Raw genomic sequence first — 57,671 nt, forward strand, 5'->3', positions numbered from 1 at the left:
AAGAAACATCTTCGGGTTGTGAGGTTAAGCGACTAAGCGTACACGGTGGATGCCCTGGCAGTCAGAGGCGATGAAGGACGTGCTAATCTGCGAAAAGCAACGGCGAGGTGATATGAACCTTTGACCCGTTGATGTCCGAATGGGGAAACCCAGTGCAATCCGTTGCACTATCGTTAGCTGAATACATAGGCTAACGAGGCGAACCGGGGGAACTGAAACATCTAAGTACCCCGAGGAAAAGAAATCAACCGAGATTCCCCCAGTAGCGGCGAGCGAACGGGGAGCAGCCCAGAGCCTGAATCAGCATGTGTGTTAGTGGAACGGTCTGGAAAGGCCGGCGATACAGGGTGACAGCCCCGTACACGAAAATGCATGTGTTGTGAGCTCGATGAGTAGGGCGGGACACGTGGTATCCTGTCTGAATATGGGGGGACCATCCTCCAAGGCTAAATACTCCTGACTGACCGATAGTGAACCAGTACCGTGAGGGAAAGGCGAAAAGAACCCCGGCGAGGGGAGTGAAAAAGAACCTGAAACCGTGTACGTACAAGCAGTGGGAGCACTCTTTACGGGTGTGACTGCGTACCTTTTGTATAATGGGTCAGCGACTTATATTCTGTAGCAAGGTTAACCGTATAGGGGAGCCGCAGGGAAACCGAGTCTTAACTGGGCGTTAAGTTGCAGGGTATAGACCCGAAACCCGGTGATCTAGCCATGGGCAGGTTGAAGGTTGGGTAACACTAACTGGAGGACCGAACCGACTAATGTTGAAAAATTAGCGGATGACCTGTGGCTGGGGGTGAAAGGCCAATCAAACCGGGAGATAGCTGGTTCTCCCCGAAAGCTATTTAGGTAGCGCCTCGTGAACTCATCTCCGGGGGTAGAGCACTGTTTCGGCTAGGGGGCCATCCCGGCTTACCAACCCGATGCAAACTGCGAATACCGGAGAATGTTATCACGGGAGACACACGGCGGGTGCTAACGTCCGTCGTGAAGAGGGAAACAACCCAGACCGCCAGCTAAGGTCCCAAAGTCATGGTTAAGTGGGAAACGATGTGGGAAGGCCCAGACAGCCAGGATGTTGGCTTAGAAGCAGCCATCATTTAAAGAAAGCGTAATAGCTCACTGGTCGAGTCGGCCTGCGCGGAAGATGTAACGGGGCTAAACCATGCACCGAAGCTGCGGCAGCGACACTTATGTGTTGTTGGGTAGGGGAGCGTTCTGTAAGCCGTTGAAGGTGTGCTGTGAGGCATGCTGGAGGTATCAGAAGTGCGAATGCTGACATAAGTAACGATAAAGCGGGTGAAAAGCCCGCTCGCCGGAAGACCAAGGGTTCCTGTCCAACGTTAATCGGGGCAGGGTGAGTCGACCCCTAAGGCGAGGCCGAAAGGCGTAGTCGATGGGAAACAGGTTAATATTCCTGTACTTGGTGTTACTGCGAAGGGGGGACGGAGAAGGCTATGTCAGCCGGGCGACGGTTGTCCCGGTTTAAGCATGTAGGCTGGTTTTCCAGGCAAATCCGGAAAATCAAGGCTGAGGTGTGATGACGAGGCACTACGGTGCTGAAGTGATAAATGCCCTGCTTCCAGGAAAAGCCTCTAAGCTCCAGGTAACACGAAATCGTACCCCAAACCGACACAGGTGGTCAGGTAGAGAATACCAAGGCGCTTGAGAGAACTCGGGTGAAGGAACTAGGCAAAATGGTGCCGTAACTTCGGGAGAAGGCACGCTGGTGTGTAGGTGAAGCCCCTGCGGGTGGAGCTGAAACCAGTCGAAGATACCAGCTGGCTGCAACTGTTTATTAAAAACACAGCACTGTGCAAACACGAAAGTGGACGTATACGGTGTGACGCCTGCCCGGTGCCGGAAGGTTAATTGATGGGGTCAGCGGCAACGCGAAGCTCTTGATCGAAGCCCCGGTAAACGGCGGCCGTAACTATAACGGTCCTAAGGTAGCGAAATTCCTTGTCGGGTAAGTTCCGACCTGCACGAATGGCGTAATGATGGCCAGGCTGTCTCCACCCGAGACTCAGTGAAATTGAACTCGCTGTGAAGATGCAGTGTACCCGCGGCAAGACGGAAAGACCCCGTGAACCTTTACTATAGCTTGACACTGAACACTGGTCCTTGATGTGTAGGATAGGTGGGAGGCTTTGAAGCGTGGACGCCAGTCTGCGCGGAGCCGTCCTTGAAATACCACCCTTTAATGGCTGGTGTTCTAACGTGGACCCGTAATCCGGGTTGCGGACAGTGTCTGGTGGGTAGTTTGACTGGGGCGGTCTCCTCCCAAAGAGTAACGGAGGAGCACGAAGGTCAGCTAATCCTGGTCGGACATCAGGAGGTTAGTGCAATGGCATAAGCTGGCTTGACTGCGAGCGTGACGGCGCGAGCAGGTGCGAAAGCAGGTCATAGTGATCCGGTGGTTCTGAATGGAAGGGCCATCGCTCAACGGATAAAAGGTACTCCGGGGATAACAGGCTGATACCGCCCAAGAGTTCATATCGACGGCGGTGTTTGGCACCTCGATGTCGGCTCATCACATCCTGGGGCTGAAGTAGGTCCCAAGGGTATGGCTGTTCGCCATTTAAAGTGGTACGCGAGCTGGGTTTAGAACGTCGTGAGACAGTTCGGTCCCTATCTGCCGTGGGCGCTGGAGAATTGAGGGGGGCTGCTCCTAGTACGAGAGGACCGGAGTGGACGCATCACTGGTGTTCGGGTTGTCATGCCAATGGCACTGCCCGGTAGCTAAATGCGGAAGAGATAAGTGCTGAAAGCATCTAAGCACGAAACTTGCCCCGAGATGAGTTCTCCCTGACTCCTCGAGAGTCCTGAAGGAACGTTGAAGACGACGACGTTGATAGGCCGGGTGTGTAAGCGCAGCGATGCGTTGAGCTAACCGGTACTAATGAACCGTGAGGCTTAACCTTACAACGCCGAAGATGTTTTGGCGGATTTGAGAAGATTTTCAGCTTAGATTCAGGCGTCCGAAGGATTTTGTGCTGAGACAAGGCGGCAAGCGAAGAAAAGGAAGGAGCATACTGAAGTATGTGACTGACTTTACGAGCGCAGCCAACGCAGTATCAGCACAAAAGACACAGGACAGAGCACAAAGAATTTGCCTGGCGGCTTTAGCACGGTGGTCCCACCTGACCCCATGCCGAACTCAGAAGTGAAACGCCGCAGCGCCGATGGTAGTGTGGGGCCTCCCCATGCGAGAGTAGGGAACTGCCAGGCATCAATTAAAAGAACCCCGTACCGCAAGGTGCGGGGTTTTTTGCTTTGCGCGCGCAGGCAAGCCTTACCCGGTCTGAAGAGTCCGTAAAACCTACAGGATCCATAGCCGTATACCCCGCACGATCCTGACAAACTAATCCCCCAACGCCTTGCTTATACGGTAAACTACCTGCGTTTTTGCATCAGGACAGCCTTTATGAACCACTCCCTTAAGCCCTGGAATACCTTCGGTATTCAACGGAATGCTAAGCAACTTGTACGTGCCGAAAATATTCAGCAGCTGCTGGATGTATGGCGAAACGCAACAGAAAACGGCGAACCCGTACTGATTCTGGGCGAAGGAAGTAATGTCCTGTTTCTGGAGGATTTTGCCGGTACCGTCATTATTAATCGCCTTATGGGGATTAAAGTTGAAGAGCGCGCCGACAGCTGGCATCTGCACGTGGGGGCGGGTGAAAACTGGCATCAGCTGGTGCAATTCACGCTCGAAAACGGCATGGCCGGGCTGGAAAACCTGGCGCTTATCCCGGGCTGCGCCGGATCCTCTCCTATCCAGAATATCGGCGCGTACGGCATAGAGCTTAAACATGTGTGTGAATATGTCGATTGCGTCGAGCTTGCCACCGGTGACGCACTTCGTCTGACCGCCGCGCAGTGTCGTTTCGGCTATCGCGACAGCATTTTCAAACATGAATACCAGGATCGCTATGTTATTGTCGCCATCGGGCTGCGCCTGGCCAAACGCTGGCAGCCGGTACTGACCTACGGCGATTTAACCCGTCTGGATCCGCTGACCGTGACGCCACGTGAGGTTTTTGATGCCGTTTGCCACATGCGCATGACGAAACTACCCGATCCTAAAGTGCACGGCAATGCGGGAAGTTTCTTTAAAAATCCGGTCATCGGCAGCAAAACGGCCGGGAAATTACTGGCACAATGGCCCAGCGCGCCTCATTATCCTCAGGCCGATGGCAGCGTAAAACTGGCCGCAGGATGGCTTATCGATCAATGTCAGTTAAAAGGCGCCACCCAGGGCGGCGCTGCCGTCCATCAGCAACAGGCTCTGGTACTGATCAATCAGGATCAGGCGACTAGCGAGGATGTTGTCCGGCTCGCGCATTACGTTCGCCAGCGCGTAGGTGAAAAATTTAATGTCTGGCTGGAGCCTGAGGTTCGCTTTATTGGCCGTACCGGAGAGGTTAACGCCGTGGAGACTATCGCGTGAAAGATACCACTATCCCATTAACGTTGATCGGCATTCTGGCCGACGCGGAGTTTCACTCCGGCGAACAGCTGGGCGAGCGTCTGGGGATGAGCCGGGCGGCAATCAATAAACATATCCAGACCCTGCGTGACTGGGGAGTGGATGTCTTCACGGTGCCCGGAAAAGGCTACAGCCTGCCCGAGCCTATCCAGCTCCTCGATGAAAAGCTGATCCGCAGCCAGCTCGATGGAGGCAATGTTACGGTACTCTCCGTAATTGATTCGACTAACCAGTATCTGCTGGATCGCATCGATCAACTGCAATCCGGCGATAGCTGCGTGGCGGAATACCAGCAGGCCGGGCGCGGTCGCCGCGGTCGTAAATGGTTCTCGCCCTTTGGCGCGAACCTCTATCTCTCCATGTTCTGGCGGCTTGAGCAAGGGCCGGCTGCGGCCATTGGCCTGAGCCTGGTTATCGGGATCGTTATGGCTGAAGTGCTGCACGACCTGGGCGCCAGCGATGTCCGCGTGAAATGGCCAAACGATCTCTATCTTAACGATCGCAAGCTTGCGGGTATCCTCGTGGAGCTTACCGGGAAAACCGGCGATGCGGCGCAAATCGTGATCGGCGCGGGTATCAATATGGTGATGCGCCACGTTGAGTCAGAGGTGGTCAATCAGGGCTGGATCAACCTTCAGGAAGCAGGTATCACTATCGATCGTAATACCCTGGCCGCTCGTATGATCGGGGAGCTGCGTAGCGCACTGCGCATCTTTGAGCAGGAAGGGCTGACCCCATTCCTCTCCCGCTGGGAAAAGCTGGATAACTTTATCCATCGCCCGGTGAAACTTATCATTGGTGATAAGGAGATCTATGGCACCTCGCGCGGCATCGATGCGCAGGGCGCATTGCTGCTGGAGCAGGATAGCATCATCAAGCCCTGGGTCGGCGGGGAGATCTCCCTGCGAAGCGCGGAATAAAAAAGGGAGCCAGAGGCTCCCTTTTTGGTTTACGCAGGCTTACTGCGGGTAGGGCACCCAGTCCCCGCCGTTGAGGCGTACGTACGGTTTGTTCTGATACTGAATCACCACCGCGTTTGCGTTCTCCGATACTGCCGCCGTCTGCGGCAGATTGCTGGTGAGTTGCTCCCAGTTCACGCTATCCTCCACGAACAGCTTGCCGTCAACCGCGCGCGCCACCAGTTCGGAAATCGCCAGATAGCTGCTTGGCTGGGTGATTTCAATCGGTGCGCCCTGATGCGGCGCTTTCATACCGAAAAACTTAATCCCGGCAGGCACATTGGTAATGGATGGGCTGGGAATGTCGCGCAAGCCGGAGATCTGCATACGATCGCCTTTTAACGCTCCCCCGTGCTCCGGTACGACCACCACCATCACTTTACGGCCCGATTTTTCCAGCTCGGTAAAGAAGGCGTCCAGCTCGTCAAACAGCTTCTGCGCCCGGACCTTGTAATCGGCGGTTTTGCTCACACCCGGGAAATGGTTACCGTCATGCAGCGGCAGGGTGTTATAGAAGGTCGCGCTGCGTGAGTTTGGCTCCTGCCCGACCGTCTGCATCCAGCGCTGCAGCACAGCGGTATCGTCATAGACCGGTGAACCGTCAAAGCCCAGCAGCTGTACCGGCAGCCCTTTTTGATCCATCAGCGGCGCCTGCATGCCGCCCTGATCGCGGATTTCCTTCAGGAAGTCGCCAAAGACACCGTTATGGCCCAGCATCAGGTGCTGCGTAAAGCCAAGTTTTGCCAGGTTATCAAAGAGGTAGCATTGATTCCCTGCCGGCTGGTACAGATTTTTGTGCGACGGCTGTCCACAGCTGGCGCGTAGCAGGCGAATGGCCGCCGGTCCGCTGTAGGAGGTTGCGGAGTTAAAATCCTTAAACTGAATATCGAAGTGCGACCAGAGCGGATGTGACATGAGTCCCGCCGCCTCGACGTCTGCCCAGGAGAGAGAACAGATGTTAATGACCAGCAGCTCAAAAGGCTGGGCGTCCGCTGGCAGCGCGTCGGGGAATTTAGTCTGCCGCTTCTCTTCCGCCGTATAAAAACTGGCGAGCCAGGCGTTCAGATTGGCGCTGGTCGGCGGCGCGCTCTGCGCCGGGATATCCCCTACAACCGGCGTTGCGCCTGCGGTTGCGACGGTTGGCGCAGCGCTGCCGCCGGTCGTGGTTACCGTATCGGTCGGCTGTCCGGCGGGCCACAGCGAGAAGGAGGGGCCCGCCAGCGTGAGTACGTTAAGCCAGATAAGGATCGCCACCACGAATACCGTGACACGGATCCACTGCGACAGGAAAAGCCAGGCGACCAGCAGCACGAATACCGCGCCGATCATCTGCCAGTTGATAAAGCGCTCCACCAGGTCGAGGATATAGTCAGCGCTGAAGCCCGCCACCTGTGAACCCTGGCTCAGGATACTTTCCGGGCCGGGTAGCCATGTGTCGTGCCAGAAAAGTCCAAAGCCAACAGGGATAGCGATCCAGTGACGCAGACGGTGCCATTTGAGGGCAGGCAGAGGCATCAGCAGAAACGCCATAAATACCAGGTTTAGCAGCGGGTGAAAATTTAAATAGCCTGCCCAGAGCAGACCGAATTTCACCAGAAAGTAAAAGTTCCAGCCAGAGAGGCCGCGCCAGTATTGCCAGAGAGGCGAGGGCGCCGAAGTGGTATAAGAAGAGTTAGTCATGTTTTCGGTTTGCCTTAACGTGCGGAGCCCGTTTTAGTGTTCCGGCAGGTTTAACGTAGCGAGGTTTTGCAAACAGCAGACGCGCGGTATCCCGTAAACGGCGCAATGAATGACGCGCATAATAACCCAGCGGGAAAAATATCAGCGCGCAGACCACAATCAGCTGAATAATATCGGTGATATTCATGTTGATGCCCTCTCCTCAGCATCCTGTAATAAACGCAGCGGCTCAGGCACACGTCGCCAGGCGTGTCCGTCATGCGTGGCGTTCAGCACCGGTTTTTTACTGGCTGCTAACGGCAACGGTTTTCCCCACTGCTCAGGCTTGAGTAAGCGCATTTGCAAGATTTCAGCGCTAATAAGGTTATCCTCAAACCAGACCATGCGGTTTGAAAAAATATCGCCGGTCGGCAGCGGGAAAATATGATTCAGCGCCGTGTCGAGATCGTTAACGCGACAGAAAGATAAAAACAATACCAGCCGGTTATCACCGATAGTCATAATATCTCCCGTACGGTTCGGGCGACATAGCGTAAGCGCCTGCTCAATGCGGATCCCCGGTACCGGACGTAACGCCACCATAACGCCTTTACCATCAGCCGGAAGCAAGGTGTTATTCATCATATTACTTACCGCGTCGCAAAAGGTGTCCCACTTCTGAAAACCGCGCAGCTTCATGGGCTGCGTCATGGAGAGGAGGGTTGAGATCTCTTCCGGTACGTGGCGGCTAAACTGCTGGCCCTGGATGCTTTCAATCAGGGTCAGGCAGCGGGAAAGCGGAGCGTTCCAGGGGATTACCATGTTCGCACCGCAGCCAAGCAGCAGTCGCTCATCGGTGGCACGCAGGCTGGTGCTGTTCTCTCGCACAACGATTTTCAGGGCGGTGCCGCGCTGACGGCGCAGGGCATGGATTTGCCTGGCAAGCCCTTCGATTTGATTATTCTGCGCAAGCGAGAAAATTATCGTCGCGGCCTGCGTTGATCGCGCTTCGTTAAAAAGCGCTTCATTCGTATCGAATAATGTCCAGTGTTCGGAAAGCGCAGGTGCTCCTTCTAATACCGCGACATGGCTTAAAATTCGTTTTTCGTCATTACGCGGCTGCACGATAGTTTCTTCTTGCTGCGCTAAATGCCATTCGCCGTTTATAGCGTGAAGGACGAGTTGCTGGCGTGCGCTCACCCCTTTTTCGTTACACCAGAAAGCGACATCATAAAGATAGCTGTCCGCCTGATGGCGAAGCATGGCAAGTCCAGTCAGAGAACGATATTGGGTCATTAAAAATGAAAACTGCTTATCGCTATTACTACCGGGGCTAATAATTAATAACGTACACTTTTGTTTTTGCGCCCATGTATTCATTTTTTGTAACCAATGCCCTACTTTTTGCATGGGTACGTTTTGCCAGGCATTGTTTGCACATTTTAGCAATATAAAATTATGTTGTGGGTCAATACTGCAATGTATATCACGGGAGAGAAAATATAATGCTTTCTCATCGTCAGGCATGGAAAAGAGCCGCACGTTATTAGGGCCGAGCACGGGATCAAGTGTGATGATTTCGTCTGGATTGGCGCCCATTACGATCGCGGCGACCTGCGCCTCAGGCGACTGGGCGGCGATCGTCTGGTTAATCAGATTAATCGCATCCTCGTCACGGTCGGTACCGATCCACCAGACGCCTCCGGCGGGCATATCACGCAATTCATCCCATAAGGGCGGGATGCCAACAGAAAATATGGGGTTCACAATGTCCCTCTTTGCGTCAAATTCACCTGCCTCCAGTTTACTAGCGAAAGCACAGAAATAAACCTAACATTGAAATTAAAGAGCATCAGATTTAGCATGTAAATGAAATTCCTGCAGCAGGATGCCTTGCCATATCTGTTCGTTGTCTTTCAATAAAGGAATGACGCTAACATGCATATTAACGAACCCGGAACGCCAGTTGATTCCACGCTTGGATACACATTCCAGAATGATTTTTTGGCGCTAAGCAAGGCTTTTTCTTTACCGGAAATTGATTATACCGACATTTCTCAGCGAGAACAGTTAGCGGCGGCAATCAAGCGCTGGCCCCTTTTAGCTGAGTTTGCTCGCCAACAATAAGGGAGCCATTGATGGCCATACTGGGTTTACAGGGTATTCGTGGCGGTGTTGGTACAACGTCTCTGACCGCAGCGCTGGGGTGGTCATTACAGCTATTGAATGAACCGGTGCTGCTTATTGATGCCAGCCCCGATAATCTGCTGCGCATGTCGTTTAACGTTAACCATACGCATACGGATGGCTGGGCGCGGGCGCTACTGGATGGACGTGACTGGCGCGATGCCGCGCTGCGCTATACCTCCCAGCTCGATATCCTGCCATTCGGCCAGCTCACTGCCGATGAACAGGCCTCTCTGCACACGCTCGACGGAACGTTGGGCCAGATTATCGACGCGCTGCAGCTGCTTCGGGAAAAGAGCCATTACCGGTGGATCTTGCTCGATCTGCCAGCCAGCCCTTCGCCGCTGACCCGCCATCTTACCGATCGCTGCGATCGCACGTTGACCATCGTGCAGGTGGATGCGAATTGTCATATTCGTCTGCATCAACAGGCGCTGCCAAAGAATACGCATATTTTGATCAATAACTTGCGCATCGGCAGCCAGCTCCAGGACGATCTATACCAGATATGGCTGCAAAGCCAGCGCCGCCTGCTGCCGATGGCCATCCATTGCGATGAGGCAGTGGCGGAGTCTCTGGCCTCTAAACAGCCGGTGGGGGAGTACCGCAGCGATTCCCTGGCGGCGGAAGAGATATTGACGCTGGCTAACTGGTGCCTGCTGCACTATTCCGGCCGAGTGCCTGCGGATGGGAGAAGCTGATGAGTCGCCTGACCAACTGGTTGCTGATCCCGCCGGTTAGCGCGCGTTTAAGCGAGCGTTACAGGAACTATCGTCTGCATGGCGCATCGGCGATCAGCGCGATGCTGGGCTGCTTCTGGGCGATCCTGGCCTGGGCGCTCATTCCCCTTGAACATCCGCGCTGGCAGCATATTCGCGCCCGGCATCATGAGCTCTATCCCCATATTAACCCGGATCGGCCCCGGCCTTTGGATCCGCTGCGCTACGCGCTGCAGGCGCTTTGGCTGGTGGTTACCGCCGGGAAGCAGGAGAGAACGGCACCGCGCTGGCGCAGCGTGGGTCGTTTTAAGCAGGCGCTAGGCCAGTATCATCATTGGCTGAACGCGCTGCCTGAACGGGTCAGCCACCGCACCCGTCACCTGGAGTCGCACAAGGAGCTGGGGCATGTGCATCCCAGGCTGCGGCGTTTTATTCTGGGCGTGGTCATTCTCTTTTCGCTCATTCTGGCGCTGCTCTGCATTACTCAGCCTTTTAACCCGCTCGCGCAGTTTATCTTCCTGCTGTTGCTGTGGGGCGTGGCGCTGCTGGTGCGACGTATCCCGGGGCGTTTCTCAGCGCTGATGCTGATAGTGCTGTCGCTTACCGTCTCCTGCCGTTACATCTGGTGGCGCTACACCTCCACGCTTAACTGGGACGATCCGGTCAGCCTGATATGCGGTCTGATCTTACTCTTCGCTGAAACGTACGCCTGGGTGGTGCTGGTGCTAGGCTATTTCCAGGTGGTCTGGCCGCTGAACCGCCAGCCGGTGCCGTTGCCGAAAGAGACCAGCGAGTGGCCGACGGTGGATATTTTCGTGCCGACCTACAACGAAGAGCTGAGCGTGGTAAGAAACACCATTTACGCCTCGCTGGGTATCGACTGGCCGAAGGACAAGCTGAAAATCTGGATCCTCGACGACGGCGGCCGGGAAGAGTTTCGCCAGTTTGCCCTGAGCGTAGGGGTGGAGTATATCGCCCGTACCACGCATGAACATGCCAAAGCGGGCAACATCAACAATGCGCTGAAGCATGCGAAGGGCGAATTTGTCTCGATTTTTGACTGCGACCACGTGCCGACGCGCTCTTTCCTGCAGATGACCATGGGCTGGTTCCTGAAGGAGAAAGAGCTGGCGATGATGCAGACGCCGCACCACTTCTTCTCGCCAGACCCGTTCGAGCGCAACCTGGGCCGTTTTCGTAAAACGCCGAACGAAGGGACGCTGTTCTACGGGCTGGTGCAGGATGGAAACGATATGTGGGATGCCACCTTTTTCTGCGGCTCCTGTGCGGTGATCCGTCGTGGACCGCTGGATGAGATTGGCGGCATCGCCGTGGAGACGGTGACGGAAGATGCTCACACCTCGCTGCGTCTGCACCGCCGCGGTTACACCTCTGCCTACATGCGTATCCCCCAAGCGGCCGGTCTGGCGACGGAATCGCTGTCGGCGCATATCGGGCAGCGTATTCGTTGGGCGCGGGGGATGGTGCAGATTTTCCGCCTCGACAACCCGCTGTTTGGTAAAGGGCTGAAGCTGGCGCAGCGGCTCTGCTACCTCAACGCTATGTTCCACTTTTTGTCAGGGATCCCGCGGCTTATCTTCTTAACCGCGCCGCTGGCTTTCCTGCTGCTGCATGCCTATATCATCTTCGCGCCCGCGCTGATGATTGCGCTGTTTGTCTTGCCGCACATGATCCACGCCAGCCTAACCAACTCGAAGATTCAGGGGAAATACCGTCACTCCTTCTGGAGTGAAATCTATGAGACGGTGCTGGCCTGGTATATCGCCCCACCAACGCTGGTGGCGCTGATTAATCCGCACAAGGGCAAGTTTAACGTCACCGCCAAGGGTGGGCTGGTGGAAGAGGAGTATGTCGACTGGGTCATTTCCCGCCCTTATATCTTCCTCGTGCTGCTCAACCTGGTAGGCGTGCTGGTGGGGATCTGGCGCTTTATGTATGGCCCGGAGAACGAAGTGTTGACCGTCTTCGTCAGCCTTGCGTGGGTATTCTATAACCTGATTATCCTTGGCGGTGCGGTAGCGGTGTCGGTGGAGAGCAAGCAGGTGCGCCGCGCGCACCGCGTGGAGATCTCCATGCCTGCGGCCCTCGCCCGGGAAGATGGCCACCTTTTCTCCTGTACGGTGCATGACTTCTCCGACGGCGGGGTGGGGCTCAAAATTAACGGCCAGACGAAGGTACTGGAAGGGCAAAAGGTCAGTCTGCTGCTTAAGCGCGGCCAGCAGGAGTACGCCTTCCCGACCCAGGTGGTGCGCGTGATGGGTAACGATATCGGCCTGCAGTTAATGCCGCTGACGAAGAAACAACATATCGATTTTGTTCAGTGTACGTTTGCCCGCGCCGATACGTGGGCGCTCTGGCAGGATAGCTTCCCGGAAGATAAGCCGCTGGAAAGTCTGCTGGATATTCTGAAGCTGGGGTTCCGGGGGTATCGCCATCTGGCCGAGTTTGCCCCCTCTTCGGTGAAAATTATCTTCCGGTCACTTACTTTACTGGTCTCCTGGGTGGTGTCGTTTATCCCGCGTCGTCCTGAGCGGGATGAAAAACAGCCGCAGCCGGACCCGGTTATGGCTCAACAATGATGATAATGCGATGAAAAGAAAACTCTCCTGGTTATGTGCTGTGGCGGTGGGGATAAGCGCGCTGCCTTCCGTAATAGCGAACGCGGCCCCCGGCGACGCGGCAGATACGCCGGCGATGCCCGTTGTTGCGCAGGCGACCGATCCGGTCATCACCGCGGCGCCAGCCCAAACTGAAAACGTTGTGCCAAACCAGCCGGTAGAGGGGAATACTCTTCCTGCGCAGCAGACGGTAGGACAGGTGATGCCTGGCGTACCGGGGGCGAATGCGCCAGTTGTGGCGGATAACGTGCCGTCGCGTGATGTCCGGCTGACGTTTGCGCAGATCGCGCCACCGCCGGGTAGCATGGTGCTGCGCGGAATTAACCCCAACGGCGGCATTGAGTTTGGTATGCGCAGCGATGAGGTGGTATCGAAGGCGATGCTCAACCTCGAATATACGCCGTCGCCCGCGCTGCTGCCGGTTCAGTCGCAGCTGAAGGTCTATCTTAACGATGAGCTGATGGGCGTTCTGCCGGTCACCAAAGAGCAGCTGGGCAAAAAGACGCTGGCGCAGGTGCCCATCAACCCGCTGTTTATCACCGATTTTAACCGTGTGCGGCTGGAGTTTGTCGGCCACTACCGCGATGTCTGTGAGAACCCGGCCAGCAGTACGTTATGGGTAGATATTGGCCGCAGCAGTTCGCTGAATCTTACCTACCAGACGCTGGCGGTGAAAAACGATCTCTCCGCCTTCCCGGTGCCGTTCTTTGATTCGCGCGATAACCGCATGCTGAATCTGCCGATGGTCTTTGCCGGCGCGCCGGATGTCACCCAGCAGCACGCCGCGACCATCGTCGCCTCCTGGTTTGGCTCCCGCTCTGGCTGGCGCGGCCAGCGCTTCCCGGCTTTCTATGACAAGCTGCCGGACCGCAACGCTATCGTGTTCGCCACCAATGCGAAACGCCCCTCATTCCTGCGTGACCATCCGAACGTGAACGCGCCGACGATCGAAATGATCGACCATCCCGATAACCCCTATGTGAAGCTGCTGGTGGTGTTTGGTCGGGACGATAACGATCTGGTACAGGCGGCGAAAGGGATCGCGCAGGGCAACGTCTTGTTCCGCGGCAACAGCGTCACCGTTGGCGACGTCAAGCCGCTGCTGGCGCGTAAGCCTTACGATGCGCCAAACTGGATCCGCACCGATCGTCCGGTTACCTTCGGCGAGTTAAAAACCTATGAGGAACAGCTGCAGTCCACCGGGCTTGAGCCGTCGCCGATTAGCGTATCCATAAACCTGCCGCCGGATCTCTATCTGCTGCGCAGCACCGGCATCGACCTTAACCTTAACTATCGCTATACCGCGCCGCCAACCAAAGACAGCTCGCGCATGGATATCAGCCTGAACAACCAGTTCCTGCAATCCTTCCCGCTGACGAGCACGCAGGATACCAACAAGCTGCTGCTGCGCTTGCCGCTCCTGCAGGGGTTGCTGGATGGGAAAACCGACGTGAAAATCCCGGCGCTGAAGCTGGGGGCGGTGAACCAGCTGCGCTTTAATTTCCAGTATATGAATCCGCTTCCGGGCGGTTCGGTGGATAACTGCATCACCTTCCAGACGGTGCAGAACAACGTGGTAATTGGCGATGATTCAACTATCGACTTTACTAAATACCACCACTTTATCGCGATGCCGGACCTGCGCGCCTTTGCCAACGCTGGCTTCCCGTTCAGCCGGATGGCCGATCTTTCTGACTCCATCGTGGTGATGCCGAAGGCGCCAAACGAAGGGCAGATGACCACGCTGCTGGATGCGATGGGTACGTTCGGAGCGCAAACCGGTCTGCCGGCCATCAACGTCACCCTGACGGACGACGGCAGCCAGATCCAGGGCAAAGATGCGGATATCCTGGTTATCGGCACCATCCCTGAAAAACTGAAAAACGACGAGCGTGTCGATCTGCTGGTGAAGGCGACGGAAGCCTGGGTCAGAACGCCGGTACGCGAGCCTAACTCGCCGGGGATCATGCCGGATACGGGGGATCGTAAGGCCACCGCGCAGACGAATGTTAACTCCAGCGGTCCGATGGCGGCCATTGTCGGCTTCCAGTCGCCGTTTAACGATCAGCGTAGCGTCGTGGCTCTGCTGGCGGATAGCCCCCGCGGCTATGCGCTGCTCAATAACGCGATGAATGACAGCGGTAAACGCGCGGCGATGTATGGCTCTGTCGCGATTATCCGTGACTCAGGCGTTAACAGCCTGCGTGTCGGGGATGTCTATTACGTCGGCCATCTGCCGTGGTTTGAGCGGATGTGGTACGCGCTAGCTAACCATCCGGTGCTGCTGGCCTTCTTCGCCGCGATAAGCGTCGTTCTGCTGGCATGGGTATTGTGGCGTCTGCTGCGCATTATCAGCCGCCGTCGTCTCCATTCGGATCATGAGTAACGGATGATGAACGCGTTTCGCGGGTACATGATGGCGGCGCTGATGCTGGCGGCCGCCAACGTCAGCGCCGCCTGTAACTGGCCCGCATGGGCGCAGTTCAGGCAGAGTTACGTCAGCGAAGGTGGACGGGTCATCGATCCCAGCGACGCGCGTAAAATTACCACCTCTGAAGGGCAAAGCTACGCGCTCTTTTTTGCCCTTGCGGCGAACGATCGGACGACCTTCGACCGGCTGCTGACCTGGACGCAGAATAATCTGGCGCAGGGCGATCTGCGCCAGCATCTGCCCGCCTGGCTCTGGGGGCAGAAGGATAGTGAAAGCTGGACGGTGCTGGATACCAACTCCGCGTCGGATGCGGACCTCTGGATCGCCTGGTCGTTGCTCGAAGCGGGCAGGCTCTGGAAAGCGCAAAACTACACGGATATCGGCAAAGCGCTGCTTCAGCGCATCGCCAAAGAAGAGGTGGCGAAGGTGCCGGGGCTGGGCTCGATGCTGCTGCCGGGCAAAGTTGGCTTCGCTGAAGAGAACGCCTGGCGGTTTAACCCGAGCTATCTCCCGCCGCAGCTGGCGACCTATTTTTCTCGTTTTGGCGCGCCGTGGAGCACGCTTCGTGAAACCAATCTGCGTTTACTGCTGGAAACCGCGCCCAAAGGCTTTGCGCCCGACTGGGTACAGTATCAAAAAGATAAAGGCTGGCAGCTGAAGCCGGAAAAACCGCTGGCAGGCAGCTATGACGCGATTCGCGTCTATCTCTGGGTCGGGATGATGCACGACAAGGATCCGCAGAAAGCGCGCCTGCTGACGCGTTTTAAACCCATGGCGACGCAGACCGCCAGGCGCGGCATGCCGCCGGAGAAGGTGGATATCGCCAGCGGTAACGTCACCGGGGATGGCCCGGTTGGCTTCTCCGCCTCCCTGCTGCCTTTTTTACAGGATCGTGACGCCCAGGCCGCGCAGCGCCAGCGTGTTGCCGATAATTTTCCCGGTAACGACGCCTATTACAGCTATGTTCTGACCCTTTTCGGACAGGGATGGGATCAGCACCGTTTTCGCTTCACCGCTAAGGGTGAGTTACTACCTGACTGGGGCCAGGAATGCGCAAGTTCTCATTAAGTTTACTCAGTTTATCGCTTGGCTTCAGCGTGATGCCGCTGGCGCAGGCCGCCAACTCCCCGCAGCAACAACAACTGCTGGAGCAGGTTCGGCTTGGCGAGGCGACGCATCGTGAGGATCTTGTCCGCCAGTCGCTCTATCGCCTGGAGCTTATCGACCCGAACAACCCGGACGTTATTGCCGCTCGTTTCCGCTCCCTGCTGCGCCAGGGCGATAATGCAGGCGCGCAGAAAGAGCTGGATCGTCTGAAGGCGATCGCCCCCACCTCGAACGCCTGGCGCGCCTCAAACAGTACGATGATGCTTTCCACGCCTGAGGGGCGTCAGTCCCTGCAACAGGCGCGGTTGCTGGCGACCACCGGCCATACGCAGGAGGCGATTGAGGCCTATGACAAGCTGTTTGGCGGCAATCCGCCGGTGGGCGATATGGCAACGGAATACTGGTCGGTCGTGGCAAAAAATCCGGCACGCCGTAACGAGGCCATCGACAGGATGAAAGCCCTTAACACCAGCGGGCCGGGCGATACGCAGCTGCAAACGACGCTGGCCCAGCTGCTGCTCCAGAACGGACGGGAGGAGGAGGGGTATAATGTGCTGCGGCAGATGGCGAAATCTAACGCCGGACGCGAGACCGCCTCCGCCCTCTGGTATCAGCAGCTTAAGGATAAGCCGGCCAGCGCCGCGAGCGTTAAGGCATTACAGGAATATTTACAGGTATTTAGCGCGGGCGATAACGTTACCGCCGCGCGTGCGCAGCTGGAGGCGCAGCAGAAGCAGCTGGCTGACCCCGCGTTCCGCGCCAAAGCGCAAGGGCTGGCGGCGGTGGAAGCCGGGCAGGGCGGAAAAGCCGTGGCGGAACTGCAACAAGCGGTCAGCGCCAACCATGCCGACAGCGAGGCGGTGGGCGCGCTGGGCCAGGCTTACTCCCAGCGTGGCGATCGCGCCCGCGCGGTGGCGCAGTTTGAGAAGGCGATTGCCCTCGATCCGCAGAGCGAGAATCGCGATAAATGGGACAGCCTGCTGAAGGTCAACCGCTACTGGCTGTTGATTGAGCAGGGTGACGCGGCGCTGAAGGCTAACAACGTGGCGCAGGCGGAGCGGTATTACGCCCGGGCACGCAGCGTGGACAACAGCGACAGCTACGCGGTGCTGGGGCTGGGCGATGCGGCCGCGGCGCGCAAAGATAATCTGGCGGCGGAGCGGTATTACCGCCAGGCGCTGCGTATGGACAGCGGCAACAGCAATGCGGTGCGCGGGCTGGCGAATATCTATCGCGCCGAATCGCCGCAAAAAGCGGAGCAGTTTATCCAGTCGCTCACCGCCAGCCAGCGCCGCAGTATCGACGATATTGAACGCAGTCTGAACAACGAAAAGCTGTCGCAGCAGGCGGAACAGCTGGAGAACCAGGGCAAATTTGCCGAAGCGGCGGTGATCCAGCAGCGTCGGCTGGCGCTCGACCCCGGCAGCGTCTGGATCACCTACCGTCTGTCGCGCGATCTCTATAGCGCCGGGCAGGCGGATCGGGCGGATGCGCTGATGCGTGACCTTGCCGCGCAAAAGCCGGGCGATCCCGAGCAGGTTTACGCCTACGGGCTCTATCTTTCCGGTAACGACCGGGAGCGTGCCGCGCTGGCCCATCTCGCCACGCTGCCGCAGGCGAAATGGACCCCCAATATTCAGGAGCTGGCCAGCCGGTTACAAAGCAATCAGGTTATCGAAAACGCCAACCGTCTGCGCGACGGGGGGAAAGAGCCGCAGGCGGAAGCGTTGCTGCGCCAGCAGCCGGCCTCCACGCGTATCGATCTTATCCTCGCAGACTGGGCGCAGCAGCGCGGCGATGTTGCATCGGCGAAAGCGGCCTATAACGCCGTATTGCAGCGCGAGCCGCAGAATCAGGATGCGCGTATCGGCCTTGCCGAGCTTTATCTTACCGGAGGGGATAAAGAGGCGGCCCGTGCGCAGCTGGTGGCAGTAACCGCTGGCACAGGCGGTGAGCCTCTGTCAGTGAACATGCAGCGGCGCGTCGCGCTGGTGCAGGCGCAGCTGGGTAATACCGCCGCCGCGGAGCAGACCTTCAGCAAGCTTATCCCGCAGGCCAAATCGCAGCCCCCCTCCATGGAGAGCGCGCTGGTGCTGCGTGACGCCGCGCGTTTCCAGGCGGAAAGCGGTCAGCCACAGCGGGCGCTGGAAACCTACAAAGACGCGATGGTCGCCTCCGGTATCACCACCGCGCGTCCGCAGGATCACGAGAGCTTTACCCGCCTGACGCGTAACGATGAAAAGGATGACTGGCTTAAGCGCGGCGTGCGCAGCGATGCGGCGGAGCTCTCGCGCCAGCAGGATCTCAACGTCACGCTTCAGCACGACTACTGGGGCTCCAGCGGTACGGGAGGGTATTCGGATCTGAAAGCGCATACCACCATGCTGCAGGTGGACGCGCCGCTCTCGGACGGGCGGATGTTCTTCAGAAGCGATCTGGTCAATATGGATGCCGGTTCTTTTGATACCAGGGGCAACACCTACGATCCAAAATGGGGCACCTGTGCGAAAACCCCCTGTCGCGGCAGCACTAACCAGTCGGCTAACGGCGCGAGCGTGGCGGTAGGCTGGCAGAACAGCACCTGGGCGATGGATATTGGTACCACGCCGATGGGCTTTGATGTCGTCGACGTGGTGGGGGGACTGAGCTACAGCAACGATCTCGGCCCGATAGGCTACACCCTGAACGCCCATCGTCGCCCCATCTCCAGTTCGATGCTGGCTTTTGCCGGGCAAAAAGATCCGAATACGGATACCACCTGGGGCGGCGTGCGCGCCACGGGCGGCGGCGTCAGCATCAGTTACGACAAAGGCGAGGCGAACGGCATCTGGTCAAGTCTGAACGCAGATTCCCTCACCGGTAAAAACGTGGCGGATAACTGGCGGGTACGCTGGATGACAGGCTATTACTATAAACTGATTAACAAGGATAACGAGCGCCTGACAATCGGCCTCTCGAACATGCTCTGTCACTATGATAAAGATTTAAGCGAGTACACGCTGGGACAGGGAGGTTATTACAGTCCGCAGGAGTATATCTCCTTCGCGCTGCCGATTAACTGGCGCAAGCGCACCGAAAACTGGTCGTGGGAGCTGGGCGGTTCTGCCTCCTGGTCCCACTCTAAAACCAAAGACGGTATGCGATATCCGATACAAAGTCTGATTCCTGAGGATGGGACAGGACGCTATTCCGACCGGGGCGAGCCTGAAGAGGGAAGCAGTTCGTCCGGCACCGGTTACACCGCGCGGGCCATTGTGGAGCGTCGTGTGACGTCGAACTGGTTTGTCGGTTTAGGCGTGGATATCCAGCAAGCGAAAGATTACACCCCGAGCCATGCACTGCTTTATGTGCGGTATTCCGCCGCAGGCTGGCAAGGCGATATGGATCTGCCGCCGCAGCCGCTGACGCCCTACGCGGACTGGTAATGAGAATTTTCTATAATAGAATTCTTAACCTCTCTCAAAATCCCGGCAATCGGGTATACTCTGGCGGCGGTAAGGTAACGTTTCGTTACCTTACGCCCAAGGTCTGTGGAGAGTTATTTTGCGTGTCAGCCGTTCCTTAACAATCAAACAAATGGCGACGGTTTCAGCCGTCACCATGGTGTTTGTCTTTGTCTTTTGCGTCATTTTGCTGTTTCACGCCGTACAGCAGAATCGCTACTTCACGGCCTCGCAGCTGGAAAGCATCGCCCGCGCGGTGCGTGAGCCTCTCTCAGCCTCCATTCTGAAAGGGGATATCCCCGAAGCGGAAAGCATTCTCAGGCGGATCCAGCCGGCGGGCATCGTCAGCCGCGCCGATGTGGTTCTGCCGAATCAGTTCCAGGCGTTGCGGATGAGCTTTCTTCCCGAACGTCCGGTGCCGGTGACCATCATGCGGATGTTTGAACTGCCGGTGCAGATTTCGCTGCCGGTCTACTCCCTTGAGCGCCCCGCCAATCCGCAGCCGCTGGCTTATCTTGTCCTGCAGGCGGATGCCTGGCGCATGTACCGGTTTGTCATGAGCTGGCTGGCAACGTTGGTGACCGCTTACTTGCTGCTTACGCTGATGCTGACCGTGGCGCTGACCTGGTGCATGAACCGCCTGATGGTCCACCCGCTACGCAAGATCGCCCGCGAGCTGAATGACCTCACGCCGCAGGATCAGGTGGGGCATCAGCTGGCGCTGCCACGTCTGCACCATGACGATGAGATTGGCATGCTGGTGCGCAGCTATAACATCAATCAGCAGCGGCTGATGCGCCAGCATGACGAACTAAACAACAACGCGACGCGATTTCCCGTCTCCGAGCTGCCCAACAAAGCCTTTCTGATGGCGCTTCTGCAGCAGATCGTGACGCGCCAGCAGACGACCGCGCTGGTGGCGGTCGCCTGTGAAACCCTCCAGGATACGGCGGGGGTGCTGACAGAAAGTCAGCGCGAAATGCTGCTGCTGACGCTGGTGGAAAAGCTCAAATCGGTGCTGGCGCCGCGCATGGTGCTAACCCAGGTAAGCGGTTATGACTTTGTCATTATCGCTCACGGCGTCAAGGAGCCGTGGCACGCCATCACTTTAGGTCAGCAAGTACTTACTGTTCTCAATGAACGGCTGCCGGTTCAGGGCCTCCAGCTGCGCCCGAGCGCCAGCATCGGCATCGCTATGTACTATGGCGGTCTGACGGCGGAGCAGCTATACCGCCGCGCCTTTTCAGCGGCCTTTACCGCCCGTCGCAAAGGCAAGAACCAGATTCAGTTCTTCGACCCTGAGCAGATGGAGAAGGCGCAGCAGCGCCTGACGGAAGAGAGCGATATCCTGACGGCGCTGGATAACAACCGTTTCGCCATCTGGCTACAGCCACAGGTCGAACTGGCGAGCGGGGAGGTGAAAAGCGCCGAAGCGCTGCTGCGGGTTAAGCAGGAGGATGGCTCATGGGAGCTGCCGGAAGGATTAATCGACCGCATTGAAAACTGCGGCCTGATGGTGACCGTGGGCTACTGGGTGCTGGAAGAGTGCTGCCGCCAGTTAGCGGCCTGGCAGGCGCGGGGAATTACGATGCCCCTGTCGGTCAATCTCTCCGCGCTGCAGCTGATGCACCCCACAATGGTGTCGGAGATGCTGGAGCTGATTAACCGCTACCGCATCCAGCCGGGAACGCTGATTCTGGAAGTGACCGAAAGCCGCCGTATCGACGATCCAAATGACGCCGTGGCGATCCTTAAGCCGCTGCGTAACGCCGGGCTGCGTATCGCTCTGGACGATTTTGGCATGGGCTACGCCGGGCTGCGCCAGCTTCAGCATATGAAAGCACTGCCGGTGGACGTGCTGAAGATTGATAAAACCTTCGTGGAAGGGCTTCCTGACGACAGCAGCATGGTACAGGCGATTATCCAGATGGCCCACAGCCTGAATCTGTACATTATCGCTGAAGGAATAGAAACCGAGGCCCAGCGTGAGTGGCTGACCCGCGCCGGCGTGGAGAGCGGGCAAGGGTTTCTGTTCGCCAGAGCGGTTCCCGCCGATCTGTTTGAAGAGCGTTATCTTGGCAACGTGTCGGACCCTGCAAAGGGCTAACGCGTTACCTGTGTTTTTCGAGCCAGCTCAAAGTTTTTAACATTTATGTTGCTTATTTGCTGTTAATTTATATCTGTCATGTTTTACGGGTGTTATTTTAAAGCCGCAGGTTACTTTTAACCTTACAAAACCTGTGGCTTTATTCCCAAGGACACCCTATGAAACTCTCACTCTTCAAAAGCCTTTATTTTCAGGTTCTGACCGCGATCGCGATCGGTATTCTCCTCGGTCATTACTATCCTGAACTCGGCGCGCAGATGAAGCCGCTGGGCGATGCGTTCGTAAAACTAATTAAGATGGTTATCGCGCCGGTGATTTTCTGTACGGTGGTGACCGGTATCGCAGGCATGGAGAGCATGAAGGCGGTCGGTCGTACCGGCGCGGTCGCGCTCCTCTATTTCGAAGTGGTCAGCACCCTGGCGCTGATTATCGGTCTGATTATCGTTAACGTCGTACAGCCCGGCGCGGGTATGAACGTCGATCCGGCGACGCTCGATGCGAAGGCGGTGGCGGTCTACGCCGAGCAGGCGAAAGATCAGGGCGTTGTGGCCTTCCTGCTGGATATCATCCCCGGCAGCGTGGTGGGCGCATTCGCCAGCGGCAATATCCTGCAGGTGCTGCTGTTCGCGGTGCTGTTCGGTTTTGCCCTGCATCGCCTGGGCAGCAAGGGCCAGCTTATCTTCAACGTGATTGAAAGCTTCTCGCAGGTCATCTTCGGCATCATCAATATGATCATGCGTCTGGCCCCTATCGGCGCCTTCGGCGCAATGGCTTTTACCATCGGTAAATATGGTGTGGGAACGCTGGTGCAGCTCGGCCAGCTCATCATCTGCTTCTACGTGACCTGTATTCTGTTTGTGGTGGTGGTGCTGGGATCGATTGCGCGCGCCACCGGCTTTAACATCTTCAAATTTATCCGCTACATAAGAGAAGAGCTGTTGATTGTGCTGGGCACCTCCTCCTCCGAATCGGCGCTGCCGCGGATGCTCGACAAGATGGAAAAGCTGGGCTGCCGTAAGTCGGTGGTGGGTCTGGTTATCCCCACCGGTTATTCGTTTAACCTTGACGGTACCTCCATCTACCTGACGATGGCGGCGGTATTCATCGCACAGGCGACCAACAGCCATATGGATATCTTCCATCAGATCACGCTGCTGGTGGTGCTGCTCCTCTCTTCAAAAGGGGCCGCAGGGGTAACGGGCAGCGGCTTTATCGTGCTGGCGGCCACCATCTCCGCGGTGGGCCATCTGCCGGTGGCGGGTCTGGCGCTGATCCTCGGCATCGATCGCTTTATGTCTGAAGCCCGCGCGCTGACCAACCTGGTGGGGAATGGCGTCGCGACTATCGTGGTGGCGAAATGGGTGAAAGAGCTCGATCCCAAAAAGCTGAACGATACGCTGAATAATCGTGCGCCAGACAACAAAACTCAGGAATACCCCTCTTAAAATATGGACTAATACCCGCTCACCCTTGTCGGGGAGCGGGCTCCTGCGCATAATGGCCCCTCATACCCGTCATACTTCGACAAGATTTTTTTTGGGTAAATTTCACTTCTGACCGTGACGTTTGAGCGAACACGCGGTCTAATCGAGGTGTTTTAACGTCATCTTTAGAGGGCTCCGCGCGGCGAGTTCTCTTTTTAACCAGGATTGTTGATCAGGGGTTCACATGCAGGGCACAAAAATTCGATTCTTAACCGGCGGTATGCTGATGATGGCAGCAGCCAGTTATGTGCAGGCTGATGCGCTCCAGCCCGACCCGGCCTGGCAACAGGGTACGCTGTCGAACGGTTTTCAGTGGCAGGTTCTGGCCACGCCGCAGCGTCCCAGCGATCGGATTGAAATCCGCCTTTCTGTTAATACCGGCTCCCTGACTGAAAGTACGCAGCAGAGCGGGTTTAGCCACTTTATTCCCCGGCTGGCGCTGAACCAAAGCGGCAGCCTGCAGGCCACTCAGGCGCGCTCCATGTGGCAGCAGGGTATCGATCCCCGCCGCCCGCTTCCCCCTGCGGTGGTCTCCTATGACTACACCATGTTCAACCTGAGCCTGCCGAACAACCGCAACGATCTGCTGAAAGAGGCGCTGACCTGGCTTGGCGATACGGCGGGCAAGGTCGCCATTACCCCGGAAACGGTCAACTATGCCCTTGGCAACAGCGATATGGTCGCCTCCTGGCCGGTTGATACCAAAGAGGGCTGGTGGCGGTACCGCCTGAAAGGGTCGACGCTGCTGGGCCACGATCCGGCGGAGCCGCTGAAGCAGCCGGTCGATATTGCCCAGCTTAAATCCTTCTACCAGCAATGGTATACGCCGGATGCCATGACGCTCATCGTCGTGGGCAACGTGGACAGCCGGGCGGTGATTGAGCAGATCGGTAAGACCTTTGGCGAGCTGAAGGGCAAACGCGATATCCCTGCGCCGGTGCCGACTCTCTCCCCGCTGCGCACCGAGCCGGTGAGCATTATGACCGATGCCGTACGTCAGGATCGCCTGGCGATTATGTGGGACGCGCCGTGGCAGCCGATTCGCGAATCGGCCGCATTGCTGCGCTACTGGCGCGCGGATCTGGCGCGGGAGGCGCTCTTCTGGCACGTGCAGCAGACGCTGAGTAAAAACAACGCCAAAGATATCGGCATCGGCTTTGACTGCCGCGTGCTGTTCATGCGCGCCCAGTGTGCCATCAACGTGGAATCGCCTGGCGAAAAGCTGAATACCAACCTGGCGCTGGTGGCGAAAGAGCTGGCGAAGGTACGTCAGGATGGGTTGTCGGAGGAGGAGTTTAACGCGCTGATCGCCCAGAAAAACCTGGAGCTGCAAAAGCTGTTTGCCACCTACGCCCGTACCGACACCGATATTCTGATCAGCCAGCGTATCCGCTCGCTGCAAAACCAGGTGGTGGATATCGCACCGGAGCAGTACCAGAAACTGCGCCAGAGCTTTTTGAACGGGTTGACCGTCGACTCGCTGAACCAGAATTTACGCCAGCAGCTTTCGCAGGAGATGGCGCTGGTGCTGTTACAGCCTAAGGGCGAGCCGGAATACAACATGAAGGAGCTGCAGGCGACCTGGAACGAAATCATGTTGCCGGTCACGGCGGCAGCGCAGCCGTCAGCGGTGGATGATTTGCATCAGGATGCGACGGATATTCCGCAGCAGTAAGCGTGTGGTGAGGCCTGACCCTCTCCCCAAAGGGGAGAGGGAATTGTTCGGTGCGGGGAGTTACGCCGGCATCGCCTCGCGGGGGATAATCGCTCCGCGATACTGGATGACGGTGCTGGCGGTCAGGTGACCGCGTCTGGCCGCCTCTTCCGGGGTGCCGCCGGTCAGGCGAACCGCCAGATAACCCGCGCTGAACGAGTCGCCCGCCGCCGTAGTATCAATCACCTTCTCTTTGGCAAGTTTCACCGCCGGAACCTCAACAACCTCTTCCCCGGCCATGGCGACCAGACAGGAGTCCGCGCCACGCTTGATCACCACTTCCGTCACGCCTGCCTGCCGGGTACGCGCAATCAGCTCGTCGACCGGCTTCTCGCCCCACAGGGCATCCTCGTCATCCAGAGTTAAAAAGGCGATATCGGTGCATGCCAGCATCCGGGTATAGACCTGCTGCGTCTCTTCGCGGCTGGCCCACAGGCGCGGGCGGTAGTTATTGTCGAAAATATTTTCCCCGCCGTTGGCGCGGCAGCGCTCCAGCAGGGCGAAAAGCTTCTCGCGACTTTCCGGGCTTAAAATCGCCAGGCTAATGCCGCTCAGGTAGAGATAGTCGAAGGTGGCCAGCTTTTCGCAAATGGCGGGCGCGTCAGGGCTTTCCAGCCAGAATTTCGCGGCGGCTTCGTTACGCCAGTAGTAGAAGGTACGCTCGCCGGTACTGTCGGTTTCGATGTAGTAGAGGCCCGGCAGACGGTTTTCCATCCGCTGGATCAGCGTGGTATCCACCTGCTCCTCCTGCCAGGCTTCCAGCATCTGCTGGCTGAAGCTGTCGGTGCCCAGCGCCGTCACGTAGTTAACGGTCAGCGCTTCTGGCGCAACCTGGCGGGCAATGTAAACCGACGTATTTAACGTATCGCCACCAAAGCCACGGCTGACTTCCGCGCCTTTTTGTGACAGTTCAATCATACATTCGCCAATCACGGCAATTTTCTTAGACATAATCGTGAACCTGAACAGATAAATAAAATGTAGTGTGCGCTGTGGGCAATTCGTGGTCAACTATATTAAAACAGCGTTCCAAAAAAATGTTTGAGCCAGTCCATGTTCTGGTGTGATTTGCCGGGTTAATTTTACTTTCCCCTCCTCCTGTGCATAAAGTTCTCTCTGGCTGCGCCGATAACCTTTTGACGAGTCCAGACAGGGCATCCCGAATCAACAGGACAGCTGAAATGAAGTCAGAGCAGGTTATCCAGCGGCTAAGCACCACTGCAGAAGCAAGCATCGAAAGCCTGCAGGAGCATCGCTACTGGCTGCAGTGCGAGCGTGCTTATACCTACCAGCCTATCTATCGTACTGACGGCAGACTGATGGCGATTGAGATCCTGACCATCGTGACGCACCCGTCGAACCCTGCCCAGCGCATCGCGCCGGATCGCTACTTCGCCGAAGTCAGCGTGCGTCAGCGGCTGGAGGTGCTGGAGGAGCAACTGCAAATGCTGGCGGCGCGGGAGGCGTTCTTCAGGCAGCACGACATTCTCGCCTCGGTTAACGTGGATGGTCCAACCCTTATGGCGCTGCGCCAGAATACGGCGCTGCAGGAGCTGGTCGCCACGCTGCCGTGGATGCGCTTTGAGCTGGTGGAGCATGTGCGCCTGCCGCAAAACTCCTCGTTCGCCTCCATGTGTGAATTTGGCCCGCTCTGGCTGGACGATTTTGGTACCGGGATGGCTAACTTTTCCGCCCTCAGCGAGGTGCGCTACGACTACATCAAGGTGGCGCGCGATCTCTTTATCATGCTGCGTCAGACCCCGGAGGGGCGAAATCTCTTCACGCTTCTGCTGCAGCTGATGAACCGCTACTGTCAGGGGGTCATTGTGGAAGGGGTCGAAACGCTGGAGGAGTGGCGCGATGTGCAAAACTCACCGGCGAAGGCGGCCCAGGGCTATTTCCTCTCCCGCCCGGTAGCGATGGAGACGCTCGATAAGGTCATACTTACTCTCTGATCCCCACCTTTTTCTTCTCGCTCGCGCGATTCCCGGAAGCCGCCCACCCCGTTTCCCCTGGCCTGAACTATATTCATGAAAGGCAAGGTAATAAAGAAAGGGGACAACGATGACAAAAACAGCCAGGATCATCACCTGGGTGGTAGGGATATTTGTACTATTGATTGTGGTGGCGATTATCATTATCGCAACGTTCGACTGGAACCGCCTCAAGCCAACCATCAACCAGAAAGTCTCAACCGAACTTAACCGCCCCTTCGCCATTCGCGGCGATCTTGGCGTGGTGTGGGAGCGTCAGAAAGAGGAGACAGGCTGGCGTAGCTGGGTGCCCTGGCCGCATGTTCATGCCAATGACATTATTCTCGGCAACCCGCCCGATATTCCTGAAGTGACGATGGTCCACCTGCCGCGCGTGGAGGCGACGCTGGCGCCGCTGGCGCTGCTGACCAAAACCGTTTACCTGCCGTGGATCAAACTCCAGCAGCCCGACGCGCGCCTGATCCGCCTGTCGGAAAAGAACAACAACTGGACCTTTGACCTGGCGAGCAGCGATAAAGAGAAAGATCCCAACGCGAAACCCTCATCCTGGTCATTCCGGCTGGATAATATCCTTTTCGATCGTGGACGGATCGCGATTGACGATAAGGTCAGCAAGGCTGACGTAGTGATCTACGTCGATCCGCTGGGTAAACCGCTGCCCTTCAGCGAAGTGACCGGCAGCAAAGGGAAAGGGGAGAAGGAGAAGGTCGGCGATTATGTCTTTGGACTGAAGGCCGACGGGCGTTACAACGGCCAGCCGCTCTCCGGGACCGGTAAAATTGGCGGAATGCTGGCCCTGCGTAGCGAAGGGACGCCGTTCCCGGTGCAGGCGGATTTCCGCTCGGGCAACACCCGCGTGGCGTTTGTCGGTACGGTTAACGATCCGATGAAGATGGGTGGCGTGGATCTGGAACTGAAGTTCTCCGGCGACTCGCTCGGCGAACTCTACGATCTGACCGGCGTGCTGTTACCGGATACTCCGCCGTTTGAGACTGACGGAAGGCTGGTGGCGAAAATCGACAGCGAAAAAAGCTCCGTCTATGACTATCGCGGCTTTAACGGACGCATCGGCGACAGCGATATTCACGGCTCGCTGACCTATACCACCGGTAAACCGCGGCCGAAGCTGGAAGGGGATATGGAGTCTCGTCAGCTAAGGCTGGCGGATCTCGGCCCGCTTATCGGCGTGGATTCCGGTAAAGGGGCGGAACAGTCGAAACGGTCTGAACAGAAAAAAGGTGAAAAGAGCGTACAGCCTGCGGACAAAGTGCTCCCTTACGATCGCTTTGAAACCGATAAGTGGGACACCATGGATGCCGACGTGCGCTTCAAGGGGCGTAAAATCGAGCATGGCAGCACCCTGCCGCTGAGCGATCTCTCCACGCACATCATCCTGAAAAACGGCGATCTGCGCCTGCAGCCGCTTAAGTTTGGCATGGCGGGCGGCACCATCAGTTCGAATATCCATCTGGAAGGGGATAAAAAGCCGATGCAAGGAAGGGCGGAGATCCAGGCCCGCCGGCTGAAGCTGAAAGAGCTGATGCCCGACGTCGAGCTGATGCAGAAAACGCTCGGGGAGATGAACGGCGACGCTGATATTCGCGGCACCGGTAACTCCGTCGCGGCGCTGCTGGGTAACGGCAACGGTAACCTCAAGCTGTTGATGAACGACGGTCTGGTGAGCCGCAACCTGATGGAGATCCTCGGGCTTAACGTCGGCAACTTTATCATCGGGCAGATCTTTGGCGATGATGAGGTGCGGGTAAACTGCGCGGCAGCCAATATCGACCTCGTGAACGGTGTGGCGCGTCCGCAGATTTTCGCCTTCGATACCGAAAACGCGGTGATTAACGTAACGGGGACGGCCAGCATGGCTTCGGAGCAGATGGATTTAACCATCGATCCGGAGAGCAAGGGGATCCGTATTATCACCCTGCGCTCGCCGCTCTATGTGCGCGGCTCGTTCAAAGAACCTCAGGCGGGGGTGAAGGCCGGGCCGCTGATTGCGCGCGGCGCCGTCGCGGCAGCCCTGGCGACGCTGGTTACGCCTGCCGCCGCGCTGCTGGCGCTCATCTCCCCGTCAGAGGGCGATGCGAACCAGTGCCGGACCATTCTGTCGCAGATGAAGAAATAAAACTCACCGGCTAACGGCGAGAGACAGTAAAACGGCAACCCCAGGGTTGCCGTTTTGCTTTTATCAACTGACGTCGCGATGCGTGCAGCCATGCTGTAGGCCGGGAAGCGTCGCCGCCACCCGGCATCGACCGTTTACAGATCCTGATGTTTAGTCTCGTGAGTCAACAGCAGGGCAATCAGCGTCAGGACCGCCATCGCCGCGAGATAAACGCCCACGTAGAAGAGACCGTAGTTCGCCTGTAACCAGGTGGCGATATAGGGGGCAACGGAGGCGCCCAGAATGGAGGAGACGTTATAGGAGAAGGAGGCGCCGGTATAGCGCACTTCCGTCGGGAAAAGCTCCGGCAGCAGCGCCCCCATCGGACCAAAGGTCAATCCCATCAGGCTCAGGCCAATCAGCAGGTAGGTCATGACCAGCGCCGGTTTGCCGGAGCTCAACAGCGGCGGAAAGACAAACAGCGCAAAAAGGATGAGCAGGGAGGTAATCACGATCATGCTGGCGCGGCGGCCAAATTTATCCGCCAGCAGGCCTGCGACAGGAACCATCACGCCGAAGCCGATTACCGCCATCATCAGCATCCACAACACTTCATTACGCGGCAGCCCCAGCCCGACCGGTGCGGCGGCGGTGCTGTAGGTCATGGAGTAGACCGTCATGATATAGAAGAGCGTGTAGGTCGCCAGCATGATGAAGGTGCCCAGCACCGTGACGCGAACATGTTTAGTCAGCAGCGTACCCAGCGGAACTTTTACCTGCTTTTTCGCCGCCGCCACTTTGGCAAAGACCGGCGTTTCATGCAGAGAGACGCGCACATAGAGACCAATAATGACCAGCACCGCCGAGAAGATGAACGGTACGCGCCAGCCCCAGGCCATAAACTGCTCGTCCGTCAGCAGCCAGGAGAGCAGCAGGAAGGTGCCGTTGGCAAAGAAGAAGCCAATCGGCGCGCCCAGCTGCGGGAACGAACCATACAGCGCACGCTTACGCGCCGGGGCGTTTTCCGTTGCCAGCAGCGCCGCGCCGCCCCATTCGCCGCCCAGCCCTAAGCCCTGCCCGAAGCGCGCCAGCGCCAGCAGCAGCGGAGCCAGTACGCCGATGGTTTCGTAGCTCGGCAGCAGGCCGATCACCACGGTAGAGATCCCCATCGTGAGCAGCGAAGCGACCAGCGTAACCTTACGCCCTACGCGATCGCCGAAGTGGCCGAAAAGCGCCGAGCCGATCGGACGCGCGATAAAGGCGATGGCGAAGGTCGCCAGCGACTGTAGCGTGGCTGCGGTCGGATCGCCCTGCGGGAAGAAGATATGCGGAAAAACGATGACCGCGGCGGTGGCGTAGATATAGAAATCGAAAAACTCAATTGCCGTGCCGATAAGCGAGGCGACGACAACCTTATTCCGCGAGTTTACCGGTGCGATGGGCTGTTCTGTATCGAGTGTTGTGGCTGTGGCTTGCATAAAATTTTCTTATTTTTTGGCGAACGAAAGGCCATATTACGCACAGCAAAAGCGACATTTCAATCTGTAACAAAGCGCAGGGAAGGGCAAAAAATGGTCAAAAAGTGGATAATTTTCAGACCGGGGGAATAACATCTCAGAAATGCTTCACAGATTTTAAAATTCAGCGGATAAAACTGGTTTTCGGTTAAATAAAAGTTACGGACTGGATTTATATGCTGAAACGAAAAGGCGGGCTGACATTTTCAGCCCGCAACAGGGAGTTAGTTATGCGATTTGCCCGGCATTTGCGGGTCATCTTTATATTCGGCGGTCGCGATCCAGGCGGCGCAAAAGAGAGTCAGACGGGCAAAGAAGTAGAAGAAGGCCATCAGCCCCAGCACGGAGCCAAACGCTGCGCCGGAGGGCGATTTCACCAGTGACGGCAGGGTATAGGTCATTACGATTTTAATCACTTCGAAGCCAATCGCCGCAATAAAGGTACCGCGGATCAGTGCCCGCTTGCGGGGGCGGTGGCGCGGCAGACGCCAGAAGATCCAGAAGAAGAGCAGGAAGTTGGCGAGAATAGAGATCGCCAGCCCGATCAGGTGCCAGACGGGTTTCAGCCAGCTGATATAGTCGAGGTAGAGCGCGGAGATAATCATCTCCTGCGCCGAACCGGCTACCGAGGTGATGGCGAGGGTGATAACCAGGGCAACCAGCAGACCAATCAGGGAGATAAAGTCGCGGAAATATTTTACCCAAATTTTCTCCTGGTCCTGTGGATTTCGCTCCCACTCGTCGCGCGACTGCGCCCGGATCGCTTCGCGCAGGTTGCCCATCCAGTTAATTCCGGAATAGAGCGCCACCAGCAGGCCGACAATACCGACGGTGGTACGCTGCTGTACCGCGGTGTTGATCGTGCTTTTGAGAGTGGTGGCGAGCGTCGGGTCGCTGACGTTAGTCAGGATCTTATTGAAAATATCCTGCAGAAGCGTCGGGTGTGATGCGAGCATAAAGCCCGCCGCCGCGAAGGAGACCATCAGGATCGGGATCATCGACAGGAAAGAGAAATAGGTGATCGCCGCGCCAAACTGGTTGCCCATACGGTCGTTAAAGCGCTCCATGGCCCGTATAAGGTGCGCCACCATCGGGCGGCGCTGAATTTTTTCCGCCGTTTCAGTGACGGTCTCCAGCGCTTTGCTGGCAATTCCTTCGCCATCGTCCCCCTCCTTGCGTTGCGCAGGCTCCGGGGCGGCATCGTCCGTCTCCATTTTTCTGATGGGCTCGTAGTCCAGTTCCTGAGTGGGTCGTTGCGGGTTATTGTCCGGCGTCACGCGCATTTTCCTTTTTAGCTACTGTATATTTTTGAATTATAGCCGCTAATCCACATAGCCCCTGATAAGCCCGGCCAGCCATTCCATAAACAGACGCACCCGCCGCGAAAGGTTGTGCCGGTGAGGATAGATGAGCGAGACGGGCATTGGCGCGGCGCGGTATTGCGGCAGGATCTCGATAAGCTTTTTCCTGCGCAGCGCCTCGCGCACCCCGACGCGGGGAGCCTGAATAATGCCAAGCCCGGCCAGACAGGCGGCATTATAGGTTTCGGTGCTGTTGACCGTCAGCGTCCCGCCGGTTTTGACCCAGCGGGTAGTTTCACCATCGTCATATTCAAACCCCTGCGGGCGGCTACCGAAATTTGACGCGTAGTGAATCAGGGCATGGGAGGCGAGGTCGTCGAGCGTTTCCGGATAGCCGAAACGCTCCAGATAGTCGGGACTGGCGCAGTTGATAATCGAGAGCTGACCAGGCGAGCGGGCCACCAGCCCGGACTCCTTTAGCGTGCCGACGCGCACCACGCAGTCAAACCCTTCCCGAATAACATCCACCAGGCGATCGCTGCTGCTCAGTTCCAGCTCAATGCCGGGATACTGCTGCATAAAGGCGGGCAGTTGCGGAATGACTAAATTTCGCGCAATAGCCACCGGCATATCCACGCGTAGTCGTCCGCTCACGCTACGGGGATCGTTTTGAAACATGCCATCCAGTTCATCAAGGTTCGACAGCAGATCCCGCGCCCGCTCGTAATAGACCATGCCATCCTGCGTCAGGCTGACGCGGCGCGTTGTGCGGTGCAGCAGCCGGGCGCCCAGCGCATTTTCCAGCGCCAGGATCTGGCGGGAGACGCTACCTTTAGGTAGACCGAGCGTCTCCGCGGCGCGGGAAAAACTTTCCAGTTCCGCCACGCGGATGAAGAGCTGCATTGCGTGAATTTTATCCATAGGTTGCGCTCATTGTTGTTATGAATGAAACAGTAAAGCGTTCGCAGGCGTATTTATTGTTTTTTTATCACCTAATAAGCTCTTTCTCAATCAACACAACAGCCAAAACGAGGTTTCTTATGTCTCAACGTATCGCATTAGTGACCGGCGGGAGCCGCGGTCTCGGTAAGAATGCTGCTTTGAAGCTGGCGGCAAAGGGAACGGATATCATTCTGACCTGGAATAACAGCCAGAACGAGGCGCTGGAGGTGGTCCACGAGATTGAGAAAAAAGGAGGGAAAGCGGTGGCATTGCAGCTGAATGTCGCCGATATCACGCAATTCCCCCATTTTACTGAAGAGGTGCGTAAGCAGCTCAAACAGGTATGGCACCGTGACACCTTCGACTATTTATTGAACAATGCCGGCACGGGTTTATATACCCCTTTCAGCGAGACGACAGAAGCGGAATTTGACGAGGCGATGAACGTCCACTTTAAAGGGCCTTACTTTCTTACCCAGAGCCTGCTGCCGCTGATTAAAAACGGTGGCCGCATCCTTAACGTCTCCAGCGGACTTACCCGCATGACGCAGGTGGGGTCAGGAACTTACGCCGCCATGAAAGCGGCGATGGAAGTGCTCACGCGATATCAGGCGAAGGAGCTGGGCGAGCGCGGTATTTCCGTAAATATTATTGCCCCGGGCGCCATCGAAACTGATTTTGGCGGCGGACGAGTACGCGATAATGCCACCCTGAATCAGTTTCTGGCGTCACAAACGGCACTGGGACGCGTCGGCCTGCCGGATGATATTGGCGATGCAATAGCGGTCCTGCTGAGCGATGAGTTAAGGTGGATGAACGCGCAGCGTATTGAAGTTTCTGGCGGAATGTTCCTCTGAAAAGAGATAACCGGATCGTTAGGTAGATCCTGATTTAAGGAGATTCTCAAAGCACATATTACAAGTGTTGTAATATGTGCTTTGTTAGATGATATTTGTAACTCTTCCATGATATTCGCTTTTCCTCGTGGCGCCCCCCTGTAAAATGCCCTCTGATATTGATTCATTCCGTAATATTATCTCTGACGGTACGTTGTACTTTTACAGCATGCGGAGCAGAGGGAGAAAATACAATGCATGTAATCATGTTTGACAGGCAGTCTATATTTATTCACGGAGCGATAAGCAGCCTGCGCGGGTTAATTCCTGAATTAAATATTTGCGGCACGAGTCAGGCTGATGAGCTATGGACGTTTTTATCGCAGTCACCGACGGCAACCCTGCTGCTGGATGGCAATATGAATCACGAATATTGTCTCTGGCTGCTGGATGAGTTAGCGGAGCGCTATCCTGAGGCACGCGTCGCGGTGGTACTGGCACAGGGGAAGCCGGAATGGGTAGAGACGCTGGTGCAGCGTGAAGTGTGCGCGATTGTGCCGCGCAACGCGCCTGCGGAGATGTTCGCTTCCGTATTGCAGATGGTCGAAAGCGGGATGGTCTGTTTCCCAAAAAAGTGGCTGGGGTCACCTTCGCCTGTCCGGCATGATCTCTCCTGCCTGAGCGAACGGCAGCGCGAGGTGCTCCGGCTGCTGGCGGAAGGGGGGTCAAACAAGGAAATTGGCCGCGCGCTGAATATCAGCGCCGGGACGGTGAAAGCCCATCTGGAGGCGCTTTTCCGCCGCCTGGAGGTTAAAAATCGCACCCAGGCGGCTCTCTTCTATACGCGGGCGGCATAGCTACGCTTCAATGGCCAGGCCGGTGAAAAAAAGCGCGCATTCGGCCTGACGCAGCGCCGTCAGGCTGGCGACAGATGTTCCGTTTATCGCCGTCTCGTTTTGCCAGATCTGCATGGCGTTTGCGTAACAGCCGCGTTTGATTTCGCGAATAATGCCGGTTTGCACCAGGCGCGAGCGGCCGCTGCTAAAGAGCAAGGAAATCAACGCGTCATGCTGGTTCTGAGTGAGCCTGAAATCCACAATTTCGCTAAGATTATCCTCACACTCACGCAGATCCTGATAGAGAAGATATTCAGCGTGAAGGGGGGTAATAAGCTTACTGAAATTGTCAGACGGGGTGATGACATGCCCATAGCCAATAACCCACAGGCCGCTTTCATCACAATATTTTTCCAGCGAGAGTCCCTGAAATTTCTTAATGAGGGCTATTCCGTCGGACGATATCCGTAGTCGGTGATGAAACATTTCTTTATCCTCCTGGTATGAGATTACTTTAGAGGATTAAACGAAGATAAAATATCAGCCAAATGGCGGTTAATTGCCACTATATTCACGCTTTAGTAATCCAAATAACCAGTCATTACACCAGGCATCAGCAAGATAATAACTTTCTCGTAACTCTCCCTCTATGCGAAAGCCCACTTTTTCCAGCAAACGGCGGGAAGCCTCATTTCCGGCGGTGACCGTTGCGGTAAGTCTGCGAATTTTCCCCTGGGTAAAAGCAAATTCACACACCGCACGTAAGGACTCCAGTCCATAACCTTTTCCCTGCGCGTGCGGCGCAAAAAGAAAACCGACCTCCGCACAGTCATCTTCACGATGGATATATCCGCTCAGGCCCAGCGGCGTGCCCGTCGCATGATCCCGCACCACCAGACAGAGCCAGTGCGCGCAGCCCGGGCTCCACTCTGGCAGACGGGATTCGAAGGCGTCGCGCAGCGCGGCGACGGGACGTTCATCCGCCACATAACGCATCACCTGCGGATCCTGCTGGAGCGCCAGAAAGAAAGGCCAGTCCTGCTCCCGCAGCGGCGTGCAAATCAGACGCGGGGTCCTGAGTTCGATCATGACAACTTCCTGAAATAATTTTTATTCATTATAAGTATGTTGCTTTATTTATCTACAATCTCGGCTATGGTTAATACCCTTCATGCCTCAGGTTACCCGTGCCGCCCTTTTGCAAACTGATTTTGCCGGGTACAGGGACGCATTAATAAAAAGAAAAACACGCTTTTGGCTGGTGCGGCCAGTTCTGGCCGTACGTAAGGATAATGATGACGCTTAGCACCTCGCACTCTATCAATGCGCAGTTTGAATACTGCCTTGGCATTATTCGACACGCTTCCGTTGAAATTCTGGCGCTGTTAAATGTGACCGTGGCGGAAGGTAAAGATCCCCGCTGGCTGCTGGAACAGATCGACAATGCGCGTCTGACCCTGGGGGGATGGGCGGCGGTGGCGAAACGCCTGCACCTTAACGACGCCGAAATGACGGAATTTACGCTGCGGCTTCGGCTGCTGCAGCAGCGCGTGCCGCAATATGAGAGCGGTCAGGAAGTGACGCCAAACCAGCTGATGGCTGCCGTGCGGTTTGTGACCGCGCTCGAGCATCTGCGGCTGCAACAGCCTGCGCTGACCTTTAACACAGAGAAGGTGGAGGATGATGAGAGCCAGCAGCTGGCGCACAGGCAGGTGCGCGCGCTGGAGCTCATGCTAAAAGCGCTGATTCAGCAAGCCTGGCCCGATCCCGTACGGCTGAACAACCATCTCAAAACCCTTTTTAACGCTGACCGGGTTCGCCGCTGGCTGAAGCAGGGGGAACGTAACGATATTCTCAGCGGCATGATGTTCAGCGAACTGGCGCAGATGGTGGTCGATAAAAAAGAGTTCAGCCGCTACTACGCGCCGCTCTTTTCCGATCGCGACAGGCTGACGCTGCTGGTGGAGCCGCGCAAGACGCTGCAAACCTTTCTGGATGATATCCGCCAGATCCGCAACGCGCTCACCGTACAGCAGCAGCTCAGCGGCGCGCAACTCACGCTGCTGGATAATTATTACGCGCAAATCGCCGGGCCGATTCAGCGCGCGTTTGAGGAAGGGAGAACGCGCGTCAATCCTGCCGGGCTGATGGCGGTGGATGCCAGCGAGCTGCACGCCTTCTGGGATAACGCGCAGAGACGTGACCGTCAGACCGGCGGCGATCTGTTTGAAGTGCGGGATGCAATTGAAAAACCGACCCAGCGTGCGCCACGTACGCCTGAAGAGCGCGTGCAGCTTATCTCAGGCGCCCTGTGGGGCGCCGTCGGAGTAATGGTGTTAGCAATTGTGGTCGGCGGCTTCTGGCTGGTAACCAGCGATAACGCTCCGGCGTCTGCATCCGGGGTGACCCCGGCGGCCCAGACCGCCCCGCAGGAGATAAAGGAGAAACCTTCGTCGCGCGAGACGTTGCTGCGCAAGGGCATCACGTGGGATGAGAGCAACCTTCGGGCGGCAATCGATCGTAATGACGCCTCTACGGTACGGCTCTTTATGCAGGGGGGAATGGACTGGAAGCTCGCCTGGACTGAACAGGCGCAGTCGGCGAAAAACGACGCGGCGCTTGATGTGCTGCTAAGCTATCCGACCCGGATGGTGGAGCAAAAGCCCTGTCGGCGGTTTATCAACACCTTAAGCCATGCGATGGCGGCGGGCGAGCCGCTCACGCCGATGCGTAAAGCCTATCTTGAAGCCTTTTGCGCGGTGCCCGCCGTGGTGGATCGCCAGACGCGGGAGGTGGAGCGGGCAAAACGTCGCGCGCAGGCGACGCCAGACGCCAGCAATAAACAGTGGCTCACGGTGCAGACCGCCATTTATGAGGTGATTCGCTAAACCTTTACCCTTCCCGCAGGAAGGGTAAAGGGAGCCGCTTACGGCTCTCCATACAGCCCTATCAGACGCCGCACCACGCCGTTGGTCCAGCCAAAGCCGTCCTGCAACGGATATTCCCCCCCGCCACCTTCGCGCGGGGTGCTGCTGGCGATGTGATACTTCTCAATCATCTTGTGGTGAGTCTTATAAAAATGATTCACCGTATGTAGCCAGCTCCAGGCGATCTCATCCCCCAGCGAATCGTTACCGTACCGCTTAAAGCCCTGAATCGCCATCCACTGCAGCGGCGCCCAGCCGTTGGGTTTATCCCACTGCTCGCCGGTTTCATATTCGGTCGCCAGGATCCCGCCCGGCGTCAGCAGACGCGCCTTCACCGCATCGGAGATACGTTCGGCCTGTTCATGCGTTGCCATGCCGACATAGAGCGGCACGATACTCGCCGCCGAAAAGAGCGCCATCTGCTCGCGTCGCCAGTCGTAATCGCGGAAACAGCCGTTCTCCTCATCCCACAGATAGCGGTTCACCGCCGCGCGGCGATCGCACGCCTTCTGACGAAACTGCTCGGCGACCTCTTTATCCCCTTTACGGTCGGAGATCTGCGCAATGGTGGTCTCCAGCTTGAACAGAAAGGCGTTCAAATCAATGGGGATAAACTGGGTTGTGCGAATGCTGGCGAGACGCCCCAAATCCCGCAGCCAGCGGGAGGAGTAATCCCAGCCGGATGCTGCCCCGGCGCGCAGATCGCGATAGACCTCGTTTGGCGGCCGCCCGGAATGTTTGGCCGTTTCCACATCCTCAATCCACGACTCGTCGCGGGGAGTATCACGGTCGTCCCAGTAGCGGTTCAGCAGCGAGCCGTCCGGCATACGCACCACGTGTCGGTATGCCTGGTTCAGCACCAGCGATTCTGCCCCGTCCATCCAGAAGGCGTACTCCATCTTGAGATGGTCGAGGTAGCGCTTCGCGCCGCGCACGCCATCCTCCTCAAACAGTTCCACCATCAGCGCAAAGACCGGTGGCTGCGAACGGCTGAGGTAGTAAGTACGGTTGCCGTTGGGGATATGGCCGTAGCGTTCAATCATCCAGGCGAAGTTATCCGCCATACATTTCAGCAGATCGTTACGGCCGCTCTCCGCCAGCCCCAGCATGGTGAAATAGGAGTCCCAATAGTAGGTTTCGCTAAAGCGACCGCCCGGCACGATATAGGCCTGCGGCAGCGCCAGCAGCGACGACCACGGGATATGATCCTGCGGCTCGCGCGTCAGCACTGGCCACAGGCTGTCGATGTGTTCCTTAAGCGAACGTCCCGGGTCGGAGACATATTCGCTGGAAAAGGTCTCCGGCAGCCAGAAGTGGTTCTCCACAAACTGGCGCAGGTCGAAGTCGCGATGGCGTCTGACCTTGCGGTAACGGATCAGAATATCCAGCGGATCCATCTTCGGCGCGCAGTCAGGGAAGGTTTTGCTGTCCGCAAACAGGCCTGAGGACTGAACGCGTTCAAAAAGTTCAAGGTAACGATCGGCGGGCGTCAGCGCATCAGAGGCGGGCAGCCCTTCAATCATTTCCGGTTCCGGCTCCGCCTCGATCATTTCATCCAGCTTCAACTCGCAGGGATCGGTTTCGTAGCGAACTTCTTCCGCAATCTCGAACTCGATGATATCTGCAGCGTGTAGTTTCTGGTTGATCATGGTGGTTTGGACCTCCGGTTTTTTTTCGTAAGAAAATACGGGTTTTTCCCGGCTATTGATTAAGCGTAGACATTCGCTTCGGTGCCTGCGGTGCAAAGCGTGCGCTCGATCACACTTTTAACCCCGTCGCCCGGAAGGAAAAAACAGGGTTATCATGCTGATTACATTTAAGTTAAACGTGGAATTAAGAAGATAAGCTCGCCAGAAAATTCAGAGCATTCGGTCTCCTGTTTTCAGAAAACTCGCCCCGTGGATGGCAAATCCTGCTTTTTAAATTCGCCTTCAGTGGGCCTGATGAGGATCGCCATTCACTTTAGCGGCAGTCTGGTTGGCTTTCTCATTCGCGCCTGCGCTCTGATTCAGGGCGTTGCTGGCCGCTTTTTCCGCATGCGCGGCGCTGTAGGCTGCCAGATGCGAAATCACAATGGCGTAAATGCTCATTAACGACACCCACAGGATGCTGTTTTTCCACCAGAGCAGAGTAGGAATGGTAAGAATGGCCCAGATGAGGGCAAGAACAAGGTGGAATTTTGCCATTCGCTTCGCGGAAATTTTTACATGCATGTTAATTACTCTATTTTCTGATTATGTTTGCGGATGAAACTGTCCAACAGTCATAAGAGTAGTCAAGCCTGTCATTTTTAGGGGGCTAATTTGTTACCGTATGTATGGCGTGGTTCGCCAGCCGCGTCCCATAAAAAAACCGGCCAGAAGCGGCCGGTTTTGCCCAGCGAAAGCGTAATCAACGCATGGTGACAAACTCTTCCGCGGCGGTCGGGTGGATCGCCACCGTATTGTCAAAGTCCTTCTTGGTGGCGCCCATCTTCAGCGCGACCGCGAAGCCCTGCAGGATCTCATCCATACCAAATCCGATACCGTGGATACCGACGATCTTCTCTTCCGGCCCCACGCAGACCAGCTTCATACGGCACGGCTGGCGGTGACTGGTCACGGCGGTATACATCGCGGTAAAGGCCGATTTATAGACCTTCACCTGTTCAATGCCATACTTCTCGCGCGCCTGCGGCTCGGTTAAGCCGACGGTGCCGATGGGCGGGTGGCTAAAGACTACGGTCGGGATATTGCTGTAGTCGAGATGTTCGTCCGGTTTGTTGTTAAACAACCGCTCGGAGAGGCGGCGGCCTGCGGCAACCGCGACCGGCGTCAGCTCGACGGCGCCCGTATTATCACCCACCGCATAAATTCCCGGCACGCTGGTGTTCTGGAATTTATCCACGACGATATAGCCTTTCTCGTCGGTTTTCACACCCGTTGCCGCCAGGTTGAAGTTATCGGTCGCTGGCTCGCGGCCAATCGCCCAGATAAGGCAATCCACGGTCTGGCTGCGGCCATCCTCCAGCTGCAGGGTCAGGCTGCCGTCAGCGTTTTTCACCACCGCTTTCGGCACTGCCTGAGTATGCAGCGTCGGGCCTTCGGCGTTCATCACCTCCACCAGCGTTTCGGTGATCAGCGGATCGAAGCTGCGCAGCGGCGCATGTTTACGCACAAACAGATGCGCTTCGGCGCCCAGGGCGTTAATCACGCCCGCCAGCTCAACGGCGATATAGCCAGCGCCGACAACCGCCACGCGCTGCGGCAGCGCGGGGAGGGCGAAGAAACCGTCTGAATCAATGCCGTACTCCGCGCCAGGAAGGTCGGGGCAGCTCGGGCGGCCACCCGTGGCGATCAGGATATGATCGGCGGTGATTGTCTCGCCGTTAACCTCGATCGTGTGGGCATCCACAAAACGGGCGAAGCCGTGAATAACATCCACGTTGTTTTTACCCAGCCCGTTGTCATAGGCGATGTGAATGCGATCGATATAGGCGGTACGGCTGGCGATCAGCTTGTCCCAGTCGAAATGGTTGATGGTCGTATCGAAGCCGTAATCGGGACCGTAGGTATGGATCGCCTCGCGAATTTGCGCCGCATGCCACATCACCTTTTTCGGCACGCAGCCGACGTTGACGCAGGTGCCGCCCAGCGCTTTGGCTTCAATTAGCGCACACTTCTGGCCATAGATAGCGGCACGGTTGATTGAGGCGATGCCGCCGCTGCCGCCACCGATGGCGATGTAGTCATAATGCTTGCTCATGGCTCTTATCCTTCCTGTATGGTTGCCGCGATTGTATAACTGACCTCAATAATTTCCACCAATGGCTGCGATTACTCCGGTACGATCCAGCTTACCGATGCATGGCCCGTGCCCGTTGGCACCAGCGTTTTATGCAGCCATGGCAGGACGTTGTTCATTTGCCCTTCCAGCTTCCACGGCGGGTTAATCACAATCATGCCGGAGGCGGTCATGCCGCGCTGGTCGCTGTCCGGGCGGACCGCCAGCTCAATTTGCAGGATCTTGCGGATGCCGGTGGCTTCCAGATCCTTAATCATGCGTTTAATCTGCGCGCGCAGCACCACCGGATACCACAGGGCGTAGGTGCCGGTGGCGAAGCGCTTATAGCCTTCGTTGATGCCGGTCACTACCGCCTGGTAGTCGGTTTTAATTTCATAGGGCGGGTCGATCAGCACCAGTCCGCGGCGGGAGACCGGCGGCAGCTTCGCTTTGAGCTGCTGATAGCCGTCGGCTTTTTCGACGCGGGCGCGGGTATCTTTCTGAAACTCAGAGCGCAGCAGCGGGAAGTCGCTCGGATGCAGCTCGGTCAGCTGCAGGCTGTCCTGCTCGCGCAGCAGCTGGCGCGCAATCAGCGGCGAGCCGGGATAGTAACGGAGCTGGCCGCTACGGTTGAAGTGCTGCACCACGCTGATATAAGGCTCCAGCTCCGCCGGCAGATCGTCCTGCTGCCAGACGCGGGCAATCCCTTCCAGATACTCGCCGGTGCGCTCGGCATGCTCGCCGCTAAGCTGATAGCGACCCGCGCCCGCGTGAGTATCAAGATAGAGAAACGGCTTCTCTTTCTCTTTAAGCGATTCAATGATCAGGCTCTGAACGGTATGTTTGAGGACGTCGGCATGGTTGCCTGCGTGGAAGCTGTGGCGATAACTGAGCATGAATGAATGTGTTCCAGGTAGTAAACGTAGGCCCGAAAGCTGTGCGCCAGCGGGCAAAAAGAGAGCGTATCGCCACAGTATACAGAAAAGTTTCCACTGCCGCGAAAGCGCAACGTCGGACATTGAAATCCACTACAATTACCCCCATCCTACAGGGAATATGCACAGCGCCGGACGCGCGCTTCATTCACTCTTTCAACAGGACAGCGCTTATGACCAACCCATTACTGACGCCTTTCTCGCTTCCCCCGTTTTCTCAAATCCAGCCCGAGCATGTGGTGCCTGCCGTAACCAAAGCGCTGGAAGACTGCCGTAACGCGGTGGAAAGCGTGGTGGCGCAAGGCGGGCCCTATACCTGGGAAAACCTGTGCCAGCGGCTGGCGGAAGTGGATGACGTGCTGGGGCGTATTTTCTCTCCCATAAGCCACCTGAACTCGGTTAAAAACAGCCCGGAGCTGCGCGAAGCCTACGAGCAAACCCTGCCGCTGCTCTCCGAATACAGCACCTGGGTGGGCCAGCACGAAGGGCTCTATAACGCTTACCGTGACCTGCGCGACGGCGACCACTACGCGACGCTGGACGTCGCCCAGAAAAAAGCGGTGGATAACGCGCTGCGCGACTTTGAGCTGTCCGGTATCGGCCTGCCAAAAGAGAAGCAAAAACGCTATGGCGAAATCGCCGCGCGCCTCTCTGAGCTGGGTAACCAGTACAGCAACAACGTGCTGGACGCCACTATGGGCTGGACAAAGCTGATTACCGACGAATCTGAGCTGGCCGGTATGCCGGAAAGCGCCCTGGCGGCGGCAAAAGCCCAGGCGGAAGCAAAAGAGCAGGAAGGCTTCCTGTTAACACTGGATATCCCGAGCTATCTGCCGGTAATGACCTACTGCGACAACCAGGCGCTTCGTGAAGAGATGTACCGCGCCTACAGCACCCGCGCCTCCGATCAGGGGCCGAATGCGGGCAAATGGGATAACAGCACGGTGATGGCGGAGATCCTCGCCCTGCGCCACGAGCTGGCGCAGCTGCTCGGCTTTGAAAGCTTTGCCTTTAAATCTCTTGCCACCAAAATGGCGGAGAACCCGCAGCAGGTGCTTGATTTCTTAACCGATCTGGCAAAACGCGCCCGTCCGCAGGGTGAAAAAGAGCTGGCGCAGCTGCGCGCCTTCGCCAAAGCGGAGTTCGGCGTGGACGAGCTGCAGCCGTGGGATATCGCGTACTACAGCGAAAAACAGAAGCAGCATCTTTACAGCATCAGCGACGAGCAGCTGCGTCCGTACTTCCCGGAAAATAAAGCCGTTAACGGCCTGTTCGAGGTGGTGAAACGCATTTATGGCATTACCGCGAAAGAGCGTAAGGATGTGGATGTCTGGCATCCTGACGTGCGCTTCTTCGAGCTGTATGACGAAAGCAACGAACTGCGCGGCAGCTTCTATCTTGACCTCTACGCGCGGGAAAACAAGCGCGGCGGGGCGTGGATGGATGACTGCGTGGGCCAGATGCGTAAAGCGGATGGTTCCCTGCAAAAACCGGTCGCCTACCTGACCTGTAACTTCAACCGCCCGGTGAGCGGTAAACCTGCGCTCTTTACCCACGATGAAGTGATCACCCTGTTCCACGAGTTCGGTCATGGTCTGCACCATATGCTGACCCGCATCGAAGCCGCAGGCGTGTCGGGCATCAGCGGTGTGCCGTGGGATGCGGTCGAGCTGCCGAGCCAGTTTATGGAAAACTGGTGCTGGGAGCCGGACGCGCTGGCGTTTATCTCTGGTCATTACGAAACGGGCGAACCGCTGCCGAAAGAGCTGCTGGACAAAATGCTGGCGGCGAAAAACTACCAGGCGGCGATGTTTATCCTGCGCCAGCTGGAGTTCGGCCTGTTCGATTTCCGCCTGCACGCCGAGTTCAGCCCGGAGCAGGGGGCGAAAATCCTCGAAACCCTGGCGGAGATTAAAAAGCAGGTGGCCGTTATCCCGGGACCTACCTGGGGCCGCTTCCCGCATGCCTTCAGCCATATTTTCGCGGGCGGCTACGCGGCGGGTTACTACAGCTACCTGTGGGCCGACGTGCTGGCGGCGGACGCCTTCTCCCGCTTCGAAGAAGAGGGGATTTTCAACCGCGAAACCGGCCAGTCGTTCCTGGATAACATCCTGACGCGCGGCGGCTCAGAAGAGCCTATGGAGCTGTTCAAACGCTTCCGTGGCCGCGAGCCGCAGCTGGATGCGATGCTGGAGCATTACGGAATCAAAGGCTGATTGCTACGTGAAGATCTGCTTAGTAGATGAAACAGGCGCCGGAGACGGCGCCTTATCTGTTCTTGCCGCCCGCTGGGGGCTGGAACATGACGAAGACAACCTGATGGCGCTGGTGATGACGCCGGACCATCTGGAGCTGCGCAAGCGCGACGAGCCGAAGCTTGGCGGGATCTTTGTCGATTTTGTTGGCGGAGCGATGGCGCACCGGCGCAAGTTCGGCGGGGGACGCGGCGAAGCGGTCGCCAAAGCGGTGGGCATCAAGGGCAGCTATCTGCCGGATGTAGTAGATGCTACGGCGGGGCTGGGGCGCGACGCGTTTGTGCTGGCGTCGGTAGGCTGTCATGTGCGGATGCTGGAGCGCAACCCGGTGGTCGCCGCTCTGCTCGACGATGGTCTGGCGCGTGGCTACGCGGACCCGGAAATTGGCGGCTGGCTTCAGGAGCGGCTGCAGCTGATCCACGCCTCCAGCCTGACGGCGCTCACCGACATCACGCCGCGACCGCAGGTGGTCTATCTCGACCCGATGTTCCCGCACAAGCAGAAAAGCGCGCTGGTTAAAAAAGAGATGCGGGTGTTTCAGTCGCTGGTGGGGCCGGATCTGGATGCGGATGGACTACTGGCGCCTGCCCGTCAGTTAGCGACGAAGCGTGTTGTCGTGAAGCGCCCGGACTATGCGCCGCCGCTGGCGGACGTTGCGACCACTAACGCGGTGACCACGAAAGGGCACCGGTTTGATATTTATATCCCCTCACCCTAGCCCTCTCCCCATAGGGGAGAGGGAACGATCGAGTTCCTCGCCCCTATGGGGAGAGGGGTTGGGGTGAGGGGTAAGCTAAGGTTTGTGCCTTACTTACTCGTCTTCTTCGTCGCGCAGCGGAACAATCAACATATCGACATGGACGGTGTTGATAAGCTGGCGCGCAGAGGACATCAGTTTGCTCCAGAAATCCTGGTGATGACCGCATACCACCAGATCCATATCATATTTTTTAATCGCATCCACCAGCACCTGGCCCAGATCGCCGCTCCCGCTCAGTGTCTCGGTAATGGGGTAGCCCGCGTTGGTAGAGAGCTCGCTCAGCGCGTGGTGGGTCTCTTCAGAGATGCGTTTCTGCATATCTCCCAGATTCACGTCGATCAGGCCTGTATAGAGGTCGGAGTAATTCACATCGACGTGAATGAGAGAAACTTTCGCGTTGTACGGGCGGGCCATAGAGACAGCTTTATCCACCAGCACTTTGCTCTCTGGCGAGAGATCTACCGCGATAAGAATATGTTTGTAAGCCATAGTGTTACTCCTTCCTTAAGTTATCGATGACCAAAGTTTAGCAGTCTTCTGTCTGCCTCCAATTACGACCCAGTTAGACATAATTTTCAAGCTTTCGTATTGATAACGATTAACCTTGTAGCAAAAAAATTAACGGATCTCCTACACTATTTAATAAGCCGCTCGGATATTAAAATGAGATCGCGATCGGCTTTTGCAACACTCTTCACTGAACAATCTGTCTGGGTATCGGGGAGCGGTAGTCCTGGAGCGCAGCTTCGTGGACGATCGCCGGGGAGGAGATATGATTAGCACCGTCGCATTATTTTGGGCGTTATGTGTGGTTTGCATAGTGAATATGGCGCGCTACTTCTCATCGCTACGCGCGCTCCTGGTGGTACTACGCGGTTGCGATCCGTTGCTTTACCAGTACGTGGATGGCGGGGGTTTTTTTACCGCCCACGGGCAGCCCAGCAAGCAGATGCGCCTGGTATGGTATATCTACTATCAACGCTACCGCGATCATCACGATGAAGAATTTATCCGCCGCTGCGAACGGTTGCGCCGTCAGTTTCTCCTGACCAGCGCCCTGTGCGGCCTGGTGCTGGTGAGTATGATCGCATTGATGATTTGGCACTGAATATAAAAAAAGCGGGTCAGTTTCCTGACCCGCTTTTTCACACTGTACCGCGATTAAATCAGCTTCAGGGCGATCCAGTAGAGGCCGCCGGAGAGCAGAATGGAGGCCGGAAGGGTAAAGACCCAGGCCATCAGGATGTTGGTCACGGTTTTACGCTGCAGACCGCCACCGTCAACAATCATCGTACCGGCGACGGACGAGGAGAGTACGTGGGTGGTGGAGACCGGCATACCGGTATAGCTCGCCAGACCGATAGAGACCGCCGCCGTCATCTGAGCGGACATCCCCTGCGCGTAGGTCATCCCTTTCTTACCGATCTTCTCCCCGATGGTGGTGGCCACACGGCGCCAGCCAATCATCGTGCCGATACCCAGCGCCAGCGCGACGGCCATAATGATCCAGATCGGCGCATATTCGATGGTATTGAGCATATCGCCTTTCAGCTTCTTCAGCAGGCGCTGATCGTCGGAGCTGACGTCAGGCAGCTTCGCCACTTTATCGGTGATATCGGAGATGCAGAGCATAATACGACGCATCTGGCCGCGCTGATCCACGGTCAGCTTGTCATAGCTTTCGATATTCGCCAGCATGCTTTTCGCGCGGTCGAGGGCGTAAATCGCGTTGCCCGGATGGCAGTGGAACTGGCCCGGGGCCGTCGCCGCGCCCGCTTCAGGAGAAGGGATCAGCTGATCGACGCCGGTCGCTTTCTTCAGCAGGTCAGGATGTTGCTGGAAGTAGGTTTCAACGTTGTTGACCGCGTCGCGGGTACGGGTGATTTCATAGCCAGAGGCATTCATATTCACCACAAAACCCGCAGGCGCTACGCCGATCAGCACCAGCATAACCAGACCAATGCCTTTCTGCCCGTCGTTGGCGCCATGAGAGAACGAGACGCCGATAGCAGAGACGATCAGGGCGATACGGGTCCAGAAAGGCGGCTTTTTCTTACCATCTTTCTTTTCACGCTCGGCTGGTGTCAGGTGGATACGGGCGCGCTTTTTCGTACCGCTCCAGTAGCGGCGCAGAAGGAAAATTAATCCCCCCGCCACGACCAGGCCCACAATTGGCGAGATGATCAGGGAACCAAAAATCCCCATTACTTTAGGCAGGTTCAGCGCATCCACGACGGAGGTGCCGGTCATCAGGGCGTTGGTTAAACCAATCCCGATGATTGCGCCAATCAGCGTGTGAGAACTGGATGCAGGCAGGCCGAAGTACCAGGTTCCGAGGTTCCAGATAATTGCGGCAAGCAGCATGGAAAAGACCATAGCGAGGCCATGGCCTGAACTGACGTTCAGAAGCAGGTCCGTTGGCAACATATGCACAATGGCATAGGCTACGCTCAGACCCCCCAGCAGGACACCGAAAAAGTTAAAAACAGCCGCCATAACGACCGCCAGCTGCGATCGCATTGCGCGAGTGTAAATAACCGTTGCAACTGCGTTTGCCGTGTCGTGGAAACCATTAATCGCTTCGTAGAACAAGACAAATGCCAGTGCAAGCAACAATAAAAGCCCGGTATGTAAATCCAGGCCAGCAAACAAATGTAGCATAGGACGTTACGCCATTTTGGAGGACATGAACGCGGCGCATTATCCAGGACAAATGCGCAACGGGCAAAGTGAAATATAGACTTTTTTTGACATGCCACCGAAATTGAGAATTATGCTCTTTAATTTATCCTTTAATTATCAAACGGATGACCGTGTAATACTTTTTTAAGCTGGTGCGACCACAGAGGAAACTTTACAATTCGCCCCCTGTAAACGAAGAGGATTTAGACGTGGAAAGGTTTGATGCCGTTGTTATTGGCGCCGGTGCGGCGGGAATGTTCTGTGCGGCGATGGCCGGACAGGCGGGTCGTCGCGTTCTGCTGCTGGATAACGGGAAAAAACCGGGACGTAAGATCCTGATGTCTGGCGGCGGGCGCTGCAATTTTACTAATCTTTATGTCGAGCCTGCGGCCTATTTGAGCCAGAACCGTCATTTTTGTAAATCTGCGCTGGCGCGTTATACCCAGTGGGATTTCATCGACTTGGTGAATAAACATGGCATCGCCTGGCACGAAAAGACGCTGGGCCAGCTGTTTTGCGATGACTCTGCCCAGCAAATCGTTGATATGTTGGTGGCAGAATGCGAGAAAGGCAGTGTCGTGATGCGTCTGCGTAGTGAAGTGCTGGAGGTCACGCGCGATGAGGACGGCTATACGCTGGCGCTGAATGGCGAGACCGTGAGCGGCAAAAGCCTGGTGATCGCCAGCGGCGGGCTATCGATGCCGGGCCTAGGTGCCTCGCCGTTCGGCTATAAGATTGCCGAACAGTTTGGCCTGAAGGTGCTGCCAACCCGCGCGGGCCTGGTGCCGTTTACGCTGCATAAACCGCTGCTTGAGCAGCTGCAGACGCTCTCCGGCGTCTCGGTGGCCGCGTCGATCGCCGCTGAAGATGGCACAGTTTTTCGCGAGAATCTGCTCTTTACCCACCGCGGGCTTTCTGGTCCGGCTGTGCTGCAAATCTCCAGCTACTGGCAGCCGGGGGAGTTTGTGACGGTTAACCTGTTGCCGGAGTGCGATCTGGCGGACTTCCTGAACGAACAGCGGGCGGCGCATCCTAACCAGAGCCTGAAAAACACGCTGGCGATGCAGCTTCCGAAACGGCTGGTGGAGGCTTTACAGCAGCTGGGGCAGATCCCGGAGGTGACGCTTAAGCAGCTTAACAGCCGCGACCAGCAGCAGCTTGTCGATACGCTCACTGCCTGGCGGGTACAGCCGAACGGGACGGAAGGCTACCGGACCGCCGAAGTGACGCTGGGCGGGGTGGATACTGATGAGCTGTCGTCGCGTACAATGGAGGCGCGCAACGTTCCGGGGCTCTACTTTATTGGTGAGGTGATGGACGTCACCGGCTGGCTGGGCGGGTATAATTTCCAGTGGGCCTGGTCCAGCGCCTGGGCGTGCGCGCAGGCGCTCGCCGAAACGCATTAATTTTAGCGTTCGGGGCTGAAAGCCCCGCGCTTTTTTTACTGGCTTCGCCAGTCTGCATGGTATCTGGGTTTGTTCTCAAAAAGGGATCTCTATGGCTTCTGCTCATCTCGGTTTCCCGACTGAAACCGTTGTTGTATTTGTCGTTATGGCGGTAGGGGCGATGTTTATCGACCTCTTTATGCACCGCCACGATAAACCTATCTCGCTGAAAAGCGCCGCGATGTGGTCCATCTTCTGGGTGGCGATGGCGATGGCCTTCGCAGGCTTTCTCTACGTCCATCACGGGGCGGAAGTGGCGAGCCTCTTCCTGACCGGCTACGCGCTGGAAGAGGTGCTCTCGGTTGATAACCTTTTCGTCATGATGGCGATCTTCGCCTGGTTCGGCGTGCCGGATAAGTATCGTCACCGCGTGCTCTACTGGGGCGTGCTGGGGGCGATTGTCTTTCGCGGGATCTTCGTTGCCATCGGCACCGGCCTGCTGAGCCTGGGGCCTTATGTAGAGGTGCTGTTCGCGGTGGTGGTGGGCTGGACCGCGGTGATGATGTTGCGGCGCAACGAAGAGAGCGAAGAGATAGAGGATTACTCCAACCACCTGGCCTATCGGCTGGTAAAACGCTTTTATCCCATCTGGCCGAAAATCAGCAGCCATAAATTTATCCTGACGCAGCAGGAGGTGGATGAGGAGCTGGCCAAACCGGAAAACCAGGAGGTGACCGTAGGCCGCCTGAAGAAAGCGAAGCGCTACGCGACGCCGTTACTGCTCTGCGTGGCGGTGGTGGAACTCTCCGACGTGATGTTCGCTTTCGACTCCGTACCGGCTATTATCGCCGTCAGCCGCGAGCCGCTGATTATCTACAGCGCCATGATGTTCGCGATCCTCGGCCTGCGTACCCTCTACTTCGTGCTGGAGGCGCTGAAGCAGTATCTGGTGCATCTGGAAAAAGCGGTGGTGGTATTGCTCTTCTTTGTCGCCTTTAAGCTGGGCCTGAATGCCACCGATCACTTCTGGCATCACGGCTACAACATTGGCGCCACGGCGAGCCTGTTTGTGGTGCTGGGCGTACTGGCGCTGGGGATTATCGCCAGCGTGATGTTCCCGGGTAAGAAAACGGCCTGACGGATTGCCCGGTGGCGCTTCGCTTACCGGGCCTACATTTTACCCCCTCATCCCTGTGGGAAGCGGGTCGGGTGGACACTTCACCATTTGCCGCGCCTGTAGCCCCTCACTCCTGAGGGAAGCGGGCCGGGAGGACTCTTCACCATTTGCCGCGCCTGTAGCTCCCTCTCCCCTCTGGGGAGAGGGCTGGGGTGAGGGGAATAAACCATCGCTGCTAACTCTTCAGAGGTGACCGGCGACGCGCGCGCGGTGGATGGAAGTGCCGCCAGTGAGCATCCTGCGCCGCCGCCAGCAGCTCGTGATCGCCGCGGGTATCACCCCAGGCGCGCAGATGATACTGGGTCAAATCGCCATAGACCCGCTCAAGGCGGGCCACCTTCTGGGCGCAGCGGCAGTTATGGCCGGTGATCCGTCCGGTCAGCTTGCCGTCCACCACCTCCAGCTGGGTACCAATCAGCTTAATACCCAGCTTATCGGCCCACGGCTGGAGCACCAGCGCGGGTGACGCGGAGCAGATAGTCACCTCCGCCCCGGCATTCACCTCTGCCGCCACCGCCAGTACACCTGCCGGGCGCATCAGCTTCGACCAGTATCTTTCGCAAAACGCCTCCGCCTTCTGGCGGAGCCAGTGCTCATCGACTCCAGTGAGAAAGGTTTTGATCAGCACCTCTTTCAGCTCATCGCGTGTCAGCTTGTGGCGAACGCAGTGCAGCGTCGGCAGCGCCATGCGCACCAGACGACCGGCAAAGTAGCGCTTGCCAAAGGCAAAGCGCAGGAAAGGAATAAAACTGTCGTGGTGCGTCAGCGTTCCGTCAAAATCAAAGACGGACAGCACGCGGGACTTCGCCACTGTCTCATCGGCAATCATATTGGTCATAAATAGATTTTAGCTCGAATAGATATTCTGCTCGTTAGTTTACCTGCTTTGGCCCGCAATCCTTACCCCCCGGGCGATTTTTCTGGATCGCGGTCAGATAATATCGTCCACCACGCCGCCGTCGACGCGCAGCGCCGCGCCGGAGGTCGCTGAGGCCTGGGTTGAGCAGACATAGACCACCATATTAGCCACCTCCTCAACCGTTGCCGCACGCTGGATCACCGATGATGGACGGTTCGCCATGACGAACTCTTTCGCCAGCTGCTCCAGCGATTTGCCGGTTTTCTCCATTTCATCTTTCATCATGCTGGCAAAGCCGTCCGACATCGTCGGGCCCGGCAGGACGCTGTTGACCGTCACGCCGCTGCCCGCCACAAACTTCGCCAGCCCGCGCGCGAGGGCGAGCTGCGCCGTTTTGGTCACGCCGTAGTGGATCATATCCGCCGGAATGTTGCAGGCCGATTCCGAGGAGATAAACACCACGCGTCCCCAGCCTTTCTGCACCATGCCCGGCAGCAGGGCGCGCGACAGCCGCACGCCGGACATCACGTTGGTCTGCCAGTAGGTCTCCCAGGTTTCGTCGTCGGTAGAGTAGAAATCTTTCTGGCCGTAAATGCCGGCGTTATTCACCAGGATATCAACGCGGGAGGCGGCGCGAAGCACGGCATCGACGCCGTCCGGCGCGCTAAGATCGGCGACCGCGGCGCGAACCTGTACCCCCGGCACGACCTGCTGCAATTGCTGGATGCCTTTGTTCACCGACTCCGTGCTGCGCCCGTTAACGATCACCTCCGCGCCGCTTTCCGCCAGCCCGCGCGCAATGGCAAAGCCAATACCGCCCGTGGAGGCGGTTACCAGCGCCACTTTTCCCGTAAGGTCAATTTTCATGGTCTGTTCCTTTTTTTCTGTTCAGACCTAAAGCGTAGCAGTTGACGATCCGGGTGCCTGGCGAAAGAGGGCTATTAGCGTCTCGACCTGCTCATCCAGCGGGGCGAGGGTACGTTTAACGATCAGATGGAGCGGCGTGGCGCGGCGCGTACCGTGGCTGAGCGGCAGCAGACGCAGCGTTCCCTCCTCCAGCGCCTTCTGAATACGCTCCTCCGGCAGCCAGCCGTAGCCCACCTGATACATCACCGCTTCGATGGCGGCGTCGATGGTGGAAAAGGTCCAGGATTCGCTTGCCGACTGCGCCGCCGCGCTATTATCGGCGATCTGAATCAGCGGCCAGGGGCGAAGCATTTCATCGCTCAGCGGCGCCTCAAGGGTGAAGAGAGGGTGATCGCGGTGGGCGACGGCGACAAAATCGATATTCATCAGCCACTCTCCCGGGCCGGTAATATCCTGACGACGGGTGAGCACCATCACGTCCGCCTCGCGGCTCACCTCCTCGGCAAAGGCATTCTCCAGCACCTCCGTGAGTCTGACCTGGGTATGCGGATAGCGCTGCTGAAACTGGCGCAAAATCGCAAACAGTCGGCGGCGCGGGAAAATACTGTCTACCATGAGATCAAGCCGCGTGCGCACACCGTTGCGCAGCGTAGCGGCGCGGGTTTCCACGTAGGTGAAGGCCTTGAGTAGCGGTTTGACCTGTTTAAGCAGCCGCTCTCCTGCAGGCGTAAGTACCGCCCGTCTGCCTTCCGTCATCAGCAGCGCCACGCCGAGACGCTCCTGTAACAAAGCAAGGTTATAACTGACTGACGACTGACTGCGATGGGTCAGTTCTGCGGCTCGGGCAAAGCTGCCAGCTTCAACCACTTTTTCCAGCAGCGACCATTGTTCCAGCGTTGTCTTGTGCATGATTCATCGAAATTTTGCATGAGTTTCATCCAAATATAGCGTTATTCATTCATTTTTTGAAGGGGTACGATCCCTTTATCAAAACGAAGGAGACCTGTTATGAACACATTCGATAAAAACGACCTCAGCGGTTTTGTGGGTAAACACCTGGTCTACACCTATGACAACGGCTGGAATTACGAGATTTATGTCAAAAATGAACAGACCCTCGATTACCGTATTCACAGCGGTATTGTGGGTAACCGTTGGGTGAAAGATCAGCGGGCGTATATTGTCCGCGTCGGGGAGAATATCTATAAAATTTCCTGGACCGAGCCGACTGGTACCGACGTCAGCCTGATCGCCAACCTGGGGGATAAGCTGTTCCACGGCACCATCTTCTTCCCGCGCTGGGTGATGAACAACCCGGAAAAAACCGTCTGCTTCCAGAATGATCATATTCCGGAGATGAATGCTTATCGTGACGCGGGCCCGGCCTATCCGACCGAAGTGATTGATGAGTTCGCCACTATCACCTTTGTGCGCGACTGTGGCCCTGACGATGACAGCGTCATCGCCTGTGCCGCCAGCGAACTGCCAGCGGATTTCCCCAACAATCTGAAATAAGCGAAGGGCAGAGGGCTACAGACGCGTCAGGGTGGCGTCGCTAAGAGTAAAAGGGGTAGGAGTGCAGACGGCAAGGCTCAGCTCATCAAACTGGTAATGGCTGACGCTGAGCGAGGAGGGGAATGTGCTGTCGACGCTGACGATTTGCCAGGGGCTGCCGCCGCGCTGTTTTACCATCGCCTCTTTACGCGTCCAGATACGCCAGAACGCCGGAAGCTGTGCTTCCGGCGTTTCGCGTTCCAGCTCTGCATGCTCGCCCAGGGTAAAAACGGCGTTCGCCAGCGCGCGCCAGTTATCATGCGGACGAATGCGCTCCAGATCGCAACCAACCTCCCCTTCGTCGCTGAGCATCAGCACCAGGTCATCTCCGCTGTGGCTCAGGTTGAACCAGAGGGAGGGCTGGCGCGCGAGGGCGGGCTTGCCTTGTTCGCCGTAGACGAAATCGGGAAGCGGCTGCGGCGCCAGCAGACGCGACAACAGCCCGCGGGCGGCAAGCCAGCGGGCACGGTCAACGTTCTGCGGCACACTTTCCGCCAGCGCCTCGGCCCATGAGTCAGTGCTCAGGGTAGAAATCTTTCCCAGAAAAACCTGGTACATAGCTAATTCGGCCTTCATCAACACAATCGCAGCCGCAAAGTCACGCGGCGAAACTACTACTATACAACGCGGGGCGCCGATTAGCCCGGTAATCGACTTTTGGGACGACCTGGTCCGAGGAGGATCGCCAGCTTGCTGCCGCCTTTGGTAGTCTCCATCCAGATTTTACAGACGCTGGTGAGCGGTACGGAGAGCAGCATCCCTACCGGTCCCAGCAACCATCCCCAGATCAGCAACGATAAAAAGACCACCATGGTCGACATGCCCAGCCGGTGGCCCATCATGCGCGGCTCTACAATATTGCCAAGCACCATATGGACGATGAGGAACAGCGCCCCGACCATCGCGCACTCGTAAAAGCCGTTAAACAGGAAGGCCTGAATCATCGGCGGTACGGCGGAGAGCACCGCCCCAATGTTAGGTACGTAGTTGGTCAGGAAGGCGAGCACGCCCCACATCAGCGCAAACTGGACGCCCAGCAGCGTCAGACCCAGCCAGACTATCGCCCCGGTCCAGAGGCTTAGCAGCGTTTTCAGCGCCAGATAGTGCGAAACACCCTTCAGGGCGCGGTGCAGCCCGGCAATATGGATCTGCGGGTTATTCAGCGCAAAGCGCAGCTTATAGGGCAGGTGGCGCACCTCAAAGAGCATAAAGACCACCGTCATCACCAGCAGGACGATGCTGGCCATCGCCCCGGAGAGGCCGGTCATCAGGGTGGTGGCATAGGCCATTACCTTTTCCGAGTCCATCCGGCGCAGCATTCGTTCGGGCGATATATGCAGATTGAGAAAGGGCAGCATCTGCTGGAGTTCAACCAGCTTGTGCGTCAGCTCTTTATTGTATTGCGGCAGTAGCGTGGCGAACTCGTTTAGCGACGCCGCCAGCACGCCGAGCAGCGCGGTGAGAGCGATAATCATCACCACCACGACGATGGTAATGGCGAACGGACGTTTAAAACCCCGGCGAAGAAACCAGGTCACCAGCGGGTTAAGAACAATGGCGAAAAAGAGCGCCAGTAAAAGCTGAACAATAATATCAGCGGCGGCGTGGATCCCGGCGAGGATCACCACCAGACAGGCCAGCTTTAAAAGAATATGCAGTCCTGCTTTATCGGGCTGTGCGGGGGAGGGCATCATACTAAATTCCTTTTGTGGTGTGCCTGTTAAGTGTAGTGCGCGGACCGCGCTTCGTCTGACACTGTTATTCCGAAAGTGTCTGCTGATTTTCCGCGCGCATCATGATAATAGTGAAACACTGCCGTAACAAATCCAGGTAAATCAGTCATGCCCGAACCGGCGTTAAGCGGATTACGCCTTAATCTGCGCATCGTTTCCGTTGTTAGCTACAATTTCGCCAGCTATCTCACCATCGGGCTGCCGCTTGCAGTGCTGCCCGGCTATGTCCACGACGTGATGGGTTTTAGCGCCTTCTGGGCAGGGCTGGCGATTAGCCTGCAATATTTCGCCACGCTGCTGAGCCGCCCGCACGCAGGGCGGTACGCTGACCTGTTCGGGCCGAAAAGTATCGTGGTGCTGGGGCTGTGCGGCTGTTTTCTTAGCGGCCTTAGCTACCTGTTGGCTGATCTCGCCAGCGGATGGCCGCTGGTAAGCCTGGCGCTGCTCTGCCTGGGACGCCTGATTCTGGGTATCGGGCAGAGTCTGGCGGGAACCGGCTCGACCCTCTGGGGCGTGGGCGTGGTAGGGGCGTCCCACATCGGGCGGGTGATCTCCTGGAACGGGATCGTCACCTACGGCGCGATGGCCCTCGGTGCGCCGCTCGGGGTGCTCTGCTATCGCCTCAGCGGGCTGTCCGGCCTGGCGGTTGTCATAATGGCGGTCGCGCTGCTGGCGATTGTGCTGGCGCTGCCGCGCCCGAAGGTGACCGCCAGCAAGGGCAAGCCGCTGCCGTTTCGCGCGGTGCTGGGACGGGTCTGGCTTTACGGCATGGCGCTGGCGCTGGCCACCACTGGCTTTGGCGTGATCGCCACCTTTATCACCCTCTTCTACGACGCCAAAGGCTGGAGCGGCGCGGCCTTTGCCCTGACGCTCTTTAGCGCAGCCTTTGTTGGCGCGCGCCTGCTCTTTCCTGACAGCATCAACCGCCACGGCGGGCTCAACGTGGCGATGTTCTGCTTCGTGGTGGAGATGGTCGGGCTGTTGCTGACCGGCTTCGCCGCCGCGCCGTGGATGGCTAAAATCGGTGTGCTGCTGGCAGGCGCCGGTTTCTCGCTGGTCTTTCCGGCGCTCGGCGTAGTGGCGGTCAAGGCGGTGCCGCAGCAGAACCAGGGGGCGGCGCTTGCGACCTATACGGTCTTTATGGATATGTCGCTCGGCGTAACCGGGCCGCTGGCCGGGCTGGTAATGGCCTGGGCGGGCGTGCCGGTGATCTATATTGCGGCGGCGGGGCTGGTGGCGGTGGCGTTACTGCTGGCGTGGCGGCTAAAAAAACGGCCTCCGCAGGAGGCCGTTTCGTCGTCACCTTACTGAATGACGAGGGTATTGATGATGTTCTCGGCGGCGGTCTGCGCCTGCTGCTGATTATCCGCCGGCAGGGTGATCTGCAGGGTCAGCAGTTTGTTGTCCACCCGCCCCAGCACCACGGAGGAGTAGGCGGTCTGGCCTTTCGCCGAGATAATGCTGTCAAGCTGCTGCAGTTTATGCCCCTTCAGCTCGATGCTTTTATTGGTTACTACCTGCAGTTGCGGATCGCGGCTGCGCTGCTGCTCTTCCAGGCGCTTCGTCAGTACCGCCAGATCTTCACTGGTGTTATCACCCACAATCACAATCACCGCTTTCTGCCCGGTGGCGTCGGCGTAGACGTGCATATTGTTCGCCTGAGTCCCCAGCTTGCCGCTCTGGTCGGTCATATCCGCAGGCAGAGAGAAGCTCAGCTTGCCATCCATCAGAGTAACCGGCTGGCCGGTCGCGTTACTTTCGGCAGAGGCCGCCTGAGCAGGCGTTTTCGTGTCGCTGTTATCACAGGCCGCAAGCCCGACGACCAGCAGGCCAATCCCGACATATTTAACCAGATTGCGCATTGACATCTTCCTTTTGATAAACGGCCATTAACGGCTCATCCGTTCATCTTATCACAACTGATAAAGCGAACCTTTAACCTGGCTGAAATGCCCGGTTTTCAGATTTGTCCGCCAGCCTTTTGAGCAGCATATTGAGCAATACGCCGTACATCGGCAGGAAGAAGACGATGCTGATCAGCACTTTAAAGCAGTAATCCACCAGCGCGATCTCCATCCAGTGCGCCGCCATAAACGGGTCCGGGCTGCGCCAGAAGGCGATGAAGAAGAAGGCCAGCGTATCGCTGACGTTGCCGAACAGCGTCGAGGCGGTAGGCGCTATCCACCAGCGGTGGTTCTGGCGCAGACGGTTAAAGACGTGAACGTCCAGGATCTGTCCCAGCGCGTAGGCCATAAAGCTCGCGGCAGCGATACGGGCGACGAAGAGGTT

Annotated in this window: 45 protein-coding genes and 2 rRNA genes (1 of these 47 running past the window's edge); 25 read left to right on the plus strand and 22 right to left on the minus strand. The window is 57.3% G+C overall.

All coding sequences use genetic code 11. The features are described from left to right. Positions 1–22 precede the first annotated feature (22 nt). The 4 genes from BN3796_RS06450 (at position 23) to birA (ending at position 5,418) form a co-directional block, all read left to right on the plus strand. A 23S ribosomal RNA gene (locus tag BN3796_RS06450) occupies positions 23–2,927 on the plus strand. A 191-nt stretch (positions 2,928–3,118) separates the two neighbouring features. Beyond that, positions 3,119–3,234: ribosomal RNA gene (gene rrf, locus BN3796_RS06455) — 5S ribosomal RNA — on the plus strand. Between the two features lie 196 nt (positions 3,235–3,430). After that, positions 3,431–4,459 carry a UDP-N-acetylmuramate dehydrogenase gene (gene murB / locus BN3796_RS06460; protein ID WP_061707569.1) on the plus strand — a complete coding sequence of 343 codons (1,029 nt, stop codon included), beginning with the start codon at positions 3,431–3,433 and terminating at the stop codon, positions 4,457–4,459. Next, positions 4,456–5,418: a bifunctional biotin--[acetyl-CoA-carboxylase] ligase/biotin operon repressor BirA gene (birA, locus tag BN3796_RS06465; RefSeq protein ID WP_061707570.1), complete on the plus strand. Its 963-nt coding sequence runs from the start codon at positions 4,456–4,458 to the stop codon at positions 5,416–5,418. Before murB ends, birA begins: the two co-directional genes overlap by 4 nt. Positions 5,419–5,457: 39 nt before the next feature. Here the strand turns inward: birA and bcsG are convergent, their stop codons facing one another. From bcsG to bcsE, 3 genes are read right to left on the minus strand one after another with little or no spacing between them, the layout of a single operon-like run. After that, positions 5,458–7,137 carry a cellulose biosynthesis protein BcsG gene (gene bcsG, locus BN3796_RS06470; protein WP_061707571.1) on the minus strand — a complete coding sequence of 560 codons (1,680 nt, stop codon included), beginning with the start codon at positions 7,135–7,137 and terminating at the stop codon, positions 5,458–5,460. Continuing rightward, positions 7,130–7,324 carry a cellulose biosynthesis protein BcsF gene (bcsF, locus tag BN3796_RS06475; RefSeq protein ID WP_061707572.1) on the minus strand — a complete coding sequence of 65 codons (195 nt, stop codon included), beginning with the start codon at positions 7,322–7,324 and terminating at the stop codon, positions 7,130–7,132. Before bcsF ends, bcsG begins: the two co-directional genes overlap by 8 nt. After that, positions 7,321–8,883 carry a cellulose biosynthesis c-di-GMP-binding protein BcsE gene (gene bcsE / locus BN3796_RS06480; RefSeq protein ID WP_061707573.1) on the minus strand — a complete coding sequence of 521 codons (1,563 nt, stop codon included), beginning with the start codon at positions 8,881–8,883 and terminating at the stop codon, positions 7,321–7,323. The genes bcsF and bcsE overlap by 4 nt, the downstream gene beginning before the upstream one ends. Before the next feature lie 171 nt (positions 8,884–9,054). On the opposite strand from bcsE, the gene bcsR reads away from it, so the two are divergent. The 9 genes from bcsR to BN3796_RS06525 all read left to right on the plus strand — a co-directional run bounded on the left by bcsR (position 9,055) and on the right by BN3796_RS06525 (position 24,908). Then, positions 9,055–9,243, plus strand: coding sequence for a cellulose biosynthesis protein BcsR (gene bcsR, locus BN3796_RS06485; protein ID WP_061707574.1), 189 nt, complete (start codon positions 9,055–9,057; stop codon positions 9,241–9,243). Positions 9,244–9,254: 11 nt separating this feature from the next. Next, entirely contained in the window at positions 9,255–10,004 is a 750-nt protein-coding gene (gene bcsQ, locus BN3796_RS06490; RefSeq protein WP_061707575.1) for a cellulose biosynthesis protein BcsQ, read from the plus strand. Further along, entirely contained in the window at positions 10,004–12,622 is a 2,619-nt protein-coding gene (gene bcsA / locus BN3796_RS06495; RefSeq protein WP_061707576.1) for a UDP-forming cellulose synthase catalytic subunit, read from the plus strand. Before bcsQ ends, bcsA begins: the two co-directional genes overlap by 1 nt. A 10-nt stretch (positions 12,623–12,632) precedes the next feature. Then, a complete protein-coding gene (gene bcsB, locus BN3796_RS06500) occupies positions 12,633–15,047 on the plus strand; it encodes a cellulose biosynthesis cyclic di-GMP-binding regulatory protein BcsB (protein WP_061708809.1) in 2,415 nt (804 codons plus the stop codon). A 6-nt stretch (positions 15,048–15,053) separates the two neighbouring features. Beyond that, positions 15,054–16,160 (plus strand): cellulose synthase complex periplasmic endoglucanase BcsZ, encoded by a 1,107-nt coding sequence (gene bcsZ / locus BN3796_RS06505; RefSeq protein ID WP_061708810.1) that lies wholly within the window; start codon positions 15,054–15,056, stop codon positions 16,158–16,160. Next, positions 16,142–19,624 carry a cellulose synthase complex outer membrane protein BcsC gene (gene bcsC / locus BN3796_RS06510; RefSeq protein ID WP_061707577.1) on the plus strand — a complete coding sequence of 1,161 codons (3,483 nt, stop codon included), beginning with the start codon at positions 16,142–16,144 and terminating at the stop codon, positions 19,622–19,624. Before bcsZ ends, bcsC begins: the two co-directional genes overlap by 19 nt. 118 nt (positions 19,625–19,742) lie before the next feature. Continuing rightward, positions 19,743–21,749, plus strand: coding sequence for a biofilm formation regulator HmsP (gene hmsP / locus BN3796_RS06515; protein WP_061707578.1), 2,007 nt, complete (start codon positions 19,743–19,745; stop codon positions 21,747–21,749). A gap of 158 nt (positions 21,750–21,907) precedes the next feature. Next, positions 21,908–23,194: a dicarboxylate/amino acid:cation symporter gene (locus BN3796_RS06520; protein ID WP_061707579.1), complete on the plus strand. Its 1,287-nt coding sequence runs from the start codon at positions 21,908–21,910 to the stop codon at positions 23,192–23,194. A 223-nt stretch (positions 23,195–23,417) separates the two neighbouring features. Beyond that, a complete protein-coding gene (locus BN3796_RS06525; RefSeq protein ID WP_061707580.1) occupies positions 23,418–24,908 on the plus strand; it encodes a M16 family metallopeptidase in 1,491 nt (496 codons plus the stop codon). Between the two features lie 60 nt (positions 24,909–24,968). Here the strand turns inward: BN3796_RS06525 and kdgK are convergent, their stop codons facing one another. Then, positions 24,969–25,898: a 2-dehydro-3-deoxygluconokinase gene (gene kdgK / locus BN3796_RS06530; RefSeq protein ID WP_061707581.1), complete on the minus strand. Its 930-nt coding sequence runs from the start codon at positions 25,896–25,898 to the stop codon at positions 24,969–24,971. Between the two features lie 230 nt (positions 25,899–26,128). Between kdgK and pdeH the strand changes: the two genes are divergently transcribed. Together pdeH and BN3796_RS06540 are read left to right on the plus strand one after the other, a co-directional pair. Continuing rightward, positions 26,129–26,902: a cyclic-guanylate-specific phosphodiesterase gene (gene pdeH, locus BN3796_RS06535; RefSeq protein WP_061707582.1), complete on the plus strand. Its 774-nt coding sequence runs from the start codon at positions 26,129–26,131 to the stop codon at positions 26,900–26,902. 109 nt (positions 26,903–27,011) lie between these two features. After that, positions 27,012–29,075 (plus strand): AsmA family protein, encoded by a 2,064-nt coding sequence (locus BN3796_RS06540; protein WP_061707583.1) that lies wholly within the window; start codon positions 27,012–27,014, stop codon positions 29,073–29,075. Positions 29,076–29,209: 134 nt separating this feature from the next. Here the strand turns inward: BN3796_RS06540 and BN3796_RS06545 are convergent, their stop codons facing one another. The 3 genes from BN3796_RS06545 to BN3796_RS06555 all read right to left on the minus strand — a co-directional run bounded on the left by BN3796_RS06545 (position 29,210) and on the right by BN3796_RS06555 (position 32,793). Continuing rightward, complete coding sequence (locus BN3796_RS06545) at positions 29,210–30,532, minus strand: MFS transporter (RefSeq protein WP_061707584.1); 1,323 nt, start codon at positions 30,530–30,532, stop codon at positions 29,210–29,212. 263 nt (positions 30,533–30,795) lie between these two features. Beyond that, positions 30,796–31,854: an inner membrane protein YhjD gene (yhjD, locus tag BN3796_RS06550; protein ID WP_407681201.1), complete on the minus strand. Its 1,059-nt coding sequence runs from the start codon at positions 31,852–31,854 to the stop codon at positions 30,796–30,798. A gap of 39 nt (positions 31,855–31,893) precedes the next feature. After that, on the minus strand, positions 31,894–32,793 hold the full coding sequence (locus BN3796_RS06555) for a LysR family transcriptional regulator (RefSeq protein WP_061707585.1): 900 nt from the start codon (positions 32,791–32,793) through the stop codon (positions 31,894–31,896). 119 nt (positions 32,794–32,912) lie between these two features. Here BN3796_RS06555 and BN3796_RS06560 point away from each other — a divergent pair, with 119 nt between their 5' ends. Together BN3796_RS06560 and BN3796_RS06565 are read left to right on the plus strand one after the other, a co-directional pair. After that, positions 32,913–33,671: an SDR family NAD(P)-dependent oxidoreductase gene (locus BN3796_RS06560; protein WP_061707586.1), complete on the plus strand. Its 759-nt coding sequence runs from the start codon at positions 32,913–32,915 to the stop codon at positions 33,669–33,671. A 233-nt stretch (positions 33,672–33,904) separates the two neighbouring features. Then, on the plus strand, positions 33,905–34,507 hold the full coding sequence (locus BN3796_RS06565; protein ID WP_061707587.1) for a response regulator transcription factor: 603 nt from the start codon (positions 33,905–33,907) through the stop codon (positions 34,505–34,507). Here the strand turns inward: BN3796_RS06565 and BN3796_RS20945 are convergent, their stop codons facing one another. Both BN3796_RS20945 and BN3796_RS06575 read right to left on the minus strand, forming a co-directional pair. Then, positions 34,508–34,972 (minus strand): lysozyme, encoded by a 465-nt coding sequence (locus tag BN3796_RS20945; protein WP_073885138.1) that lies wholly within the window; start codon positions 34,970–34,972, stop codon positions 34,508–34,510. Between the two features lie 69 nt (positions 34,973–35,041). Continuing rightward, on the minus strand, positions 35,042–35,575 hold the full coding sequence (locus BN3796_RS06575) for a GNAT family N-acetyltransferase (protein WP_061707588.1): 534 nt from the start codon (positions 35,573–35,575) through the stop codon (positions 35,042–35,044). 206 nt (positions 35,576–35,781) lie between these two features. Between BN3796_RS06575 and BN3796_RS06580 the strand changes: the two genes are divergently transcribed. Further along, on the plus strand, positions 35,782–37,374 hold the full coding sequence (locus BN3796_RS06580; RefSeq protein WP_061707589.1) for an STY4199 family HEPN domain-containing protein: 1,593 nt from the start codon (positions 35,782–35,784) through the stop codon (positions 37,372–37,374). A 38-nt stretch (positions 37,375–37,412) separates the two neighbouring features. Here BN3796_RS06580 and BN3796_RS06585 read toward each other — a convergent pair whose 3' ends face one another. From BN3796_RS06585 to BN3796_RS06600, 4 genes are all read right to left on the minus strand, one after another. Continuing rightward, entirely contained in the window at positions 37,413–39,062 is a 1,650-nt protein-coding gene (locus BN3796_RS06585) for an alpha,alpha-trehalase (RefSeq protein ID WP_061707590.1), read from the minus strand. A gap of 282 nt (positions 39,063–39,344) precedes the next feature. Beyond that, positions 39,345–39,626, minus strand: coding sequence for a monooxygenase (locus tag BN3796_RS06590; RefSeq protein WP_238379222.1), 282 nt, complete (start codon positions 39,624–39,626; stop codon positions 39,345–39,347). A gap of 178 nt (positions 39,627–39,804) precedes the next feature. Next, positions 39,805–41,157, minus strand: coding sequence for a glutathione-disulfide reductase (gene gorA / locus BN3796_RS06595; RefSeq protein WP_061707592.1), 1,353 nt, complete (start codon positions 41,155–41,157; stop codon positions 39,805–39,807). Positions 41,158–41,228: 71 nt separating this feature from the next. Further along, positions 41,229–42,071, minus strand: coding sequence for a 23S rRNA (adenine(2030)-N(6))-methyltransferase RlmJ (locus BN3796_RS06600; RefSeq protein ID WP_061707593.1), 843 nt, complete (start codon positions 42,069–42,071; stop codon positions 41,229–41,231). A gap of 212 nt (positions 42,072–42,283) precedes the next feature. Between BN3796_RS06600 and prlC the strand changes: the two genes are divergently transcribed. Both prlC and rsmJ read left to right on the plus strand, forming a co-directional pair. Further along, entirely contained in the window at positions 42,284–44,326 is a 2,043-nt protein-coding gene (gene prlC / locus BN3796_RS06605; RefSeq protein WP_061707594.1) for an oligopeptidase A, read from the plus strand. 7 nt (positions 44,327–44,333) lie between these two features. Next, a complete protein-coding gene (gene rsmJ, locus BN3796_RS06610; RefSeq protein WP_061707595.1) occupies positions 44,334–45,083 on the plus strand; it encodes a 16S rRNA (guanine(1516)-N(2))-methyltransferase RsmJ in 750 nt (249 codons plus the stop codon). Positions 45,084–45,176: 93 nt separating this feature from the next. Here rsmJ and uspA read toward each other — a convergent pair whose 3' ends face one another. Then, a complete protein-coding gene (gene uspA / locus BN3796_RS06615; RefSeq protein WP_003861223.1) occupies positions 45,177–45,614 on the minus strand; it encodes a universal stress protein UspA in 438 nt (145 codons plus the stop codon). A 283-nt stretch (positions 45,615–45,897) separates the two neighbouring features. Here uspA and uspB point away from each other — a divergent pair, with 283 nt between their 5' ends. Further along, positions 45,898–46,233 carry a universal stress protein UspB gene (gene uspB / locus BN3796_RS06620; protein WP_061707596.1) on the plus strand — a complete coding sequence of 112 codons (336 nt, stop codon included), beginning with the start codon at positions 45,898–45,900 and terminating at the stop codon, positions 46,231–46,233. Between the two features lie 53 nt (positions 46,234–46,286). Here uspB and pitA read toward each other — a convergent pair whose 3' ends face one another. Continuing rightward, the gene (gene pitA, locus BN3796_RS06625; protein ID WP_061707597.1) at positions 46,287–47,786 is read right to left on the minus strand and encodes an inorganic phosphate transporter PitA; all 1,500 of its coding nucleotides are present in this window, start codon (positions 47,784–47,786) and stop codon (positions 46,287–46,289) included. Between the two features lie 230 nt (positions 47,787–48,016). Between pitA and BN3796_RS06630 the strand changes: the two genes are divergently transcribed. Both BN3796_RS06630 and BN3796_RS06635 read left to right on the plus strand, forming a co-directional pair. Then, a complete protein-coding gene (locus BN3796_RS06630) occupies positions 48,017–49,213 on the plus strand; it encodes a BaiN/RdsA family NAD(P)/FAD-dependent oxidoreductase (RefSeq protein ID WP_061707598.1) in 1,197 nt (398 codons plus the stop codon). A gap of 91 nt (positions 49,214–49,304) precedes the next feature. Next, a complete protein-coding gene (locus BN3796_RS06635; RefSeq protein ID WP_061707599.1) occupies positions 49,305–50,330 on the plus strand; it encodes a TerC/Alx family metal homeostasis membrane protein in 1,026 nt (341 codons plus the stop codon). A 214-nt stretch (positions 50,331–50,544) separates the two neighbouring features. Here the strand turns inward: BN3796_RS06635 and BN3796_RS06640 are convergent, their stop codons facing one another. The 3 genes from BN3796_RS06640 to BN3796_RS06650 all read right to left on the minus strand — a co-directional run bounded on the left by BN3796_RS06640 (position 50,545) and on the right by BN3796_RS06650 (position 53,004). Then, positions 50,545–51,207, minus strand: a complete 663-nt coding sequence (locus tag BN3796_RS06640; protein WP_073885140.1) for an HAD family hydrolase — start codon at positions 51,205–51,207, stop codon at positions 50,545–50,547. A gap of 93 nt (positions 51,208–51,300) precedes the next feature. Continuing rightward, on the minus strand, positions 51,301–52,095 hold the full coding sequence (locus BN3796_RS06645; protein ID WP_061707600.1) for an SDR family NAD(P)-dependent oxidoreductase: 795 nt from the start codon (positions 52,093–52,095) through the stop codon (positions 51,301–51,303). A 27-nt stretch (positions 52,096–52,122) separates the two neighbouring features. Continuing rightward, positions 52,123–53,004: a LysR family transcriptional regulator gene (locus tag BN3796_RS06650; protein ID WP_061707601.1), complete on the minus strand. Its 882-nt coding sequence runs from the start codon at positions 53,002–53,004 to the stop codon at positions 52,123–52,125. 99 nt (positions 53,005–53,103) lie between these two features. Here BN3796_RS06650 and BN3796_RS06655 point away from each other — a divergent pair, with 99 nt between their 5' ends. Further along, on the plus strand, positions 53,104–53,610 hold the full coding sequence (locus tag BN3796_RS06655; RefSeq protein WP_061707602.1) for a phenolic acid decarboxylase: 507 nt from the start codon (positions 53,104–53,106) through the stop codon (positions 53,608–53,610). A 15-nt stretch (positions 53,611–53,625) separates the two neighbouring features. On the opposite strand, the gene acpT is transcribed toward BN3796_RS06655, so the two are convergent. Beyond that, positions 53,626–54,207 (minus strand): 4'-phosphopantetheinyl transferase AcpT, encoded by a 582-nt coding sequence (gene acpT / locus BN3796_RS06660; protein ID WP_061707603.1) that lies wholly within the window; start codon positions 54,205–54,207, stop codon positions 53,626–53,628. Positions 54,208–54,287: 80 nt separating this feature from the next. Then, positions 54,288–55,343, minus strand: coding sequence for an AI-2E family transporter (locus BN3796_RS06665; protein WP_073885141.1), 1,056 nt, complete (start codon positions 55,341–55,343; stop codon positions 54,288–54,290). Between the two features lie 147 nt (positions 55,344–55,490). Here BN3796_RS06665 and BN3796_RS06670 point away from each other — a divergent pair, with 147 nt between their 5' ends. Then, a complete protein-coding gene (locus BN3796_RS06670) occupies positions 55,491–56,693 on the plus strand; it encodes an MFS transporter (protein ID WP_061707604.1) in 1,203 nt (400 codons plus the stop codon). Here the strand turns inward: BN3796_RS06670 and BN3796_RS06675 are convergent. Further along, positions 56,687–57,244: a DcrB family lipoprotein gene (locus BN3796_RS06675; protein WP_061707605.1), complete on the minus strand. Its 558-nt coding sequence runs from the start codon at positions 57,242–57,244 to the stop codon at positions 56,687–56,689. The two genes, BN3796_RS06670 and BN3796_RS06675, sit on opposite strands and share 7 nt — an antisense overlap. A 73-nt stretch (positions 57,245–57,317) precedes the next feature. Beyond that, positions 57,318–57,671 carry the 3' portion of a 7-cyano-7-deazaguanine/7-aminomethyl-7-deazaguanine transporter gene (locus BN3796_RS06680; protein WP_061707606.1) on the minus strand. The gene runs 312 nt beyond the window's last position, so only the last 354 of its 666 coding nucleotides appear in the window; its start codon lies beyond the right edge, outside the window; it ends in the stop codon at positions 57,318–57,320.

Origin of the sequence: Pseudenterobacter timonensis, from assembly GCF_900021175.1 — a bacterium.
GTDB classification, from domain to species: Bacteria; Pseudomonadota; Gammaproteobacteria; order Enterobacterales; family Enterobacteriaceae; genus Enterobacter; species Enterobacter timonensis.

Bases quoted from the DNA above. Each gene is read 5' to 3' on its own strand.
- murB (WP_061707569.1), top strand. From the start codon at position 3,431: ATGAACCACTCCCTTAAGCCCTGGAATACCTTCGGTATTCAACGGAAT.
- bcsG (WP_061707571.1), bottom strand. From the start codon at position 7,137: ATGACTAACTCTTCTTATACCACTTCGGCGCCCTCGCCTCTCTGGCAA.
- bcsF (WP_061707572.1), bottom strand. From the start codon at position 7,324: ATGAATATCACCGATATTATTCAGCTGATTGTGGTCTGCGCGCTGATA.
- bcsR (WP_061707574.1), top strand. From the start codon at position 9,055: ATGCATATTAACGAACCCGGAACGCCAGTTGATTCCACGCTTGGATAC.
- bcsQ (WP_061707575.1), top strand. From the start codon at position 9,255: ATGGCCATACTGGGTTTACAGGGTATTCGTGGCGGTGTTGGTACAACG.
- bcsA (WP_061707576.1), top strand. From the start codon at position 10,004: ATGAGTCGCCTGACCAACTGGTTGCTGATCCCGCCGGTTAGCGCGCGT.
- bcsB (WP_061708809.1), top strand. From the start codon at position 12,633: ATGAAAAGAAAACTCTCCTGGTTATGTGCTGTGGCGGTGGGGATAAGC.
- bcsZ (WP_061708810.1), top strand. From the start codon at position 15,054: ATGAACGCGTTTCGCGGGTACATGATGGCGGCGCTGATGCTGGCGGCC.
- bcsC (WP_061707577.1), top strand. From the start codon at position 16,142: ATGCGCAAGTTCTCATTAAGTTTACTCAGTTTATCGCTTGGCTTCAGC.
- BN3796_RS06520 (WP_061707579.1), top strand. From the start codon at position 21,908: ATGAAACTCTCACTCTTCAAAAGCCTTTATTTTCAGGTTCTGACCGCG.
- BN3796_RS06525 (WP_061707580.1), top strand. From the start codon at position 23,418: ATGCAGGGCACAAAAATTCGATTCTTAACCGGCGGTATGCTGATGATG.
- kdgK (WP_061707581.1), bottom strand. From the start codon at position 25,898: ATGTCTAAGAAAATTGCCGTGATTGGCGAATGTATGATTGAACTGTCA.
- pdeH (WP_061707582.1), top strand. From the start codon at position 26,129: ATGAAGTCAGAGCAGGTTATCCAGCGGCTAAGCACCACTGCAGAAGCA.
- BN3796_RS06540 (WP_061707583.1), top strand. From the start codon at position 27,012: ATGACAAAAACAGCCAGGATCATCACCTGGGTGGTAGGGATATTTGTA.
- BN3796_RS06545 (WP_061707584.1), bottom strand. From the start codon at position 30,532: ATGCAAGCCACAGCCACAACACTCGATACAGAACAGCCCATCGCACCG.
- yhjD (WP_407681201.1), bottom strand. From the start codon at position 31,854: ATGCGCGTGACGCCGGACAATAACCCGCAACGACCCACTCAGGAACTG.
- BN3796_RS06555 (WP_061707585.1), bottom strand. From the start codon at position 32,793: ATGGATAAAATTCACGCAATGCAGCTCTTCATCCGCGTGGCGGAACTG.
- BN3796_RS06560 (WP_061707586.1), top strand. From the start codon at position 32,913: ATGTCTCAACGTATCGCATTAGTGACCGGCGGGAGCCGCGGTCTCGGT.
- BN3796_RS06565 (WP_061707587.1), top strand. From the start codon at position 33,905: ATGCATGTAATCATGTTTGACAGGCAGTCTATATTTATTCACGGAGCG.
- BN3796_RS20945 (WP_073885138.1), bottom strand. From the start codon at position 34,972: ATGTTTCATCACCGACTACGGATATCGTCCGACGGAATAGCCCTCATT.
- BN3796_RS06575 (WP_061707588.1), bottom strand. From the start codon at position 35,575: ATGATCGAACTCAGGACCCCGCGTCTGATTTGCACGCCGCTGCGGGAG.
- BN3796_RS06580 (WP_061707589.1), top strand. From the start codon at position 35,782: ATGACGCTTAGCACCTCGCACTCTATCAATGCGCAGTTTGAATACTGC.
- BN3796_RS06585 (WP_061707590.1), bottom strand. From the start codon at position 39,062: ATGATCAACCAGAAACTACACGCTGCAGATATCATCGAGTTCGAGATT.
- BN3796_RS06590 (WP_238379222.1), bottom strand. From the start codon at position 39,626: ATGCATGTAAAAATTTCCGCGAAGCGAATGGCAAAATTCCACCTTGTT.
- gorA (WP_061707592.1), bottom strand. From the start codon at position 41,157: ATGAGCAAGCATTATGACTACATCGCCATCGGTGGCGGCAGCGGCGGC.
- BN3796_RS06600 (WP_061707593.1), bottom strand. From the start codon at position 42,071: ATGCTCAGTTATCGCCACAGCTTCCACGCAGGCAACCATGCCGACGTC.
- prlC (WP_061707594.1), top strand. From the start codon at position 42,284: ATGACCAACCCATTACTGACGCCTTTCTCGCTTCCCCCGTTTTCTCAA.
- uspA (WP_003861223.1), bottom strand. From the start codon at position 45,614: ATGGCTTACAAACATATTCTTATCGCGGTAGATCTCTCGCCAGAGAGC.
- uspB (WP_061707596.1), top strand. From the start codon at position 45,898: ATGATTAGCACCGTCGCATTATTTTGGGCGTTATGTGTGGTTTGCATA.
- pitA (WP_061707597.1), bottom strand. From the start codon at position 47,786: ATGCTACATTTGTTTGCTGGCCTGGATTTACATACCGGGCTTTTATTG.
- BN3796_RS06635 (WP_061707599.1), top strand. From the start codon at position 49,305: ATGGCTTCTGCTCATCTCGGTTTCCCGACTGAAACCGTTGTTGTATTT.
- BN3796_RS06640 (WP_073885140.1), bottom strand. From the start codon at position 51,207: ATGACCAATATGATTGCCGATGAGACAGTGGCGAAGTCCCGCGTGCTG.
- BN3796_RS06645 (WP_061707600.1), bottom strand. From the start codon at position 52,095: ATGAAAATTGACCTTACGGGAAAAGTGGCGCTGGTAACCGCCTCCACG.
- BN3796_RS06650 (WP_061707601.1), bottom strand. From the start codon at position 53,004: ATGCACAAGACAACGCTGGAACAATGGTCGCTGCTGGAAAAAGTGGTT.
- BN3796_RS06655 (WP_061707602.1), top strand. From the start codon at position 53,104: ATGAACACATTCGATAAAAACGACCTCAGCGGTTTTGTGGGTAAACAC.
- acpT (WP_061707603.1), bottom strand. From the start codon at position 54,207: ATGTACCAGGTTTTTCTGGGAAAGATTTCTACCCTGAGCACTGACTCA.
- BN3796_RS06665 (WP_073885141.1), bottom strand. From the start codon at position 55,343: ATGATGCCCTCCCCCGCACAGCCCGATAAAGCAGGACTGCATATTCTT.
- BN3796_RS06670 (WP_061707604.1), top strand. From the start codon at position 55,491: ATGCCCGAACCGGCGTTAAGCGGATTACGCCTTAATCTGCGCATCGTT.
- BN3796_RS06675 (WP_061707605.1), bottom strand. From the start codon at position 57,244: ATGCGCAATCTGGTTAAATATGTCGGGATTGGCCTGCTGGTCGTCGGG.